The 57,671-nt window shown below is 72.3% G+C and carries 48 protein-coding genes (1 of these 48 running past the window's edge); 17 read left to right on the top strand and 31 right to left on the bottom strand.

Annotation, left to right across the window (positions count from 1 at the left end):
* The 3 genes in view from DEJ21_RS07525 to DEJ21_RS07515 are tightly spaced (at most 8 nt apart) and all read left to right on the top strand, a layout consistent with a single transcriptional unit that may run on beyond the window.
* Positions 1-388, top strand: the 3' portion of a protein-coding gene (locus DEJ21_RS07525; RefSeq protein ID WP_111224203.1) for a hypothetical protein. It extends 518 nt beyond the left edge of the window; 388 of the gene's 906 nt are visible here — the last part of the coding sequence; the start codon falls outside the window, past its left edge; its stop codon occupies positions 386-388.
* 4 nt (positions 389-392) lie between these two features.
* Complete coding sequence (locus DEJ21_RS07520) at positions 393-1,568, top strand: S9 family peptidase (RefSeq protein ID WP_111224202.1); 1,176 nt, start codon at positions 393-395, stop codon at positions 1,566-1,568.
* Between the two features lie 8 nt (positions 1,569-1,576).
* Positions 1,577-1,984, top strand: a complete 408-nt coding sequence (locus DEJ21_RS07515) for an ATP-dependent DNA ligase (protein ID WP_111224201.1) — start codon at positions 1,577-1,579, stop codon at positions 1,982-1,984.
* 425 nt (positions 1,985-2,409) lie between these two features.
* Here the strand turns inward: DEJ21_RS07515 and DEJ21_RS07510 are convergent, their stop codons facing one another.
* The 3 genes from DEJ21_RS07510 to DEJ21_RS07500 all read right to left on the bottom strand — a co-directional run bounded on the left by DEJ21_RS07510 (position 2,410) and on the right by DEJ21_RS07500 (position 11,402).
* Entirely contained in the window at positions 2,410-4,200 is a 1,791-nt protein-coding gene (locus DEJ21_RS07510) for a sulfite reductase subunit alpha (protein WP_111224200.1), read from the bottom strand.
* Complete coding sequence (locus tag DEJ21_RS07505) at positions 4,197-9,767, bottom strand: glutamate synthase-related protein (protein WP_111224199.1); 5,571 nt, start codon at positions 9,765-9,767, stop codon at positions 4,197-4,199. The genes DEJ21_RS07510 and DEJ21_RS07505 overlap by 4 nt, the downstream gene beginning before the upstream one ends.
* Before the next feature lie 339 nt (positions 9,768-10,106).
* Positions 10,107-11,402, bottom strand: a complete 1,296-nt coding sequence (locus DEJ21_RS07500) for a bifunctional glycosyltransferase family 2/GtrA family protein (RefSeq protein WP_111224198.1) — start codon at positions 11,400-11,402, stop codon at positions 10,107-10,109.
* A gap of 113 nt (positions 11,403-11,515) precedes the next feature.
* Here DEJ21_RS07500 and DEJ21_RS07495 point away from each other — a divergent pair, with 113 nt between their 5' ends.
* Positions 11,516-12,334, top strand: coding sequence for a helix-turn-helix transcriptional regulator (locus DEJ21_RS07495; RefSeq protein ID WP_111224197.1), 819 nt, complete (start codon positions 11,516-11,518; stop codon positions 12,332-12,334).
* 39 nt (positions 12,335-12,373) lie between these two features.
* Here DEJ21_RS07495 and DEJ21_RS07490 read toward each other — a convergent pair whose 3' ends face one another.
* From DEJ21_RS07490 to DEJ21_RS07450, 9 genes are all read right to left on the bottom strand, one after another.
* Positions 12,374-12,880, bottom strand: coding sequence for a hypothetical protein (locus tag DEJ21_RS07490; protein WP_245165815.1), 507 nt, complete (start codon positions 12,878-12,880; stop codon positions 12,374-12,376).
* Between the two features lie 224 nt (positions 12,881-13,104).
* Positions 13,105-13,374, bottom strand: coding sequence for a hypothetical protein (locus DEJ21_RS07485; RefSeq protein WP_071406090.1), 270 nt, complete (start codon positions 13,372-13,374; stop codon positions 13,105-13,107).
* A gap of 100 nt (positions 13,375-13,474) precedes the next feature.
* Positions 13,475-15,100, bottom strand: a complete 1,626-nt coding sequence (locus tag DEJ21_RS07480) for a cell wall metabolism sensor histidine kinase WalK (RefSeq protein WP_111224196.1) — start codon at positions 15,098-15,100, stop codon at positions 13,475-13,477.
* Positions 15,097-15,819 carry a response regulator transcription factor gene (locus tag DEJ21_RS07475; RefSeq protein WP_111030747.1) on the bottom strand — a complete coding sequence of 241 codons (723 nt, stop codon included), beginning with the start codon at positions 15,817-15,819 and terminating at the stop codon, positions 15,097-15,099. The genes DEJ21_RS07480 and DEJ21_RS07475 overlap by 4 nt, the downstream gene beginning before the upstream one ends.
* Positions 15,820-15,854: 35 nt before the next feature.
* Positions 15,855-18,026, bottom strand: coding sequence for a glycosyltransferase family 39 protein (locus DEJ21_RS07470; protein WP_258374922.1), 2,172 nt, complete (start codon positions 18,024-18,026; stop codon positions 15,855-15,857).
* Positions 18,027-18,230: 204 nt separating this feature from the next.
* Entirely contained in the window at positions 18,231-19,043 is an 813-nt protein-coding gene (locus tag DEJ21_RS07465; RefSeq protein WP_110864102.1) for a fructosamine kinase family protein, read from the bottom strand.
* Positions 19,044-19,166: 123 nt separating this feature from the next.
* Positions 19,167-19,901 (bottom strand): response regulator transcription factor, encoded by a 735-nt coding sequence (locus tag DEJ21_RS07460; protein ID WP_111224195.1) that lies wholly within the window; start codon positions 19,899-19,901, stop codon positions 19,167-19,169.
* Positions 19,889-21,103, bottom strand: coding sequence for a sensor histidine kinase (locus tag DEJ21_RS07455; protein ID WP_111224194.1), 1,215 nt, complete (start codon positions 21,101-21,103; stop codon positions 19,889-19,891). Before DEJ21_RS07455 ends, DEJ21_RS07460 begins: the two co-directional genes overlap by 13 nt.
* Before the next feature lie 84 nt (positions 21,104-21,187).
* Positions 21,188-22,036 carry a LysR family transcriptional regulator gene (locus DEJ21_RS07450; RefSeq protein WP_111224193.1) on the bottom strand — a complete coding sequence of 283 codons (849 nt, stop codon included), beginning with the start codon at positions 22,034-22,036 and terminating at the stop codon, positions 21,188-21,190.
* A gap of 71 nt (positions 22,037-22,107) precedes the next feature.
* On the opposite strand from DEJ21_RS07450, the gene DEJ21_RS07445 reads away from it, so the two are divergent.
* From DEJ21_RS07445 to DEJ21_RS07435, 3 genes are all read left to right on the top strand, one after another.
* Complete coding sequence (locus DEJ21_RS07445) at positions 22,108-23,013, top strand: DMT family transporter (RefSeq protein ID WP_111224192.1); 906 nt, start codon at positions 22,108-22,110, stop codon at positions 23,011-23,013.
* Positions 23,014-23,111: 98 nt separating this feature from the next.
* Positions 23,112-24,698 (top strand): long-chain fatty acid--CoA ligase, encoded by a 1,587-nt coding sequence (locus DEJ21_RS07440; RefSeq protein ID WP_111224285.1) that lies wholly within the window; start codon positions 23,112-23,114, stop codon positions 24,696-24,698.
* A 42-nt stretch (positions 24,699-24,740) separates the two neighbouring features.
* Positions 24,741-25,610, top strand: a complete 870-nt coding sequence (locus tag DEJ21_RS07435) for a UbiA family prenyltransferase (protein ID WP_111224191.1) — start codon at positions 24,741-24,743, stop codon at positions 25,608-25,610.
* A 67-nt stretch (positions 25,611-25,677) separates the two neighbouring features.
* Here DEJ21_RS07435 and DEJ21_RS07430 read toward each other — a convergent pair whose 3' ends face one another.
* From DEJ21_RS07430 to DEJ21_RS07410, 5 genes are all read right to left on the bottom strand, one after another.
* Positions 25,678-26,871 (bottom strand): NAD(P)/FAD-dependent oxidoreductase, encoded by a 1,194-nt coding sequence (locus DEJ21_RS07430; RefSeq protein WP_258374918.1) that lies wholly within the window; start codon positions 26,869-26,871, stop codon positions 25,678-25,680.
* Between the two features lie 84 nt (positions 26,872-26,955).
* A complete protein-coding gene (locus DEJ21_RS07425; RefSeq protein ID WP_111224190.1) occupies positions 26,956-28,179 on the bottom strand; it encodes an acyltransferase in 1,224 nt (407 codons plus the stop codon).
* Between the two features lie 434 nt (positions 28,180-28,613).
* Positions 28,614-29,912 carry an NAD(P)/FAD-dependent oxidoreductase gene (locus DEJ21_RS07420; RefSeq protein ID WP_071406544.1) on the bottom strand — a complete coding sequence of 433 codons (1,299 nt, stop codon included), beginning with the start codon at positions 29,910-29,912 and terminating at the stop codon, positions 28,614-28,616.
* Between the two features lie 103 nt (positions 29,913-30,015).
* Complete coding sequence (locus tag DEJ21_RS07415) at positions 30,016-30,564, bottom strand: dihydrofolate reductase family protein (RefSeq protein ID WP_111224189.1); 549 nt, start codon at positions 30,562-30,564, stop codon at positions 30,016-30,018.
* 21 nt (positions 30,565-30,585) lie between these two features.
* Complete coding sequence (locus tag DEJ21_RS07410; protein WP_111224188.1) at positions 30,586-31,083, bottom strand: hypothetical protein; 498 nt, start codon at positions 31,081-31,083, stop codon at positions 30,586-30,588.
* A gap of 82 nt (positions 31,084-31,165) precedes the next feature.
* Between DEJ21_RS07410 and DEJ21_RS07405 the strand changes: the two genes are divergently transcribed.
* Together DEJ21_RS07405 and DEJ21_RS07400 are read left to right on the top strand one after the other, a co-directional pair.
* Positions 31,166-31,939 (top strand): alpha/beta fold hydrolase, encoded by a 774-nt coding sequence (locus tag DEJ21_RS07405; protein ID WP_146247719.1) that lies wholly within the window; start codon positions 31,166-31,168, stop codon positions 31,937-31,939.
* 71 nt (positions 31,940-32,010) lie between these two features.
* Positions 32,011-32,712 carry a triacylglycerol lipase gene (locus DEJ21_RS07400; RefSeq protein ID WP_111224186.1) on the top strand — a complete coding sequence of 234 codons (702 nt, stop codon included), beginning with the start codon at positions 32,011-32,013 and terminating at the stop codon, positions 32,710-32,712.
* Positions 32,713-32,797: 85 nt separating this feature from the next.
* Here DEJ21_RS07400 and DEJ21_RS07395 read toward each other — a convergent pair whose 3' ends face one another.
* From DEJ21_RS07395 to DEJ21_RS07375, 5 genes are read right to left on the bottom strand one after another with little or no spacing between them, the layout of a single operon-like run.
* The gene (locus tag DEJ21_RS07395; protein ID WP_111224185.1) at positions 32,798-33,811 is read right to left on the bottom strand and encodes a LacI family DNA-binding transcriptional regulator; all 1,014 of its coding nucleotides are present in this window, start codon (positions 33,809-33,811) and stop codon (positions 32,798-32,800) included.
* A gap of 55 nt (positions 33,812-33,866) precedes the next feature.
* Positions 33,867-34,895 (bottom strand): Gfo/Idh/MocA family protein, encoded by a 1,029-nt coding sequence (locus DEJ21_RS07390; RefSeq protein WP_111224184.1) that lies wholly within the window; start codon positions 34,893-34,895, stop codon positions 33,867-33,869.
* A complete protein-coding gene (locus tag DEJ21_RS07385; RefSeq protein ID WP_111224183.1) occupies positions 34,892-35,914 on the bottom strand; it encodes a Gfo/Idh/MocA family protein in 1,023 nt (340 codons plus the stop codon). The genes DEJ21_RS07390 and DEJ21_RS07385 overlap by 4 nt, the downstream gene beginning before the upstream one ends.
* A gap of 37 nt (positions 35,915-35,951) precedes the next feature.
* Positions 35,952-36,332 carry a VOC family protein gene (locus tag DEJ21_RS07380; RefSeq protein WP_111224182.1) on the bottom strand — a complete coding sequence of 127 codons (381 nt, stop codon included), beginning with the start codon at positions 36,330-36,332 and terminating at the stop codon, positions 35,952-35,954.
* Positions 36,333-36,365: 33 nt separating this feature from the next.
* Positions 36,366-37,019: a CatA-like O-acetyltransferase gene (locus tag DEJ21_RS07375; protein WP_111224181.1), complete on the bottom strand. Its 654-nt coding sequence runs from the start codon at positions 37,017-37,019 to the stop codon at positions 36,366-36,368.
* A 41-nt stretch (positions 37,020-37,060) separates the two neighbouring features.
* Here DEJ21_RS07375 and DEJ21_RS07370 point away from each other — a divergent pair, with 41 nt between their 5' ends.
* Positions 37,061-37,618: a YbaK/EbsC family protein gene (locus DEJ21_RS07370; RefSeq protein ID WP_111224180.1), complete on the top strand. Its 558-nt coding sequence runs from the start codon at positions 37,061-37,063 to the stop codon at positions 37,616-37,618.
* Here DEJ21_RS07370 and DEJ21_RS07365 read toward each other — a convergent pair.
* The 7 genes from DEJ21_RS07365 to DEJ21_RS07335 all read right to left on the bottom strand — a co-directional run bounded on the left by DEJ21_RS07365 (position 37,599) and on the right by DEJ21_RS07335 (position 48,219).
* Positions 37,599-37,967: a VOC family protein gene (locus DEJ21_RS07365; protein WP_111224179.1), complete on the bottom strand. Its 369-nt coding sequence runs from the start codon at positions 37,965-37,967 to the stop codon at positions 37,599-37,601. The genes DEJ21_RS07370 and DEJ21_RS07365 overlap by 20 nt on opposite strands.
* 19 nt (positions 37,968-37,986) lie before the next feature.
* Complete coding sequence (gene hrpA, locus DEJ21_RS07360; RefSeq protein ID WP_111224178.1) at positions 37,987-41,838, bottom strand: ATP-dependent RNA helicase HrpA; 3,852 nt, start codon at positions 41,836-41,838, stop codon at positions 37,987-37,989.
* 39 nt (positions 41,839-41,877) lie between these two features.
* A complete protein-coding gene (locus DEJ21_RS07355) occupies positions 41,878-43,710 on the bottom strand; it encodes a thioredoxin domain-containing protein (protein WP_111224177.1) in 1,833 nt (610 codons plus the stop codon).
* A 91-nt stretch (positions 43,711-43,801) separates the two neighbouring features.
* The gene (locus tag DEJ21_RS07350; protein WP_111224176.1) at positions 43,802-44,332 is read right to left on the bottom strand and encodes an ATPase; all 531 of its coding nucleotides are present in this window, start codon (positions 44,330-44,332) and stop codon (positions 43,802-43,804) included.
* Positions 44,333-44,336: 4 nt separating this feature from the next.
* Positions 44,337-45,404, bottom strand: a complete 1,068-nt coding sequence (locus tag DEJ21_RS07345) for an NAD(P)-dependent oxidoreductase (protein ID WP_111224175.1) — start codon at positions 45,402-45,404, stop codon at positions 44,337-44,339.
* An 88-nt stretch (positions 45,405-45,492) separates the two neighbouring features.
* Positions 45,493-46,353, bottom strand: a complete 861-nt coding sequence (locus DEJ21_RS07340) for a sulfurtransferase (protein ID WP_181435813.1) — start codon at positions 46,351-46,353, stop codon at positions 45,493-45,495.
* A gap of 324 nt (positions 46,354-46,677) precedes the next feature.
* Positions 46,678-48,219, bottom strand: coding sequence for an MFS transporter (locus DEJ21_RS07335; RefSeq protein WP_027466052.1), 1,542 nt, complete (start codon positions 48,217-48,219; stop codon positions 46,678-46,680).
* Between the two features lie 171 nt (positions 48,220-48,390).
* Between DEJ21_RS07335 and DEJ21_RS07330 the strand changes: the two genes are divergently transcribed.
* Positions 48,391-49,053, top strand: coding sequence for a TetR/AcrR family transcriptional regulator (locus DEJ21_RS07330; protein WP_111024668.1), 663 nt, complete (start codon positions 48,391-48,393; stop codon positions 49,051-49,053).
* Between the two features lie 187 nt (positions 49,054-49,240).
* Here the strand turns inward: DEJ21_RS07330 and DEJ21_RS07325 are convergent, their stop codons facing one another.
* Positions 49,241-50,872, bottom strand: a complete 1,632-nt coding sequence (locus DEJ21_RS07325; protein ID WP_111224173.1) for a dolichyl-phosphate-mannose--protein mannosyltransferase — start codon at positions 50,870-50,872, stop codon at positions 49,241-49,243.
* A 121-nt stretch (positions 50,873-50,993) separates the two neighbouring features.
* Between DEJ21_RS07325 and rsmI the strand changes: the two genes are divergently transcribed.
* The 5 genes from rsmI (at position 50,994) to DEJ21_RS17960 (ending at position 55,666) form a co-directional block, all read left to right on the top strand.
* The gene (gene rsmI, locus DEJ21_RS07320; protein ID WP_111224172.1) at positions 50,994-51,815 is read left to right on the top strand and encodes a 16S rRNA (cytidine(1402)-2'-O)-methyltransferase; all 822 of its coding nucleotides are present in this window, start codon (positions 50,994-50,996) and stop codon (positions 51,813-51,815) included.
* A 134-nt stretch (positions 51,816-51,949) separates the two neighbouring features.
* On the top strand, positions 51,950-53,518 hold the full coding sequence (gene metG, locus DEJ21_RS07315; protein WP_111224283.1) for a methionine--tRNA ligase: 1,569 nt from the start codon (positions 51,950-51,952) through the stop codon (positions 53,516-53,518).
* The gene (locus DEJ21_RS07310) at positions 53,515-54,447 is read left to right on the top strand and encodes a TatD family hydrolase (protein ID WP_111224171.1); all 933 of its coding nucleotides are present in this window, start codon (positions 53,515-53,517) and stop codon (positions 54,445-54,447) included. The genes metG and DEJ21_RS07310 overlap by 4 nt, the downstream gene beginning before the upstream one ends.
* Before the next feature lie 2 nt (positions 54,448-54,449).
* Positions 54,450-55,301, top strand: a complete 852-nt coding sequence (rsmA, locus tag DEJ21_RS07305) for a 16S rRNA (adenine(1518)-N(6)/adenine(1519)-N(6))-dimethyltransferase RsmA (protein ID WP_111224170.1) — start codon at positions 54,450-54,452, stop codon at positions 55,299-55,301.
* Between the two features lie 92 nt (positions 55,302-55,393).
* The gene (locus DEJ21_RS17960; protein ID WP_146247718.1) at positions 55,394-55,666 is read left to right on the top strand and encodes a hypothetical protein; all 273 of its coding nucleotides are present in this window, start codon (positions 55,394-55,396) and stop codon (positions 55,664-55,666) included.
* Positions 55,667-55,795: 129 nt separating this feature from the next.
* Here the strand turns inward: DEJ21_RS17960 and DEJ21_RS07300 are convergent, their stop codons facing one another.
* On the bottom strand, positions 55,796-56,536 hold the full coding sequence (locus DEJ21_RS07300; RefSeq protein WP_111087864.1) for an SDR family oxidoreductase: 741 nt from the start codon (positions 56,534-56,536) through the stop codon (positions 55,796-55,798).
* Between the two features lie 101 nt (positions 56,537-56,637).
* Here DEJ21_RS07300 and DEJ21_RS07295 point away from each other — a divergent pair, with 101 nt between their 5' ends.
* The gene (locus tag DEJ21_RS07295; protein ID WP_111224169.1) at positions 56,638-57,480 is read left to right on the top strand and encodes a helix-turn-helix transcriptional regulator; all 843 of its coding nucleotides are present in this window, start codon (positions 56,638-56,640) and stop codon (positions 57,478-57,480) included.
* Positions 57,481-57,671: the final 191 nt, after the last annotated feature.

The following is a 57,671-nucleotide window of genomic DNA, read 5'->3' as shown; positions in this document are numbered from 1 at the left end:
GGTCGTCGTGGCGAGCGTCGACGAGGTCGCCTCGCTCACCGCCGACCACTTCGGACTCTTCCCGGCCGGGGTGCGGGACGGCCTGCGCCTGGCCTTCGACCCGCCGTTCTACCTCGGCATCGTGCTCATCGTCGTGGCGATGGCCTCGCTGACGTTCCGGCGGTGGGGCCGTGACCTGCGACACCGCGGGCACCACCGGCACCTGCGCCGCATCGCCCGTCGGCACGCCGTGCGGGCGGTCGAGCGGCCGGGGGACCCGCAGGCCCGGACCTACGACCTGGTGATCGCGATCCGCGACGCCGAGGTGCAGGGCCGGACCCTCGACGACGCCGAACTCGCGCAGGTGCGGTCGGCCGAACGGACCCTGACCCGGAGCCTCGGAGGATGACGGCGTGACGATCGTGTGGTGGGTGCTCGGAGCGCTCGTGGTGCTGGCGGCGGTGGGTCTGATCGGGCTGGTCGTCCTGGTCGTCCTGCGGAAGGTCGTCGGCAGGATCGTGCTGCCCGGTGGCGACCGGTGGACGCCCGTGCTCGAGTCCGACGCGGACTCCGTCCGGCTGCCGATCACCGACGACACCGTGCGGCCGGGGGAGTACGGGCTGTGGCACGACGGCCCGGGGCACACCACCGTCGGGCCGGTGCTCGAGGTCGACGAAGCCGCCGGGTTCGTGCGCCGGGCCGTGGTGCGGACGACCGGCGCCGTGTCGTCGCGGGTGCGGTGGAGCGGGCACGTGCACCCGGACCCGGCGGCGATGGAGGTCGACTGGTCCGAGGTGTTGCTGCCGACGCCGGTGGGGCCGGCGCCCGCGTGGGTGGTGCGGCCGGGGCCCGGCGGCGCTGGGCGCCCCGACCCCGTGGCCGCCCGCACCTGGGCTGTCCACGTCCACGGGATCCGGACGACCCGGGTCACCGCGCTCCGGACCGTCCCCGCGGCGCTTGAACTCGGCTGGACCTCGATCGTCCCGTCGTTCCGCGGCGACGGCGAGGCACCGTGGGAGGGCCGGGCCTCGCACCTCGGCGCCCGCGAGTGGGCGGACGTCGAAGTGGCCCTCGACCACGCCGTCGCGAACGGCGCCGAACGGCTCGTCATCGTGGGGTGGTCGATGGGCGCGACGATCACGCACGAGCTGCTCGCCCGCTCGGCGCACCGCGACCGCCTGGCCGGGATCGTGCTCGTCGCCCCGGCACTGGACTGGGCCGTCGCCGTCCGGTCCCAGGCCCGCCGCGCGGGACTGCCGGGTTTCGTGGTGCGTGCTGCCCTCGGGGCGATGGCCACCCCGGTCCTCTGCCGGACGGTGGGGCTGCGGTCGCCGGTCGACGTGCGCGCGCTGTCCTGGTTGCGCGCACCCCGGCCGCTGCCACCGACCCTGCTCATCCACTCCACCGGCGACACCACGGTGCCGTTCTCGGCCAGTCAGGAGTTCGCTGATGCCCACCCCGGCACGGTGACACTGGCGGTCAGCGAGCCGGCCGAGCACGCCTGGGAGCGCAACGTCGACGCGGTCTGGTTCGACCGCACCATCACGAACTGGGCGTCCGGCCTCGCGCACACCGGAGTGCAGGAGTAGAAGGAGCCATGGGGCAGCTCATCTACGACGGCCGACCGCTCGACCTGCGGATCGACGACCGCGCGCTCACGCACCTGCAGATCGTCATCGTCAACATGCTCCGGCGTGACCACCGCTTCGCGTTCTCGTGGAAGGACGACGTCGTCCACGGCAACGGTCGCAGCACGATCTGGCTGCACCCCAACGTGAGCCTGCACTTCAAGTTCACCGGCAGCCGGGTGCCGTCGATCAACCGCAGCTGGCTCGAGGACCTCTACGCCTCGGCCACCTCGGGGTCGGGGCTCGTGCTGACGCCGGAGCCGGCTGACACCAGCACGGCGGCCGACTCCGCGTGGTCGCGGGCGGTCGCGCCCGGCGACGCGGACGACGCCTCGGGGACACCGAGCGGGAGCACCGTGCGCTCATCCCGGGGGTAGTAGCACAGCGCGCTGATCCCGGTCAACGGGTTTCGTTCAGACTGTCCACCGTCGTACCGTTTGCGTACCGCGGCTCACTGTCGTCCCCCCGTACCGGCCTGCTAGGGCAGCCGGTGCTGGCAGTGTCCGCGGCAGGAGGGGAACCCGAACAGCTCGTGACGCACAGCGAGTCCGGTGCCGACCAACCACCGGTCGCCGAGAATCGCGAGGGACGCGAGTCCCGGATCAGGGGACTCGCTGCACGCAGAACCGACGCTGTGCGTCGACGACGCGTGCGTCACACTGCAGGGCCCGCCGGTCCGCCCCCATCGACCGGCGCTCCTCCGGGACCGCCCCGGCCATCGGATTCGGGTTCCGTGGCCGGGGCGGACTCATCAGGTCTGCGAGCGGCTCCGCCGTCACGCCGGCGGCACGACGTGTGCGGCTCAGTAGACGTCGCGCACGTACCGCTTCGCGCGGCGCATGTCGGCCAGGTACGCCTGCGCGTCGTCCTCGCCGCGCCCGCGTCCGGTCCGGATGACCTGGAGCAGCGCGGCCTCGACGTCCTTCGCCATGCGTGAGGCGTCGCCGCAGACGTACACGTGGCCGCCGTTCTCGAGCCAGGCGAACAGCTCCGCCGACCGCTCGAGCATCCGCGTCTGCACGTAGACCTTCTCGGCCTGGTCGCGCGAGAACGCCAGGTCGAGGCGGTCGAGCACGCCCTGTTCCTGCAGCTCGGTGAGCTCGTCCTGGTACACGAAGTCGGTGTCCCGGTGCTGGTCACCGAAGAACAGCCAGTTGCGCCCCGTCGCCCCGGACACCGCGCGCTCGTGCAGGAACCCGCGGAACGGCGCGACTCCGGTGCCCGGTCCGATCATGATCATCGGGGCCGACTCGTCCGCCGGTACCCCGAACGACGCGTTCGGCTGCAGGTAGACGTCGACGGTGCCGTCCGGGTCGACCCGGTCGGCCAGGAACGTCGACGCGACTCCCGCGTACATCCGGTGCGGGTCGCCGTAGCGCACCGACGCGATGGTCAGGTGGATGCGGTCCGGGTGCGCCAGCGGGCTCGACGAGATCGAGTACTGCCGCGCCTGCAGCGGCCGCAGGTTCGGCAGCAGCTCGTCGAGTCCCGGGGCGGCCGGTCCGGCGTCGCGGAGCAGGTCGAGGACGTCGCGTCCCCAGAGCCAGCGGTCCAGCTCGTGCTTGTCGCCGTGCGCCACGACGGCCGCGAGTTCGCTCGACGGCGCGCGCTGCACCAGGTCGGCAATCAGGTCCTTCGAGGGAGTCCGGATCTCACGGTCGGTCCGCAGGACCTCGGTGATCGGCCGGCCGTCGAACGCCTCGCCGCCGTTCGCGCCGACCTGCTCGAGCAGGTCCGCCACGAAGACCTCGTCGTTGACCGGCACGACCGCCAGGGCGTCGCCGGCCGCGTACTCGATGCCCGAGTCACCGAGGTCGAACTCGTAGTGCCGGATCTCCTTCGCGCTGCGCGGCGAGGAGAGCAGCCGGTTCTCGACCAGGCGCGACGGGTACGGGTTGCGCTTGTTCCACTGCGACCCCGGCCGGGAGGCACGGGTCGTGCCCGCCCCGCTGGTCGCGGCAGCACCGTCGCCGGCACCACCGCCCGTGGTCGCGCCGGGTGCGGCCGTCGCGCCGGCCTCGGCGGCGAGGCGGTCGAGGACCGCCGCGGTCCACAGTGCGGCCGGGTCCTCGAAGTCGACGTCGCAGTCGACGCGGTCGTGGATCCGGGTCGCGCCGAGCTGCTCGAACCGGGTGTCGAGGAGCTTGCCGGCCTGGCAGAACTCGTCGTAGCTCGTGTCGCCGAGGCCCAGGACGGCGTACTGCAGCCCCTCGAGCCGTGGCACGGTGCTCGCCTGGATCGCGTCCCAGAACAGCCCGGCGTTGTCGGGCATCTCGCCCTCGCCGTAGGTCGAGGTGACGACGAGCACGTGCGACATCTCGGCGAGCTGCTCGGGGGTGACGGCGTCGAGCGCACTCGCACGACCGCCGAGTCCGCGGGCCTTCGCGCCGGCGACGAGCTCGTCGGCCAGGAACTCGGCGTTGCCGGTCTGGGTGCCGAAGAGCACGTCGATCGTCGTCGTGGGCGCGCTGGCTGCGACCTTCTTGCCGGCGGCGGCGATGCCCGCGATGAACCCGGCGAGCCAGGACTCCTGGGCGGCCGAGAACGGTGCGTCGACGGGGATCAGCGACCCGGTCGGGGGGAGCAGGCTCACGCGGTCACCGCCTCGGTCGGCGCCTGCGGTGCACGGCGGGCGATGTCCTCGAGCGCCGCGGTGGCGAGCAGCTCGTCGAAGCGGGCCTCGCGGACGCGGCCGTCGTTCTTGGCGTTCTGGTGCATGATCCACCCCGTGGTGCCCGGCGCGTCCATGCTGCGGTTGTTCCGCTGCGTGAGCGCGCGCTTGTAGTCGTCGAGCCGCTTGATCGCGATGAGCGTGGCGAGCTGGTCGTCGGCGAACCGGTCGAGCGTGCCGCGCAGGTACTTCACGACGCGCTGCTTGACGGAGAAGTCCTCGGTGAGCACGAGGTTCTTGACGGCCTCGGCGACCCGCGGGTCGGCGCTGCCGAGCGCACCCGGGACGCGCTCGAGGGCGACGTCCTGGGCGACCCCGAGCACCGTGTACGACGACAGCAGCGAGAACATGTCCTCGCCCTGGTCGCCGAGCGCCGGGGCACGGCCGTCGAGCACCGTGCGCTGGTCGCGGTAGTCGAGCTTGAACGCGCGGAGCTTGTCGGTGGCGATCGAGGTCGCGAGCTCGTCGAGGAGCTCGGGCCGGGTCGCCGCCGCGAGGATCTCGCCGGCGTCCTGCGTGAGCAGCAGGGCACGGGGCATGCCGACGAACACGTGCGCGCGGGCGGTGTCCCACTCGGCGAGCAGCCGCTCGGCCAGGGCCGAACCCGTCGCCTCGAGGTGCCACTCGAGCAGCAGGCGGGCGGCGGCCTCGTGGAACGCACCGCGCTCGGTGTCGGTGACCGGGAACACCAGGAGCGAGTCCGTGCTGGCACGCTCGGCGACCTGGCCGGAGGGGTCGTACTGGTACAGGAACCCGCCGGACATGCCGTTGCCGAGGCCCTTGCCGAACGCGCCGAGGTTGAACACGGCGCCGCCGGTCATGTACTCGCAGCCGAAGTCGCCCACGCCCTCGACGACGGCGGTCGCGCCGGAGTTGCGGACGGCGAACCGGTCGCCGGCCTCGCCCTCGACGAAGGTGCGCCCACCGGTGGCCCCGAACAGCGCGAAGTTGCCGACCAGCACGTTGCCGCCCTGTGCGGCGCTGCCGCCGCCGGGGGCGCGGACGATGATCCGTCCGCCGCTCTGGCTCTTGCCGACGCCGTCGTTCGCGGTGCCGGTGTGCTCGAGCACGACGCCGTCGTTGTTGAAGACGCCGTAGGACTGCCCGGCCGAGCCCTGCGTGCGGATCGTGACCGCGCCGTCCACCAGCCGACGGCGTCCGCGGTCGTCCGTCGTCACGGCGGGCAGCCCCTGCACGTCCTCGGCGCGGAGCTCGTGGTTGAGCAGGCGCTCGAGGTCGATGCCGAGCTGGCCACCGACCGACTTGTCGGCGTTGCCGAGCAGCACGCCGTGCACGAGCACGTGCTCCTGCGCGTGGTCGACGAGGGCGGTACGGACGCGCTCGAGCAGGGCGTCGTCCGTGTGGAAGTCCTTCTCCAGGTACTCCGGGTCCGCGACGACCTTCTCGGGCACCTGGGCGAGCAGGGCGCGGGCGTCGAGCCGGCCCACGCTCGCCGGGTGGTCCAGGAGCTGCAGCAGGTCGGTCCGGCCGCGGGCCTCGCGCAGGGAACGCAGGCCAAGCCGGGCCAGGATCTGCCGCACGTCGTGGGCGATGTTGAGCAGGTACTGCGCGAGCGCGCGGGGGTCGCCCTCGAACGCCTCGGCGTTCGTGGTCAGGCCCGCCGGGCACTTCACGTTGCAGTTCTTCGCCATCACGCAGCCGAGCATCATGAGCGCGGTCGTGCCGAACTCGAAGCTGTCGCCGCCGAGCAGGGCGCTCGTGACGACGTCGCTGCCGGTCTGGTGTGCACCCGAGCAGCGGAGCGTGACCTTCTGGCGCAGGCCGTTCGCGACCAGGGCCTGGTGCACCTCGGCGACGCCGATCTCCGCGGAGCGGCCCGCGTACTTCAGGCTGGTGACGGCCGCAGCGCCCGTGCCGCCGGTGTTGCCCGCGACGTTGATCACGTCGGCGCCGGCCTTCGCGACGCCGACCGCGATGGTGCCGATGCCCTCGGACGAGACGAGCTTCACGATCACCCGGACGCGGGCGGCCTTGCAGTCGTGGATGAGCTGCGCGAGGTCCTCGATCGAGTACGTGTCGTGGTGCGGCGGCGGCGAGATCAGCTCGACGCCGGGCGTGCCACCGCGGGCCGCGGCGATGTCCACCGTGACCTTGGGTGCGGGCAGCTGGCCACCCTCGCCGGGCTTCGCGCCCTGGCCGATCTTGATCTCGAGCTCCTCGAGCATGGGGTCGGCGAGGTACCCGGCCCAGATGCCGAACCGGCCCGAGGCGAACTGCTTGATGCGCGAGCCGCGGATGGTGCCGTAGCGGGAGTGGTGCTCGCCGCCCTCACCGCTGTTCGACATGCCGCCGACCATGTTCGTGCCGTGTGCGACGGCCTCGTGGGCGGTGGCGACGAGCGCGCCGTGGCTCATCGCGCCGGACGCCAGGGTCCGGGTGATCTCGTGGGCCGGCTGTACCTCGTCGAGCTCGACGCTCGCCGGGGCGCTCTGCAGCAGTGCGAGCAGCGCGACGGCCGCACCGGTGGCGCGGAGCGTCACCCCGCTGTCGTCGACGGCGTCGACGTCGATCTGCCCCGGGTGGAGCAGCGCGAGGCCGTCTGCCAGGGCCGCGTGGCGCAGTGCACCCGTGGTCCCCGTCGACGTGAGTTCCAGGCGGAACCGCTCCGTGCCTCCCGGCAGGTCCTGGTCGTCCGACGGACGCGAGCCGGAGAGCCCGCGCACGGTGACGCTGGCGTTGCCGCTCGTCGAGAAGCGGCCGAGCTCGCGCGCGAAGTCCTCGGCGGTGTCGATGCCGGTGACGTCCGCGGGCAGCGCGAGCACGTCGCGGAGCGCGGCGGGGCGGCGGGACCGCTCGTCGTGGGTCGTCTGCAGGAACGTGACGTAGCCCGGCGTGATGCGGTGCGCGTCGATCTCGGCGTCGCTCAGCCGGTCGTACCCGGTGTTCCGGTACGCGGCGTCGGTGATGCCGAACGAGTCGTCGAGCTGGCCGAGCGTGAGCAGGCGCAGCGCGTCCGAGTCGCCGGAGCGTTCGAAGGCCGGGCGCTCCTCGGTCATGCCGCCGAACCCGCGGACGCTCGCGACGCCGAACGAGTGGCCGGCGCCGTCGGAGCGTTCCTTGAACAGGCCGAGCAGCGGGACCTGGCCCTCGGACGCCACCGAGCGGGCACGCTCGTGCCAGTCCGTCGCCGCCTGGGCGATGCGCGCGAAGCCGACGCCGCCGACCGGGGCCTGCATGTGCGGGAAGATCCGCGCGAGCACGTCGTCGCCGGTGTCGAGGTAGTTCGGCTCGAAGAACTCGCCGCCGATGTAGCTCTCGGCCGTGCACAGGCCGACGCGGCCCATGGTCTTCGCCAGGGCCTTCTCGGCGGCCTTGCGGAACTGCTTGAGTGCCAGGTCGGTCGCGGTCAGCTCGCCGGCGGGTGCGGGTGCGGCGGGGTACTTCTCCTCCGCACGCAGCCGAGCGCTCAAGCTGTACACAGCGGCGGCACCGAAGCCCAGCGCGGTCGCGACGTGGTGTGACGATGGCAGCTGACCGCTCTCCGCGACGACGGACACCCGCAGGCGCAGACCGGTCTCGATGAGCCGCTGGTTGACGGCGGCAACGGCCAGGATCACGGGGAGGGGCGCATGGGTCGACGACACCTCGCGGTCGGTCACGACCGCGATCCCGCCACCGCGCGCCGCGAACGCCTCGATCGCGTCGCACAGGGCGTCCAGCGCCCCGCGCATCGCGTCGGCGTTGGCCTGCTCGTCGGCGGGCACCGGCACGTAGAGCATGTCGAAGCGCTCGAGCGGCACGATGTCCTGCTCGCGCAGCCGGACCATGTCGAGGTGCCCCAGGATCGGCGACTGCACGACCAGCTGACGCCCCGTGGTGCCCGTGCCGTCCGGCTTCGCGCCGAGCGCCACGCGCATCGACATCCCGTCGGCCTCGCGGATCGAGTCGAGCGGCGGGTTCGTCACCTGGGCGAAGCGCTGCGAGAAGTACTTCGCCATGCCGCCCTCGGTGTCGCTCAGGGCGTTGATGGCGTTGCCGTAGCCCATCGCCGAGATGCGCTCCGACCCGTTCTGCAGCATCGGGTCGAGCATGAACCGGAAGCTCTCCTGGTTCAGCGAGTACGCCACGTACCGGCCCGCGAGCGACAGGTCGCCGTCGTAGCCCAGGGTGGACGTCGTGCGCTCGTAGTCCGGAGCGGGCACGTCGTCCAGGTTCACGCGGGCGGCGTCGAGCAGGGTGCCGTAGTCACGGCGGGCCGCGAGCATGTGCAGCACCTCGCCCGTGCGCATGCGGGTGCCGGTGCGGTGGTCGACGACGAGCATGCCGCCGGCCTCGATGCGGCCGCGGTGCACGACCTCGTCGGCGTCGAACTCGACCTGGCCGGCCTCGGACGACACCATCAGGTACTCGGCCGTCTCGACGGTGCGCAGCGGGCGCAGGCCCAGGCGGTCCAGGCGGGCGCCGACGACGTCGCCGTCGCTGAAGATCACGGCGGCGGGACCGTCGTTCTTCTCCTCGTACAGCGAGAAGTACTCGAGCATGTCCCGGACGTCCGGGGTCAGGGTGCGGTCGTTCTCCCACGCCGGCGGCATGAGCGAGACCACGGCCTCGACGATCTCGAGCCCGTCGTCGAACACGCGGCTCTGCAGGGTCTGGTCGAGTCGGCTCGAGTCCGACTGCCCGGGCGGACGCACGATGCTCCGGGTGCGGGCCCGCGCGAGCGCCTCGTCCGACAGCCGGTTCTTGCGGTCGGTGTTCAGCTCGCCGTTGTGCGCCATCAGGCGGAACGGCTGCGCCATCGTCGGGTGCGGCTCGGTGTTCGTCGAGAACCGGGTGTGGAAGTACAGCGTCCGCACCGAGTGCCGGGGGTCGCGCAGGTCGGTGAAGTACCCGATCACCTCGCCGGAGTTCAGCCGGCCCTTCAGGATCTGGGTCCGGGCGCTGAGCGACAGCGGGTACAGTGCGGCGTGCTCGGCGCGCTCGGCGGCGGCCTGGGCGTAGGAGACCGCCTCGACGGCGAGCAGGGCGCGGTTCGCGGCGGCGTCGACCTCGGTGCGGTCCCAGTCGGACGGAGCACGGAAGACCCACTGCACGATCGGCAGCTGGTACTGCTCGGCCTCGGGGCGCGCGACGGAGTGGTCCACCGGGACGTCACGGACCAGCAGCAGCTCGAAGCCCTCGGCCGTGATCGCGTCCGTGACGGTCTGCTCGGCGCGGGCGCGCTCGTCGGTGCCGTCGGCTCCGTCGCTGCTCGGCACGAAGCAGTTCGCGACGCCGAAGTGCCCGGCGCGCAGCTGCTCGCCGGTGATGGCGCTGAAGAACTCCACCGACAGGTCGATGCTGACGCCTGCGCCGTCACCGACACCCTCGGCGGACTTGCCGCCGCGGTGCGGGATGGAGCACAGCGCTTCGTCGCCCTTGCGGATGACGTCGTGGCTCGGCATCCCGTCGAGACGGGTGATGAAACCGACGCCGCAATCGCTCGATTCGCGGGCAGGGTCGTAGAGACCGAAAGAGGTGGGGTTCACGTGCGGGTCCAGTGGGGCGTTGCCGGCAGCGGACGGCGCGGGCTGCATCGATGGAGCGCTCGCCGCGGGCAGACCGATGGTGGCAGTCGGGCCCTGTGGGGTGGTGGTGCGGTAGGGCGATGCTACGGCTTGGTATACCGACCGTGCAACACGGGTGGCATGGGGCGCGGCGGTGTCTCACGGTGCGGGTCTGTTCCGCTGGTGCGAGGTTGCACGCTCGGTGCGAGTTCGTAGCGCTGCACGGAGCGTGCAACCTCGCACGGGATGGCCGCCGCCGCACGGTGCGGCGTGCCGCGGGCGCCGTGCAACCGGGCACCGGGTGGGTGACCCGGCACGGTGTCAGGCTGCTCGCTCGCCGGTTCGGTCGCTCACCGCGATCGGCTCCGTGACCGCGGTGCTCGCGTCGGCGGCGGGGGTCGTCCCGGCACGGACGAGCTCCGGGTGACGGCGGGCGGTGCGGAACACCCACGCCTTGAAGAGCACGAAGCGCACGCACGTCGCGAACAGGTTGGCTGCCGTCAGCACCGCGATCTCCGCACCGTGCGAGGCTCCCGGCACCGACGCGTGCAACACCACGAGCGACCCCGACGTGATGGCCCAGGCGATGCCGAACACGACCAGGCCCTGCACGTGGTGACGACCCGCTCCCGCACGGCCCCGCACCCCGAACGTGAACCGCCGGTTCAGTGCGGTGTTGCCGATCGCCGTGACCAACAGCGCGAGGAAGTCTGCGGTCTGGGCGCCGATCGCCGGCCGGAACAGGGCGTACAGGGCGGCGAACGCCAGGGTCGAGAGCACCCCGATCGCTCCGAACCGCAGGACCTGCCCCAGGAACCCCACGCTCGGTGGGGTGAACGGCTGCCGACCGATCGCCGCGTAGACCGTGCTGATCGACACCCGCCCGGTGGCGATGTTCCTCGACACCCGCCACATGCCCTTCAGGTCCTCGGTCGCGGTCGACGCGATGTGCACCGAGGAGTTGACGTCGTCGACCCAGTCGACGGGGACCTCGTGGATGCGGAGTCCCGCGTGCTCGGCCAGCACGAGCAGTTCGGTGTCGAAGAACCAGGCGTCGTCCTCGCACAACGGCAGCAGGTGATCGGCGGCGGCCTTCGTGACCGCCTTGAACCCGCACTGCGCATCCGAGAACGACACCCCCATCGTCGTCCGGAGCAGCAGGTTGTACGAGCGCGAGATGAACTCCCGCTTGCTGCCACGCACCACGCGCGACGAACCTGCCAGCCGGGTGCCGATCGCCAGGTCCGAGTGCCCCGACAGCAGGGGTGCCACGAGGGGTTCGAGCGCGGCGAGGTCGGTGGACAGGTCCTCGTCCACGTAGACGAGCACGGTCGCCGGCGATGCTGCCCAGACCTCCTTGAGCGCGCGGCCCCGGCCCTTCTCGGGCAGGTGCACCGCATGCACGCCGGGGAGCATCGCGGCGAGGTCGTCGGCGATCCGGGCGGTGTCGTCGGTCGAGGCGTTGTCCGCGATCGTGATCCGCCACGAGTGGTGCAACGACGTCCGGCAGAACGTGTGGAGCCGTCGCACATGGGCGGCGAGCGTGTCCTGCTCGTCGTAGCAGGGGACGACGATGTCGATGTCGAGGGGCTGGTTCGTCTCCGTCATGCCGCTCATGCTCGGCAGCGGGCCTACGGGGGCCGAGGCAGGGCGCTGTGGCCCGGGTAAGAACGAACACCACGTGAACGCAGCGGACACGACACCTGTTGTCCGGATACGTTCGACGCACGATGACGACCGAGCGCGACGACGCACGACGGACGGCCGTGCTGCTCCCCGGGGAGCGGCTGGGGCTGGCGCTCGACGAGCGGTGCCCGGAGTTCACGGAGCTGCTGCTCGCGCCACCGTTGCACGGCATCCGACCCGACGGGCACGATTGGCTCCGGCGTCGGTACGAGCAGATCGTCCCGCTCGTGCTCCCCGCGGCACTGCGCGCGGTCGAGCGTGGGGAGCCGCTCGACCTGGAGTGCCTGGTACGGCTCCGCGAGGTCGCAGCCGCCAGCGCCGACGACCCGCAGGTCGACGTCTCGGTCGTGCTCCGCGGCGCTCTGCCCGCGATCCGTGTCTTCGCCCTCGTCATGCACACGGCCACCCGCGAGCACGCGACGACGATCGACCACGCCGGCAGGACGATGCTCGCGATGAGCCGGGCATCGCTCGTGGCACACGAACTCGGCTCGTGCTGGGCGGAAGCCTGGGCGCAGCACCGGGGAGGGGCGTCGGCGGACGCGACGACAGCGCTCGGCACCGACGACATCGACCTGGTGGCATCGGCGCCCGGATTGGACGAGACCGAGGAGCGGATGCTGGCGCTCGCCGCCCGTGGGCTGTCGAACGACGCCATCGCCAAGGAGACCGCCTACAGCCGGCAGGCCGTCGCCTGGCACCTCGGCCGGTTGATGAAGTCCTGGAACGCGCCGAACCGGACGGCGCTGGTGTCGGTCGCCTTCGTCCGGGGCTGGATCCGGTCTCGGCGGGACTTCATGCTGGCTGCACGCAACCGGCCGTCGGCGATCGAAGCGGCGCGGTCGGACGGCGACGCCCCCTGAGACCGAGGTCCCAGGGGGCGTCGCCGACGAACGGAGGAGTCAGCCGCCGTTGACGTGGATCACGTTGTCGATGCGCTCGATGTTGCCGAACACACCCCAGTTCAGCCAGCCGCCGTCACCGTTGTTGGTGACCTTGCCGGGGCCCTTGAACCAGTAGATGACGTAGTTGCCACCCTTGATGTCGATCGACTGGGCGTCCGCGACGTCGCCCTCGACGGTGATGTCCTGGTTCTTGTTGACCACCGCGACGGTGAGGCGGTCGGGGTTGCCGGCGTTCCAGTAGCCGACGTCGAGCGCTGCCTGCACGGCACCGCCGCGGTCGCTCTGGTCGTTGACCGCGTCCTTGATCGCGTTGACGATCGCGACCGGGTCGAGGTTGACGTTGACGCTGCCGCCGACGGACGACGAGGTGCTGGGCGGCGCGGGCTCGGCGGCCTGTGCGGGGGCTGCGACGAACGCCCCGGCGATGACGGCGCCACCGAGGGCGGTGCCAGCGAGGAGCTTCACGGACTTGCGCTTGAACGAGTTCATGATCGTGTTTCCCATCTCTGCAGTGGTGACCCGTTCGGGTCGTCTTGCTCGGACAAGACCCAGCCTGCGTGCGCTCCGACGCGGATGCACGCGTTGAGTCTCGACGTTGGTCGATCGTCTGACGATCCGGACGACGCCCGGTTTTCGTGCTCAGCGACACCTCACGCGGTCGGCTGTGCGTGAGGTGTCGCTGAGCGCGTGAGAACGCGTCCGAGCGGCCCACTCAGCCGCGCTCTCGGTCAGCGGGGCAGCAGGATCTGCACGATCGCGACGACCACGAGCGCCGCGATCGGGACGCCCGCGATCCAGGCGCCCGCCCGCATCTGCGTCCGGCGGATCGTGGGCGGTGCGTGCGAGGAGCGCGCGAACTCGGTCGCGGCCACGAGCTCCGGCGCCGCGGCGGGCGGTGCGGGCTCGGGCTGGGGGCGGTCGTCCTCGAACGCCGGGACCTCGACCACCAGGTCGGCGGGGTCCGGGCGGCCCGGGAGCTTGTCGTACGCGTTCGTCACGGGGCCTCCTCGTCCGGCGTTCTCCGACCAGTATGCGACCCGGACGGCACTCGGTGAGCAGGAGATGTCGAGTGCGGTCGCGGCACCCGACGTCTTCTGCTCACGAAGCGCCCGAGGGCGGCAGGTCCACGGTGAACGCGGTCCGCCCGGGCTCGGACGCGACCCGCACGCTGCCGCCGTGCGCCATGACGACGGCCCGCACGATCGCGAGCCCGAGGCCGCTCGTGCCGTGCTCCCGTGAGCGCGAGGCCTCACCCCGGGTGAACCGGTCGAACAGGGTCGGCAGGGACTCGGCGGGGATCGGCGGCCCGTCGTTCGCGACGACGAAGCGGACGACGGCACCGTCCGACGCAGACGCAGACGCCGACGCAGACGCAGACGCAGACGCCGACGCAGACGCCGACCCCGACCCGGGGACCGACTGCAACGACACCACGACGGCAGTCCCCGGCGGCGTGTGCGTCCGGGCGTTGGTCAACAGGTTCGTGACCACCCGTCGGAGCTGCACCTCGTCACCGGCCACGAGCACCGGCTGGTCGTCCACGATCTGCAGCGTCCACCGGTGGTCCGGCGCCGTCGCGCGGGCGTCCATCGTGGCGTCGACGACGAGCGACGTCAGGTCGACCGGTTCGCGGACGACCTGCGAGGCCGGCGCCCCCGACGCCAGGGCCGAGGCGTCGAGCCGTGCGAGCAGCAGCAGCTCGTCGACGAGGTCGCCCATCCGGACGGCCTCACGTCCGATCCGTTCGACGTTGCGGTGCACGGCGTCCAGGTCCGAGGTCCGCTCCGACAGCTCGGCGTACGCCCGGACGGTGGCGATCGGCGTCCGCAGCTCGTGCGAGGCGTCGGCGACGAACGTCCGCATGCCGGCCTCGGCGTCGCGACGGACGGTGAGTGCCCGCGCGACGTGACCGAGCAGCCGGTTCAGCGCACCGCCGACCTGCGCGACCTCGCGGTTCGCGCGCAGGTCGGCGTCGGAGACTCGGACGGGGATGTCCGGGTCTCCGCGCTCCAGGTCGAGCGCGGTCACGCCGGACGCCACCGCGGCGACGCGTTCGAGCGGACGGAGCGATCGACGGACGAGCACCGTGAGCGCCCACGCGGCGACGGCGAGCCCGAGCACAGTGACGACCCCGATGACGAGCAGCAGTCGAGCGATCGCGGCGTCGAGGTCACCGAGGGGGAGCGCGGTGACGAACACGTCGTCGTCGTCGCTGACCGCCTGCACCCGGTAGTCGCCGAGCGCGCCGAGTTCGACCGTCACGGGGTCGCCGCCGGTCTGGACCGCGGCGAGCGTCCGCTGCTGCGCCGCGGTCAGGCGGCGCTGGTCACCGTCCCCGTCGGTGTAGCCACCGAGCACCACGTCGCCGTCTCGGACGATGGCGATGACCGTGCCCGCCGACTGCCCCGGCGCACCGATGAAGGCGTTGTCGGGATCCGGCAGATCGTCCGACGAGGACGAGGACGAGGACGAGGACGAGGACGACGACGACCCCGGCGGCGGCCCGGAAGCCCCCGGCGGCGGTTCCGCCCCGTCCCGTCCGCCGACGGTCCGCATCGCCGCCGTCGACAGCTCCGCGTCGAGCCGGTCGACCAGGTACCCCCGGAACGCGACGACGGTCACCGCCCCCACGACGACGTTCGTCGCCACGAGCAGCAGGGCCACGGCCGCCACGATCCGCCAGCGCAACGACGGCACACGCCCGGTGCGCCCGGAACGGCTCACGTCGCCGGCCGGAGCACGTACCCCGCCCCACGGACGGTCTGCAGCATCGGCTCACGTCCGGCGTCGAGCTTCTTCCGCAGGTACGACACGTACATGTCCACCAGGTTCGACGACGTGCCGAAGTCCATGCCCCAGACGCTCGCCAGCAGCTGCTCGCGGGACAGGACCCGGTTGGCGTTCCGGGCCAGGTGCCGCAGCAGCTCGTACTCGGTCGGGGTGAGCTCGATCGGGTCCCCGGCACGGCTGACCGAGCGGGCGTCCTCGTCGAGCCGGAGGTCCCCGACCACGACCTCGGCGCTCGCCCCGGCCGCAGCGACCCGGGCCGAGGTGCGCGCCAGGATCCGCGCACGGACGAGCAGCTCCTCGATGCCGAAGGGCTTGGTCAGGTAGTCGTCGCCGCCGCCGGTCAGCCCGGCGAGCCGGTCCTCGGGGGCGTCGCGTGCGGTGAGGAACAGCACCCGCACGCCGTCGCGGGCGTCGCGGAGCCGTTCGAGCACCTCGAACCCGTCGATGTCCGGCAGCATCACGTCGAGCACGATCACGTCGGGCTGGAACTCCCGGGCCGCGAACAGCACGTCGCGCCCGCGGTGCACCGACCGCACGGCCCAGCCGTCGCCCGCGAACGCCAGGGCGACGGCCTCGGCCAGGGCGTGCTCGTCGTCGACGACGAGGGCGCGGACGGGGGAGCCGTCGGTGCGCTGCAGCGGGGTGCCGGGCATGTCCCGGAGCCTATCCACCGCGCCCTCGTCGTCGGTCACTCCCTGCTGCTCAGGTCGTAGACGGTCTGGCCGCCGACGGTCGTCGACTCGTAGTTCGCTGCGACCCACTCCTGGATCGCCGACGCGGTCGACGAGCCGCCGCCCATGCCGCCGCCGGAGCCGGACGACACGTAGTACCCGATGTCGCCGTCGGCGACGTAGGCCTTGAACTGCGCGAGCGTCGGTGCCGGGTCGCTCGACCAGCCGCCGATCGCCATCACGGCGGTGTCGGTGTCGAGTTCGAGCTGCGCGGCCGACTGCGATCCGTTGACCGCGGCCGCCCACTTCGCGTCGGATGCCTCGAGCAGCTCCTGCAGGGCGGACGAGGTCGACGCGCCCTCGCCACCACCCCCGGCCTGGAGGCCCGTCCCCGACCCGCCCTCGGAGGTCGCGTCGTCCGTGCCGTCCTGCCCACTGCCCGGTGCCGTACCGGACGTGCCGTCCGGCATCTCCGGCGCCTCGCCGGAGGCGCCCTCCGGCGGGGTCCCGCCGGGACCCTGCTGGGAGTCGGACGTGCTGTCGGAGCCGCCGTCGTCGGAGCCGGAGGTCGACCCACCCGGTCCGCCCGTGCCTCCCGGGAAGCCACCGGTGCCGCCGCCCATCCCACCGGAGCTGCTGCCCGCCGGACCGACGCTCGGGATCGAACCGGAGTGCGCGACGGTCGTCGTGGCGAGGGCGTAGGCGGTGGTGCCGGACAGGCCGAACACGGTGCCGGCGAGGACGCCGACCGTGACGAGCCGGCGCAGCGACGGCACGCTGCCGATGACGATCAGTGCCGCGGACAGCAGCCCGCCGGCGAGCATCACCCAGCGCAGCCACGGCAGCCAGGTCGGGTTCTCGTTGAGCAGGCACCAGCCCCAGAACGCGGTGACACCGATCATCGCAGCGAGGCCGAGGCGGCCGACGAAGCGGGCTCGTGCGTGCCAGAGCAGGGCGCCGCCGGTACCGACGAGTCCGGCGATGGCCGGGGCGAGGGCGACCGTGTAGTACGGGTGGATCGTGCCCGACATGTACGAGAACACGAGTCCGGTGACCAGGAGCCAGCCACCCCAGAGGACCAGTCCGGCGCGTGCGGGATCGGCCAGGTGCCGACGGCCGACGACGACCAGCCCGACGACCAGGGCGATGAGCGCCGCGGGCAGGAGCCACGAGATCTCGAGCCCCATCTCGGACGAGAACAGGCGGTTCAGGCCCGTCGAGCCGCCGAACGAGCCTCCGGCGGTGCCGCCGGTCATGCCGCCGCCTCCGCCGCCGTTGCCCGAGCCTCCGAAGATCCGGCCGAGGCCGTTGTAGCCGAACACCAGGTCGAGCACGGTGTTGTTCGTCGAGCCGCCGATGTAGGGGCGGGACTCGGCGGGCCAGAGCCACACGGCGACGACCCACCAGCCCGCGGCCACCACGAGGGAACCGGCGGCGACGAGCAGACCGATCACCCGTCGGCCCCAGCCGGCGCGGGCGGCGAACAGGTAGACGAGGCCGAAGGCGGGCAGGACGAGCAGGCCCTGCAGCATCTTCGTCAGGAACGCGAACCCGAGGGCGACCCCGGCGAGCGCGATCCACTTCCAGCTGCCCTTCGGCAGCGCCCGCACCGTGCAGTACGCCCCGGCGGTCATCAGCAGGACGAGCAGGGCGTCCGGGTTGTCGAAGCGGAACATCAGCGCCGCCGCCGGGGTCGCTGCCACGACGAAGCCCGCGAGCAGCGCGCCGACGTTCGCGGTGGTGGCGCCGAGTCGGGCCAGGGTGCGGCGGACCGTGCCCCAGACCAGGGCGACGGAACCGACGGCCATCAGCGCCTGGGGGAGGAGCAGGCTGAAGCTCGAGAAGCCGAACATCCGGGCCGACAGCACCATCACCCACAGCGAGGCGGGCGGTTTGTCGACCGTGATGAAGTTCGACGAGTCGAGGGAGCCGAAGAAGAACGCCTCCCACGACTTCGTGCCGGCCTGCACGGCGGCGGCGTAGAAGCTGTTGGCGTACCCGGAGACGCTGAGGTCCCACAGGTACACCACGGCGGTCACGGCCAGGAGCGCCCAGAACGCCGGCCGGAGCCAGCGGGCGTCGTCGCGCTCGCCGAGGAACAGCCGGGCGAGGGGCGGGCGGCGCCGATCCCGCGCGGCACTGCGCGCGGGGTCGCGTCGGTCGGTCACGGGTGTCGGGTACGTGGTCATGTCGATGAGCATCCGGGGCGTTCCCCGACTGCTGCACTGCGCCGGCTATGCGCGGGCTAAGGACGCACGGTGCGCCCCCTCGCACGGTGCGAGGGGGCGGTCTGCCGTGGTGCGAGGTTCCGCACTCGGTGCGAGGCACGCGGGGTCGCACGGAGTGTGGAACCTCGCACCGTTCGTGCGGCGCCCCTCGCACGGTGCGAGGGGTCAGGCGTACCGCTGCGCTGCCCGGAGTGCGGCCCCGGTGTACGAGCCGCCGAACAGGAACACGTGCAGCAGCAGCGGCGCGAGCTGGTGGAGCTCGACGCGCTCCTGCCAGCCGTCGGCCAGCCGTGACTCCCGGTCGTAGGCGGCGAGCACCGTCTCGAGCCGGGGGAGCCCGAACAACCCGAGCAGTGCCAGGTCGGTCTCCGCGTGCCCGCCGTGGGCGATCGGGTCGATGAGCACGGCGCCGGTCGGTTCGGACGAGTCCGTCGGCCAGAGGACGTTGCCTGCCCACAGGTCACCGTGCAGGCGTGCGGGTCGGTCCCCGACGAGCGCGGGCTGCGGCGACCCGAGTGTGCCGTCCTGCACGCGTGCGGCGACCCGCTCGAACACGGCCGCCTCGGCGTGGTCGAACCCGCCGGCATCGACGATGCGGCGGACGAAGTCGCGGATGCGGTACTCGGCGAAGAACTCACCCCAGGTCGCCGGTGCCTGCTCGGCCGTGACGAACGGCGTGCGCGAGCGGCCCATCCGCAGCGCCGCACCGCGGGTCCAGCCGGCTGGCGGCGCACCCCAGTGGTCGGCGCCGGCGGCGTGCGTGTGCGCGAGGGAGCGGCCGAACCGCTCTGCCTGGGCGGCGGTGGGGGAGCCGTCGGAGATGAGCTCGAGGTCGAGCACGGTCGGGGTCGGGCGCCCGAGCACGCGGGCGATGCGGGTGCCTCCGGTGTCCTCGGCCTCGGCGAGCCAGGCGAGCCCGGCGGCTTCGGCTGCCGCTTCGTCCGCGGTGGTGAACGTCTTCACGTGCGTCTCGGCCATCGGTCCATCCTGCCGAGGGGGCACCGTCGACCGTTCAGCCGACGATCACCCGGCGACCCGGCGACCCGGCGACCCGGCGACCCGGCGCACCGGTCACCCGGCGCCCGGTCGCCCGGCGCCCGGTCACGCGGTCGGCTCTCCCCGCCGGGCCGCGTGCACCACGAGTGCCAGCTGCACCCGGTTCTCGACACCGAACTTCTCGTACACGTGCCCGACGTGCGTCTTCACGGTGGCCAGGCCCACGTACAGGTCGGCGGCGATCTGCGCGTTGGACGCCCCGTTCGCCACGGCGAGTGCGACCTCCCGCTCCCGCTCGGTCAGCAGGGCGAGCAGCCGGCGTGCCTCAGTGTCGTCCGCAGCGGCATCGACCGGTGGCCCGGCCGGTGCGCCGCCCGGACCACCGGCCGCCCGGGCCGAGCGGGATCCGGCCGCGAAGGCGATGACCCGGTCGAGCACGGACGGGGACAGGATCGAGCGCCCGGCCGCCACGGTCCGCACGGCCTGCACGAGTTCGTGCGGCGGGGTGTCCTTGAGCAGGAACCCACGAGCGCCGGCCTGCAACGCTCCGAGCACGAGGTCGTCGCCCTCGAAGGTCGTCAGCACCAGGACGGCCAGGTCGGGTCGTCGGCGCAGTTCGCGTTCGGTGGCGACGAGCCCGTCGCACCGGGGCATCCGGATGTCCATGAGCACGACGTCGGGCGCGGTCGACGCGATGACGCCTTCGGCCTCGAGCCCGTCGCCCGCCTCGCCCACGACCACTACGTCGTCGTCGCCGCTGAGCAGCATCCGGAGCCCGACGCGCACGAGCTGGTCGTCGTCGACCAGGACGACGCGGACGGGAGCGGTCACGGGGTCCACGGCAGCACCGCCTCGACCACGTGCACGCGTCCGTCGTCGCTGCCGGCGCGGAAGCTCCCGCCGACGAGCCGGGCGCGTTCGGCGAGCCCGCGCAGGCCGTGCCCGGCGGTCTTCCCGGACGCGTCCGCGTGCGCAGCTCCGTCGGTCAGCGTGTTCGACACCACCACCCGGACCCCGGGACCGGGGACGGTCTCGACCACCACGTCGACGGGTTGTCCGGGGGCGTGCCGACGGGCGTTCGTCAGCGATTCCTGCACGATCCGGTAGGCGTGCCGGCCGAGTGCCGTCGGCACTGCTGCGCCGTCGGTGTCGACGCGCGCCCGGACGGTCGCACCGCCGGAACGCGCCTGGTCGAGCAGGTCGGGCAGGTCGACGAGCGTCGGCTGCGGAGGCGCGGTGCCGGTCACCTCGTCGCCGCCGGTCGCCGCGGGGTCGCGCAACACCCCGAGGACGTCGCGCAGGTCGGTGAGTGCGGAGTGCGCCTCGGCCCGCACGACCCCGGCCGCCGCGGCGGTCTCGTCGGGGGTGAGCCCCGGGCCGCGGTACTCGAGGGCACCGGCGTGCAGCGCGACCAGGGACAGCCGGTGGCCCAGGACGTCGTGCATCTCGCGGGCGATGTGGGCGCGCTCCTGCTCGCGGGCACGGTCCTCGCGCAGCTGCTGGTCGCGTTCGAGCAGGGCGGCCCGCTCACGCAGCGACAGCAGGAGCGCCCGGCGCTGCCCGATCGCGATGCCGATGACCACGAGCAAGGCGATGCCGACGACGCCCGCGATCAAGATCTGCCAGAGCGGCATGTCGTCGGCCGGGGGCGCCAGGACGACGTCGTAGAGCACCGTGGCACCGAGCAGCACCGCACCGGCGACGGCGAGCTCGACAGCCCGGCGCCGGGTGGCGAGCGACACCGTGGCGATCGCGGCCGCCCCGACCGCCAACGTCGACACCGAGCTGAGGGCACCGATGACGACGGTGATCACCAGCGGTGCCCGGTGCCGGAACGGCAGGAGGACGAGGGCGGCCAGACCGGCACCCACGTCGCCGAGGAGCAGCGCGCCGACGTGCAGGTCGCTCCACCCACGGGTGTCCATCGTCGGCCACACGAGCCCCGCGGTGAGCAGCCCGGTCAGGGCCGCGACGGCGACACGCCAGGTCTGGGACCACACACGCTGCCCGAGCGGCACGGCGGGGAGCGTGGTCGAGGTCATGCCCCGAGCCTAGGGAGCCGTCGGGACGAGCGGATCCGCCGAAGGTCGGAGTTGCCGGAGCAGCCTGACCAGGGGGCGTCCGTCTCAGACCGCGTCCACCAGGGCTCGTGCCAACGGGTGCCATGCACGGGACGACGGCCCGCTCAGCACCAGGGTCCGTTCGAGCCGCCGGGCCATCGGGATCATCACCAGGTCCGGCGGCAGCATCCCGCGGCCCAGGGTCGGCACGATCGACACGCCCTCGCCCCGCTGGATCATCCCGAACATCGTGCTCATCTCCCGCACTCGGTGGGCGTACCGGAACGGCCGGCCGTCGAGTTCGTGGAGCTTCTGGATCTGGTACTCGCAGCCACCGCCGCCCGCCACCAGACCGTCCTCGTGCAGGTCGTCGAGGGTGAGCGCGGGCAGTTCGGCGAGGGGGTGGTCGCGGCGGATCACGGCGGCCATCTCGTCCCGCGCCACGACCACGCCACCCTCGGGAACCGGCGACGGGTCGACGAGCACAGCGGCGTCGACGGTGCCGGCCTCGAGCCACTCCGGCATCTCGTCGTCGTCCCCCTCGTAGACCTGCACGTCGACGTCCGGCAGGGTCACGGCCCACAGCTCCCGGAGCCGCGGCAGCAGGCCCTGGCAGACGGTGGGGACGGCGGCGAGGCGCACGGTGCCGCGCGCCGTGGCGGGCCGGACCACCGCCTCCAGGGCTTCGACCGAGGCGAGCACGCTGCGGGCGTGGGCCAGCAGGCGGTCGCCCAGCGGTGTGGCGGCGGCGACCGTGCCGCGGCGCACCACGGGGCCGCCGACCTCGCGTTCGAGCCCGGCGACGGCGTGGGACACCGCGGACTGCCCGACGCCCAGCGCGGCGGCCGCCGCGGTGAAGGACCCGGCGTCGAGCGTGGCGACGAACGCGCGTAGTTGCTGGACCGAGACGGTCATGCGTCCTCCTCATGGCGGCATGAGTGACATGCGTTTGCCGCATGTCACCCGATGGTCCGACACTAGGCCACGTGAACGCCCTCCTCTACGCCCTCGTCGCACTGACCTGGGGATCGAGCTTCCTCTTCGCGAAGATCGGACTCGACGGTCTCGCCCCGCAGCAGGTCGCCACCGTGCGGACCGTGCTCGGTGGGGTCACGCTGGTCGTGGTGCTCCTGGCCAGCCGCCGCCGGTGGCCCCGGGAGCCGCGAACCTGGGCGCACCTGGCGGTCGTCGCGGTGTTCCTCAACGCGGTGCCGTCGTCGCTGATGGCGTGGGCCGAGCAGACGGTGCCGTCCGGGCTCGCGAGCATCTACAACGCGACGACGCCGATCATGACGCTGGCCGCGCTCGCGGTGCTCGTGCCGTCCGAACGGCTGCGCGGACGGCAGGTGCTCGGGATCGTGCTCGGCATCGTCGGGGTGCTCGTACTGGTCGGCCCGTGGGACGTGCTGACCGACCCCGAGGTCCTGGCGAGCGTGCCGGGGCAGGTCGCGCTGCTCGGCATGACCGCGTCCTACGGCATCGGGCTCGCCTACCTGCGCCGGGTCGCCGTGGCGAGCGTGTACGACCCGGTCACGCTGGCGACGGTCCAGCTGACGCTGGCCTCCGGGATGCTCCTGCTGGTCGCGCCCGTCGTCGCGACCGGTCCGGTGCAGCTGGACGGGAGGATCGTGGCCGCGATGATCGCACTCGGTTGCGTCGGCACGGGGCTGGCCTACGCCTGGAACACCCGGCTCGTGCAGGCGTGGGGCGCCGGTCGCGCCTCCACCGTCACGTACCTGACGCCGGTGGTCGGGGTGGCGCTCGGTGTGCTCGTGCTGGGGGAGCGGGTGCGGTGGAACGAGCCCGTCGGCGGACTCGTCGTCCTGCTCGGGATCGCCCTGGCGTCCGGGGTGCTCCTCCGTCGGCGGGAACCTGCGGCGTCCGCCGCCTGACCGGTCCGCCGGGTCGCGCCTGCCTGACCGGTCCGCCGGGTCGCGCCGTAGGATCGGCGGTGACGACGACGAGGTCGTCGACGAAGACGGAGACCGGCATGCACGACACCCACACCACCCGCGCGACCGCGTCGGTCGCAGCGATCCTCGCCGAGTCGGCGGCACGCTACCCGGACGACGTCGCCGTCATCGTGGGCGACGTCCGCACGACCTACGCCGAGCTGTGGGCGCAGACCCTGGCCTACGCCGGGGCACTCCGCGCGCGAGGCGTGACCGAGGGGTCGAAGGTGGCGATGCTCGTGCCGAACGTCGCGGACTTCCCCCGCGTGTACTACGCCACGCTGGCCCTCGGCGCGGTGGCCGTGCCCGTGCACGCGCTGCTGAAGCGCCGCGAGATCGAGTACGTCCTGCGCGACAGCGGCGCGACGCTGCTCGTCTGTGCTGCCCCGCTGCTCGGCGAGGGCGCCGCCGGAGCCGAGCTCGCCGGGGTCGACGTCGTGACCGTGCTCGCGCCGGCGACGACCGACGACGGGTCCGCGTCCGGCCCCGACCGGCTCGAGGCCCTGGCCGCGCAGAGCGAACCGCTCGACACCTACGTGCCGCGGCACCCGTTCGACACCGCCACGATCCTGTACACGAGCGGCACCACCGGCCAGCCCAAGGGTGCCGAGGGCTCGCACTTCGCGCTGCTCGAACAGGTCAACACGAACCTGATGACGACGTTCGACATGCACCGCGGGGACGTCCTGCTCGGCGCCCTGCCGCTGTTCCACACGTTCGGGCAGACCTGCACGATGAACACCGGGTTCCGGACCGGCGCGACGCTCGTCATGCTGCCGAAGTTCGACGGTGACACGGCGCTCGCCGCGATGGTCGAGCACGGCTGCGGCATCTTCATGGGCGTCCCGACGATGTACATGGCGCTGCTCGACGCCGCGACCCGGTCCGACGCCCGTCCGACGCTCCGGTACGCGATCTCCGGCGGGGCCTCGCTCCCGCTGGCGGTGCTCGAGCGGTTCCAGCAGGTCTTCGACGCGCCGATCCACGAGGGGTACGGGCTGACCGAGACCTCGCCGGTCGCCACCTTCAACCACGTCGGGCAGCCGCCGCGGCCCGGGACCATCGGCACGGCGGTGTGGGGCATCGACGTCGAGATCGCCGACCCCGAGGTCCGCGACGCGATCGTCATGCTGCCGCACGGTGCGATCGGCGAGCTCGTGATCCGCGGGCACAACCTGATGAACGGGTACCTCGACCGGCCCGAGGACACCGCCGAGGCCATCGTCGACGGGTGGTTCCGCACCGGTGACCTGGGCACGAAGGACGACGACGGGTACCTGACGATCGTCGACCGCACGAAGGACATGATCATCCGCAACGGCTACAACGTGTACCCGCGGCAGGTCGAGGAGGTCCTCGCCACGCACCCCGACGTCGCGATGGCCGCGGTGTTCGGGGTGCCGCACGCGGTGCACGGGCAGGAGGTCGAGGCCGCGGTGGTCCTGCACGCCGGCGCGTCCGTCGAGCCGCAGGTCCTGGTCGACTTCGTCGCCGCCGAGATCGCCGCGTACAAGTACCCGCGGGTGGTGCACGTCCTCGACGCGCTGCCCCTCGGCCCGAGCGGCAAGGTGCTCAAGCGCGAGCTCGTTGACCGGTTCAGCGTCGAGGTGACGGCGGTTCCGTGATCCGCCCCACGACCGCGCAGGGGCGATCCGTACGCTGACCGGGTGACCGCCAGCCGCACCCCGTCGACCGCGCGTCTGCTGTTCGCGTCGTCCCACCCCGGACCCACGGTCACCGTGACCGTCCTCGCCGCGGTGATCGCCGCCGCCGTGGGGCACCCCGTGTGGCTCGTGGTGCTGGTGGCGCTGACGGTCGTCGCCGGGCAGCTGTCCATCGGGCTGGCGAACGACTGGATCGACGCGGACCGCGACCGGGCCGTCGGGCGGAGCGACAAGCCCGTCGCCCGCGGCCTCATCGCCGTCGGCACCGTCCGCACCGCCGCCTACGCCACCGCCGGGATCGCCGTGGTGCTCTCGCTGTTCCTGGGGCCGGTCGCCGCGGTCGCGCACCTCGTGCTCGTCGCCGCGGGGTGGGCCTACGACGCCGGGCTGAAGCGTTCGGTGTGGTCGGTGGTGCCGTTCGTCGTCGCCTTCGGGCTGTTGCCCGTCGTGTCCGTCGCAGCCGGGCCCGAGGGACAGTTGCCGGCGTGGTGGGCGATCGCCACGGGGGCCGTCTTCGGGATCGCCATCCACTGCACCAACGTGCTGCCCGACCTGGTCGACGACGCCGCGACCGGGGTGCGTGGCTTCCCGCACCGCCTCGCGCTCCGCGGTGCGGGGATCGTCGCGTTCGCCTCGCTCGTCGTCGCTGCAGCGCTGGTGCTCGGCGGACAGGTGCTCGGCGACGACCCCGTTCGGGGTCTCGGCGTCGTGCTCGCGGTCCTCGGTGCCGTCGTGGTGGCCGTGCTCGCCGTCGTCGGCGTCCGGTTGGTGCTCGCGGGGCGCGCATCACGCACCCTGTTCCGGCTGGTCATCGCGTCGTCGCTCGTGCTCGTCGTCGAGCTCGGCTTCGCGGGCGCGCGACTCGTCGCCTGACGACGCGGAACAGACTGCGCGACTGCGCGACTGCGCGACTGCGCGACTGCACGCCTGACGTGAGCCGTCAGGCCCAGCGCATCGCGTAGAGCCGGGCCAGGCCGTGCGCGGTCGGCAGGGACAGGGCGGTCCGGAGCAGCGCCTCCCGGCCGGTCGCCGTGACGGGGCCGAGCGGACGGCCCAGTGCCATGTTCGCCTCGGCCTGCCGAGCCGCGCGGCGGGCGGCTGCCTGGCGGCGGGCGGCGTAGCCCGGCCACGGCCCGGCCGTGCCGGTGCGGACCGCTCCGGCGAGCAGCGGCGCCAACTCGGCGGCGTCGAGCCACCCCAGGTTCATGCCCTGCCCGCCGATCGGACTGATCTCGTGGGCGGCATCCCCGACGAGCACGGCTCGGCCGACGCCCACGCGGTCGGCGGTGCGGCGGCGCACCCGGAAGCCGCTGGTCATCGAGCAGGTCGCGGGGTCGGGGACGACACCGGTGCGCTCGGCGACGAGTGCGGCCAGGCGTGCGACGACCGCGGGGTCCGGCGTGCCCGTCCAGCTGCCCTCGGCGGAGGCGAACGCGTCGTCGTCCGGCACCAGGGCGACGTACCGGCGACGCGCACCCGGCAGCGGGAAGGACTCGACGACGCCGTCCGGGCCCACGTCGACCAGCGCGGCGGACCGGGCCGACGGCGCCTCGGGATCGGCGAAGTCGCCCATCACGTAGCGGTCGGGGTACTCGCGCCCGGTCGTGCCGATGCCGAGCAGGTCGCGGACGGCGCTCCGGGCACCGTCGGCCCCGACGACGAAGGCCGCACGGACCGTCACGGTGTCGCCGTCCGGTCCGGTCCCGGTGGCGTCGACGTGGTCCGGGTGCCGGGACAGCGCCGTCAGGGTGGTGCCGGTCCGCAGAGCGCTCGGTGCGCTGGCCCGGAGCTGGTCGCGGAGCAGGGACTCGGTGCGGTGCTGGTCGAGGGTGGACACGTACGGGTGGGTCGGCGACGCGCGGTCGAAGCGCAGGGTGCCGAGGGTCCGGCCACGGCTGCGGGCCACTCCGGCGTGCACCAGTGACGCCTCGGCGAGCACGGCGGTGTCCAGGCCGATCGCGGCGAACGCGTCGAGGGACGGCGGGTGGATGCCGATGGCCCGCGAACCGGTCGGGGGCTCGTCCCGTCGTTCCCACACCCGGACGTCGACGCCCCGCGCCGCCAGGAGTGCCGCCACGAACAGCCCGACGGGGCCGCCGCCGACGACGAGGACGTCGACGCGTTCGATGGGCACGGGGCGAGCCTACGGTGACCGATCGCCGCGGCGTTCAGTGAGCAGAAGACGTCGGGTCAGCGGGCCGTACTCGACACCTTCTGCTCACTCGATGCGCTGGGCGGGCGGGATCGCGGGCGCGGCGTGCGCGGCGGCCCTGCGACCCGCACGGACCCGTGCGCGGAAGCGCTCGACGGGCACCTCGACGGCGTACGCGGCACCGATCGACACGAACGCCACCGCGCCGACCAGGCCGACCGTGCCCCAGGGGCCGATCGCGAAGGTCCCGAGCAGCGCGATCACCAGCGGGTGCCAGAGGTACGCCGAGTACGACACCCGGCGGCCGAACCACGACACCGGCGTCCAGGCCAGGGCGGCGGACACGGGGGAGCGGACCGAGACCAGCCCGCCGATCGCCACCGCCGCGATCAACCCGGTCAGCGGCAGCACGATGCCGAACGTCGACGCGTGCTGGGTCCAGTCGTCGTCGATCCAGAGCAGCACCCCGACCAGCAGCACGAGACCGAGCCAGGTCGCCACGTGCCCGAGGACCCCGGCGGCCCGCACGCGCACCCGTTCGTCGTCGAGCAGCAGGGCCAGCCCGCAGCCGATCGCGAGCGGCACGACCCCGAGCACGGGCGAGAAGTAGACGTCGGGGGTGGCACCGCCGCTCGGGCTGCGGTAGCTCGCCCACGACGCCGCTGACGCCCCGACGACCAGGACCCCGAGCCCCGTCAGGAGCCAGCGACGGCGGACCCGGAGTGCGGCGAGCAGGACCAGGACCGGCGGCCACACCAGGTAGAACTGCTCCTCCATCGACAGGCTCCACGTGTGCGCGAAGACGCCCTGCGAGGTGTCCCAGAAGGCGCGGAACAGGTTCCCCGTGTAGGTCAGCGCGATGAACGCCGCTTTGCCGGACTGCAGCGAAGCGCCCTTGTAGTCACCGACCCAGTTCCAGAGCAGCAGCCCGACGACGACGAACGCGAGCAGTGCGGGGTAGAGGCGCAGCAGCCGCTTCACCCAGAACGAGCCGAGGCGCACCCGCTCGGTGCGACGTCGTTCGCCGAGCAGCAGCGTCGTGATGAGGAAGCCCGACAGCACGAAGAACACCGTCACGCCGATGAAGCCGCCCTCGAACTGCGGCACGTGCAGGTGGTACAGGACGACGACCAGGATGGCGAGGGTCCGGAGTCCGTCGAGCGCGGGCGCGCGGTGCATCAGCGGGGGTGGCGGAGCCTGCTGCGTCCCCGCTCCGGAGTGCTCCGGGGCGGCCGTGCGGTGCTGTGGCTGCGCCTGCGTCGGCGCGTGGGTCAGCGTGGTCGTCGCCATGGTACCTCCCCGCGCTGCTCGGTTGCGTGTCGCCGACCAGGGTCCTCCTCGCGGGTAAGAGGAGTCTCAACGAGCGTGGTGCACCAGGCTCGTCAGTGTCGACGCCGAACGACAGCGTCGACGTCGCGCGACGTCGACAACGTCGTTCGTTGCACGCGCGCGCTGTTGCGAAGCGCGCGGAACGACCATGTCGCTGTCGTCCGACAGCGACAACGTCGTTCCGCGTCCGCAGTCCCCGGGGTCCGCACCACGCGTCGGCGCCAGCCCCGCGCACCACGCGCCGGCCGGGAGGCCCGTGGCCGGCCCGCACCACGCCTCCAGGCCGTTCCGCCCCGCGTCCACCGCACGCACATCGTGAGCAGGAACGGTCGGGTCCGACGTACGGACCCGACCGTTCCTGCTCACGAAGCGAGCGTGCGAGCGAACGCGCGCGGCTACTCGGCCTTCTGCAGCTGCCAGGGGTCCGGCTCGCGGTCGCCGTTCGGGCGCACCGGGCGGACGTCGCCGACGATCGGGATCGAGCGCTTCCGCATGAACCACACGTAGCGGACGAAGAAGTGCGTCAGGGTGGACATCCGGTTGCCGGCGCCGAGCAGGCTCGTGATGTGCACGAACACCCAGGCGAGCCAGGCGACCGGGCCGACCATCGTGATCCCGCCGCGCAGCTGGGCGACCGCGGCGTTCGTGCCGATCGTCGCCATGGTGCCCTTGTCGAAGTACTTGAAGCGCTCGGTGGCCTTGCCCTCGAGCAGGCGCACGATCTGCCGTGCCGAGTGCCGTCCGCCCTGGAGCGCGGGCTGTGCGAGCTGGGCGAGGGCGTCGTCCTGCGCCGCGATGTCGCCGGCGGAGAAGATCCGCTCGGCGCCCTTCACGCTCAGGTCGTCGTTCACCTGGATGCGGCCACCGTGGGTCTGCGGCAGGCCCCAGCCGGAGACCTCCTTGTGTGCGGCCACGCCGGTCGCCCAGATCACCTGCGACGCGGGGATGAACTCGCCGTCGGCGGTCATCACGCCGTCGCGCTTGACCTCGGAGACGCCGGTGTTCAGCCGCAGCACGACACCGCGCTTGCGGAGCACCTTGGCGGCGTACCGGCGCAGGCGCGGGGCGAACGGCTTGAGGAGCTCGCCGCTGCGGTGCACGAGGGTGATCGAGATGTTGCCGCGTTCGATCTCCGGGTACGCGCCGACGAGCGCCTGGTCGCGGAGCTCGGCGAGCGCGCCGGCCATCTCGACGCCGGTGGCACCGCCACCGACGATCACGATGCGGATCTCATCGGGGCCCTGGTTGGCCGCCGCTTCTTCGAGCCGGGTGAACAGCTCGTCGCGGATGCGGAGTGCCTGCGAGCGGGAGTACATCGAGTACGCGTACTCGTACGCACCGGGGGTGCCGAAGTAGCTCGTGTTCACGCCGTTGGCGAGGATCAGGTAGTCGTAGTGCAGGTGCTCGCCGTCGGACATCTCGGCGATGCGCTCGTCGGTGCGGATGCCGGTGAGCAGGCCGTGACGGAACTCGGCGTTCGACTGGCGGGCCCGGAGCGAGCGCAGGAAGTACGTCACGTCGCCGGCGTTCAGGCCGCCCGTCGCCACCTGGTACATCAGGGGCTGGAACATGTTGTAGACGTGACGGTCGACCAGGGTCACCCGGACCGGCGCGTCGGCGAGCTCCCGCATGGCGGCCACACCGGCGAATCCACCGCCGACGATGACGACGTGCGGGCGGGTGTCCTGGGTCATGCTTGCTCCGGTGTTCCTCGGGTGCGGATGGTCACCCACGAGGGTACGCGCGGTTTGCCGGGGCGCATGACGGGCAGAGGCCGGGAGGCCCGTGGCGCGTCCGTCAGGCGTCGAACCGCCCGTAGGTGTTCAGCACGTTCCCCTTGCTCGTCACGGTGCTGTCGACCAGACGCAGGCGCGTGGGCGGGTCGGTCGGTTCGAACAGTCGCCGGCCACGGCCGGCGATCGCCGGGTGGATCATGAGCTGCAGTTCGTCGAGGACCCCGGCGAACAGCAGGCTGCGGACGAGCGTGACACTGCCGCACACGGCGATGTCCGCCCCCTCGCGCTGCTGCAGTTCGCGGACGAACGCGGGGACGTCGCCCGGGATCCGCGTGCTGTTCTGCCAGGTCAGGTCGTCGCCGAGCGTGGTGGAGGCCACGTGCTTCTCGATCGGGTTGATCCACTGCCCGAAGGGGTCCTCCGGGTGGGCGGGCCACCACTCGGACCACTCGAGGTAGCTGTTCCGACCGAGCAGCACGGTGTCGGTGCGGGCCATGAAGGCACCCATCCCGGCGCCGAGCTCGTCGTCGAAGCTGTCGTACTGGAACTCGTAGGGGTCCTGCACGACGCCGTCGACCGACGTGAACAGACCGGCAGTGGTCTTCCGCATGGGACGGATCGTACGCGCCGGTCAGCTCCCGGTGCCGTCGGTGCTGCCGGGGGCCTGGCCGGTGCCGTTGCCCGGGAACCGGTTCGTGCCGGGCACCTGCGTGGTCGACTGCGTCCGGTCGGCACCGATCGCGTGGCCGATGGCGAACCCGACGCCTCCGCCGACGAGCAGTGCGGCGAGTCCGACGATCGCGGCGAGGAGCGGCCAGAACCACGGGGGCTTCGGGCCGGTGCTGCGGCGGTTGGTCGGGCTCGCGGCGCCGGCTGCGGCTCCGTACCAGGGGGTGGCGCCGTTCGGGGCGGTGGAGTCCCAGCCGCCCGGGGTGCCGGCGCCGGCATCCGCTCGGTACGGCTGCTGCTGCTGCTGCTGCTGCTGCTGTTGTTGTTGCGGCGCGGGGGCGTCGAGCGTGGAGGTCGACGTCGGGGTCGGGGCGGCGCCCCAGCCGGTCGGCGTGGTCGCCCGGTTCGCCGGGTCGGAGCCGTCCGGTTCGTGGCCGTTGGTGGGAGTGGTGTCGCTCATGCCAGGAGTGCACACCGCTCGACTATGTGCGGCCGATGACGAGGCTGACCCGGTGCTGCGAACCGCCGCGTAGCCTCGGCTCGTGCGCGCTGCTGTGGAGACCGTCCGGATCGACGGGTTGCCCGTGCGCCTGCACACCATGGCGGCGCGAGAGCCGGTCCGCGACGACACCGACCCCACCGTCGTGTTCGTCCACGGCATCGGGATGTCCCACCGGTCCTTCGCCCGGTCGCAGCGCGCCGTCGCCGCCGAACACCGCACGATCAGCGTCGACCTGCCGGGGTTCGGCTGGTTGCCCGCGGCCGGTCGGGGGCTGTCGATCGAGGAGCTCGGCGACGTCGTCGTGCGGGCGGTCCGCCACCTGGTCGACGGCGACCTGGTGCTCGTCGGGCAGTCGATGGGTGCCCAGGTCGTGGTCGAGTCCGCCCGGCGCCACGCGGAGACCGTCGCGGCGATCGTGCTCGTCGGTCCGGTGATCAACGCGGAACGGCGGTCGCTCCCGCTGCAGGCACTCGACCTGGGCCGCGACGGGTTCATCGAGGGGGTCCGGATGAACGGCGTCCTGGTCACCGACTACCTGCGGAGCATGCGGCAGTACACGCGCGAGCTCGGGCCGATGCTCCGCTACCCGACCGAGCAGACGATCACCGAGGTGCCGCAGCCCGTCCTCGTCGTCCGCGGCACCCGGGACCCGATCGCGCGGCACGACTGGTCGGCTCGGGTCGCGGCCGCTGCGCCGGACGGCACCTTCGCGGAACTGGACGGCCCACACCACGTGCAGGAACGGCAGCCGGACGCGTTCGCACGCCTCCTCGAGTCGTTCCGCAGCGCCGAGCGCCTGGAGGGGCTGCGATGACCCGGCCGGCCACGTCGGGGACGGAGGCGGCGCGGACGGCGCGATCCGGGCCTCCAGGCCGTGTCCCGCTGGTGCGACGCGCGTGGTGGGCCGCACTCGACTGGGGGTACGCGGCACGCTGGCAGGTGCGCAGCTTCGGCCCGACCACCGCGGACGACTACCGGACCGGCGCCGGGCAGCCCGTCGTCGTGGTGCCCGGCGTCTACGAGACCTGGCACTTCATGCGGCCGCTGATGGACGCACTGCACGACCGAGGACACCCGGTGCACGTGCTGCCGGTCCTGCGGCACAACCTGCGACCCGTGCCGGACTCGGCGCGCGAGGTGATCGCGACCCTGGAGGAACAGGACCTGCGGAACGTGCTCGTGCTCGCGCACAGCAAGGGCGGGCTGATCGGCAAGTACGCGATGACGCAGCTCGACCAGCACGAGCGGATCGACCGGATGGTCGCGGTGTCGACGCCCTTCGCGGGGTCCGTCTACGCGCGGCTCGCGCCGGTGCCGCACCTGCGGGCGTTCCGGGCGGCCGACCCGGTGCTGGCGGGGCTGGCGCGGGAACTCGACGCGAACGCGCGGATCACCTCGGTGTACGGGGTGTTCGACACGCTCATCCCCGAGGGCAGCGAGCTCCAGGGGGCGACGAACGTGCGGCTGCCGGTGGGCGGGCACTTCCGGATCCTCGGCGATGCGCGGACGCGGTCGGCGGTGCTGGCGGCGGCGGACCCGGGCGGGGGCGACGGCTCCGGCGGCGGCGCTGGCGGTCTTTCGCGCTGAGCGACACTTCGTGGGCGCGCGACCGCGTGAGGTGTCGGTCAGCGCGAAACGGCGCGGCGGCGGCGGCAGCGGCGCGGCAGCAGCGTCAGCGCGGGCGGTCGCCGACGCTCGCGCGCGCGACGATCCGGTGCGGCACGACGACGGTCTCCGGCGCGGCACTGCGGTCCGCGATCCGCCGGGTCAGCAGGTCGAGCGCCGCCGTCGCGAAGGCCCGACGGTCGAACGACACCGTGCTGAGCGACGGGATCGCGTAGGCGGCCGCGTCGACGTCGTCGAACCCGATGACGCTGACCTGCTCGGGCACGCGGACGCCGCGGGCGGCGAGGACGTGCAGCACCCCGAACGCGATCGAGTCGGTGAAGGCGAAGACGGCGTCGGGCAGGGGGTGCTCGTCGAGCCAGGCCGCGAAGGTCGTCGCCGCGGAACTCGTGGTCCACGACGGCAGCGGGACCCGGAGCGACGGGTCGGGCGTGATGCCGGCGGCGGTGAGCGCGGCGGTGTAGCCGCGTTCGCGGAGCTCACTCGTCGCCGTCGCGGCGCCCTCGGGTGACGCCCCGACGATCGCGATGCGCCGGTGCCCGTGGGCGATGAGGTGTTCGGTGACCTGCTCGGCCGCCGCGCGGCTGTCGACGTGCACCTGGTCGACGTGCTCGGGCTCGACCTCGCCGATGACGACGGTCGGGGGCAGCCCCTCGGTCGAGGCCAGGACGCTCGCGCTGAGCGACACCGGGTTGAGGATCAGTCCGTCCACCAGGTGTGCCCGGGCACGGGAGACCAGTTCGCGTTCGCGGGCCGGGTCGTTGCCCGTCTGCTCGAGCTGCACGACCCAGCCGCGTTCGCGGGCGAGTTCCACGAAGGACTGCGCGAGTTCGGCGGAGTACGCGCTGCCCATCTCCGGCAGCGTCAACGCGATGGCTCCGGAGCGGCCGTTCCGGAGCCCGCGGGCGGAGAGGTTCGGCACGTAGTCGAGCTCGGCGACCGCCCGCTCGACGCGTTCGCGGGTCTCCGGGCGCACGACCACGCCGCCGTTGATGACGTTGGAGACGGTCTTCGGGGACACCCCGGCGAGGGCGGCCACGTCCCGCACGGTTGCGCGCATCGGGACGAGCGTAGCGCGGGGCGGTGCTGCGGCGACGGTGCGGTGTGTTGCGGGGCTAGCCCGCGACCTGCACCGGCACCGTCCGGCCCGTCCGCACCGACTCCTGCGCCGCGAGCACGATCGACAGCGTCCGGAGTCCGACCCTGACGTCCGGCTGCGGCTGCTCCCCGGACCGCACCGCCGCCAGGAACGTCCGGAGCATCGGCAGGTCGTGGTCGGGTCCGTACCGGAGTTCGATCGGTCGGCCCCCGACCGCGTCGAGTCCGCGAGCAGCCGCCCCGAAGAAGTCCACCGACACCGTGCCGCCCGTCCCGGCGACGTCGAGCGTCAGCCCACCCCACACCGGCGACGTGTCGGGTCGGCTCCACGAGCAGTCGATCGCCGCGATCGTACCGTCGTCGTAGGTGATGGTCACCAGGCCCGCGGTCTCGGCGTTCGCGCGGTCTGCGTGCAGCACCCGGTTGGCGACGGCGGTGACGGACACCGGCGCCGCTCCGGTCAGCCCGTCGATCAGGTCGGCGACGTGCACGACGTGGTCGACGAGGGCGCCGCCTCCACTCAGCCGGACGTCGGTGAACCAGTCCCGGGCGAGCGGGAGCATGCCGTTGTTCGCGCCCCGCACCGAGAACACGGTGCCGAGTGCGCCCGAGTCCCGCGTCGCGCGCAGCCGGTCGAACGCCGAGGCGAAGCGCACCGGGAACGCCATCATGAGCAGCACCCCGGCGCGGTCCACCGCCTCGCGGATGGCGAGGCCGTCCTGCCAGGAGGTCGCGAGCGGCTTCTCGCAGAGCACGTGTGCCCCCGCTGCCGTCGCGAGCTCGACGAACTCGCGGTGCCGCGCGTTCTCGCTCGTGACGATCACGGCGTCCGGCCCCCAGGCGAGCAGCTCGTCGACGGAGTCCGCGTACCCGGCGCCGAGCGCGCGTGCCAGTTCGGCGCCGCGCAGGTCGCCGAGTTCCGTCCCCGTCGAGGTCCCGCCCGGGTCCGTGCCGCGCACCTCGACGTCCGGCATCGCCGCCAGGGCGCCGAGGTAGCTGATGGCGTGCGTGTGGGCGAAGGAGAGCACCCCGACCCGGAGCGTCACCGCGACACCTCCACCGGCTGGCCGGACTCGATCGAGGCGATCGCCGCGTTCGCGATCCGCACCGCGGCGACCCCGTCGTCCACGGTCACCCGGGGCGGTGCACCACCGTCGAACGCGGCGAGGAAGTCGGCGAGCTCCAGCGCGTACGGATCGTCCGCCGGGTCCACCGCCGGCAGGAAACCGTCCACGGAAGCCGGTGCCGCCAGGTCACTCCGGGTGTCCTCCTCGGCCCGGGACGAGTGCGACAGGCTGCCGAGCGTCCCCGTCACCGAGTACTCGGTCGTGAAAGCGAGGTGCTGCGGCCCCCACAGTCCGGCGACGTGGCTGATCGCGCCCGACTCGTGCGTGAGCAGGACGTGCGCCGCCTCGACCGGCTCCGCCTCGGAACCCGCGCGGACGCTCACCGCCGACACGCGGGTCACCTCGCCCGCCACCCAGCGTGCGATGTCCAGGTCGTGGATCATCTGGTCCATCACGATCCCGCCCGACAGGGCGCGGTCGCCGAACCAGGGGACGTGGGTGGGGAAGGCGCCGGACCGCGAGAACCGCAACACCGCCAGGTCGCCCAGGAGGCCCGTGGTCGCGGCCTCGTGCAAGCGCGCGTACGCGGGGAACCAGCGCACCACCTGGGCCGGGTAGAGCTGCACGCCTGCGTCCGCAGCGCGCGCCGCCAGGTCCGCCGCGTCCGCGTCGGTCCGGGCCAGGGGCTTCTCCGAGACGACGTCCTTGCCGGCCGCGATCGCCGCACGGACGACCTCGGCGTGGGCGTGCGTCGGGACCACCACGTCGACGACGTCGACCGCGGCGAGGAGCTCGTCGAGGCTGTCGGCGACGGTGATCGTGCTGCCCTCGGCCCGAGCGGTGTCGGTGAACGCGGCGACGAGTTCGTGGGCGCCCTCGCGAGCGTGTACCACCACGTCACCCAGGCGGAGCAGCCCGGGCAGGTGGGCGACGGAGATGCCGCCCGCGCCGACGAGCCCGATGCGTTTGCGGGCGGGGGAGTCCGACTGCGACGTCATGGGGTCAGCGTAGGAGATGCGGGGATCGACGGGCTGGTCAGCGGGGTCCTGCCACGCCGACCAGGTTGCCTGCCGGGTCGTGGAAGTGCCCGATCGTGACACCGCCGCCTTCGTTGCGCTGCGCCGGCAGGACGACGGTGCCGCCGAGTTCCTCGACCCGCTCGAGCGCCGCAGCGACGTCCTCGACCCCGACGTAGAACACCGCGTGGGCGGTGAACCCCGGGCCACCGCCGATGCCGCCCGCGACCGGTCTGGCGCCCGGCACCGGGTCGAGGAACGAGTACGAGGACTGGTCGGAGACAGCTGCGGCGACCGGGGCACCTGCGGGGGAGTCCCAGCCGAAGAGCGCGGCGTAGAAGGCCCGCAACCGGTCCGGGTCGGGGCCGATGATTTCGACGTGCACCACTGCGTTCGTCATGCGCGCCGTTCTACTCCGACCGAGACCCTGAGGTCAGCCCAGCCAGCCAGGATCGGCGAAGAGCTCCTCGAGTTCGCGCAGCAGCCGGGTCGTGTGGAAGCCGTCGGCAGCGGCGTGGTCGACGTGCAACGCCAGCGGCAGCAGCGTCCGGTCGCCGGCGGTCCGGTACCCGCCGAGCGTGATGATGGGCAGCAGGTGGTCCCAGCCGTCGCGCACCTGCAACGAGAACCCGGTGAACGACGCCCCCGGCAGGGTCGACACGTCGAACACGTTGCGGGGCCGGTCGTCCTGCGGGAACATCCGGGTGTTGTCCCGGTACTCCGCCATCGTCGACACCGCAGCGTCGTGGAACGTGCTGAAGTCGTCGTCGTACGGCACGACGAGGGCGGAGAACGTCTCGGTGTCCGGGTGGAACACGGTGAACATCGGGTGGACACGGTCCCACACGGCGGGGGAGCCGTCGTCCAGCAGCTGCATCCGGAACTCGTCGTGCCGGTTCACGACAGTCGCGATCGCCCAGAGCTGCGACGCGTAGGTCCGACGGCCGGTTGCTCGGACACGCTCGACGAAGGCGGTGACTTCGAGCTCGACGGTCACCTCGTAGGCGCACGGCACGCGGTGCCGGTAGTGCTCGAAGTGCTCCCGGCGGGGCCACTGGTCGACGTCGATCGCCCGGAGTTCGGTCATGGCTCTACCCTCGTGCGGGATCGCTTCCCTACGGTGGAGCCATGCCGACGCTCGAACGTGTTTCCGCCCTGGTCGCCACCGGATTCCTCGCGATCCCCGTCGCCGAAGCCCTGGTCGCGTTGCCGACCGAGGTCGTCATGAAGATCGAGGGGGCCCCGATCGACGCGGACCTCGCCGACACCGCCGCGTTCTCGGAGGCGTACGGCTACCCGCTGGCCGGCGGCGCGAACTGCATCGTCGTCGCAGGGAAGCGCGGCGACGAGGTCCGCTACGCCGCCTGCGTCGTCCTCGCATCGACGAAGCTCGACGTGAACCGGGTCGTGAAGCAGCTGCTCGACGTCCGGAAGGCGAGCTTCGCCCCGATGGATGAAGCGGTCGAGCTGACCGGCATGGAGTACGGCGGCATCACCCCGATCGGACTGCCGTCGTCGTGGCCGCTCTACATCGACGCGCGCGTCCTCGACGCCCCCGAGGTCGTCATCGGCGCCGGGCGCCGCGCCGCGAAACTGTTCCTGCCCGGCGCAGCACTCACCGCACTGCCGAACGTCACCGTGGTCGAGGGCCTGGCGACCGAACCGGTCAGTCCGACGGCCGGATGAGACAGAACGGGTGCCCCGCGGGGTCGAGGTAGACGCGGAACGTCTCCGTGCCCGACCCCGTGGCCGTCGCACCGATCGCGAGCACCGCGGCCTCGCCGTCGTCGAGGTCGTCGACCTTCACGTCGAGGTGGCTCTGCTGCGGCACCGCCTGGCCGGGCCACTCCGGCGCCTGGTAGTCGTCGACCTGCTGGAACGCGAGGATCGGACGGTGGTCGGTGAACGGGAGGGCGAGCTCCGCCCAGTCCTCGTCGAAGCCGACGATCTCCCCGCCGAGCAGCTCGGCGTAGAAGCGGGCGAGGGCGCGGGTGTCCGGGCAGTCCAGGACGACGACGTCGAGTGTGCCGATCATGGCCGACACGGTAGACCCATCAGCGCGCGGCGGTCAGGGCCTTCGTGATCCGCTGCAACGAGACGGTCTCGGCGGTTCCGAGTTCCTGCGCGAACAGGCTCAGCCGGAACTCCTCGAGCATCCACCGCGCGTGCACGAGCTCGGGGTGCGCGCCGGCCGCGGGCGGGAAGGCACCGCCGGCATCGGTGTAGCGGTCGGTCGCCACGGTGACCTCGCGCATCCAGGTCGCGTCACGCCCGGGGTTCTGCAGCAGCTTCTGCACGCGTGCCTCGATGCCCTGCAGGTACACGCGGATGCGTCGCAGCCGGTCGAGCCCCGCGACGGCGACGAACCCCGGGAACAGCAGGCGCTCCAACTGCTGACGCATGTCGCTGAGGGCGGCGAGCAGCGACATCGAGTTCGCCTGCTTGAGTGCCCGTTCGGCGGAGCGCTGCGCTGCCAGGACCGCCGCGACCTCGGACACGGCGGTGAACATCGTGTCGACGACGGAGGCCGACACCGCATCGCGGACCGACTCGAACTCGGCCTTCGTGAAGACGAGGCCGTCCGGGTGGGCCCGACGGATGCCGGCGTCGACCACGGCGGCCAGGACGTCGTCGAACAGCGCGGCGGTCGACGGGTAGGGGCTGGCGGCGAGCGCGAGCTTCTCCTGCGCGGTCAGGTGCGACTGGATGTACGAAACGGGCGACGGCACCGCGTGCATCACCAGACGGCGGACCCCGGCGGGCATCCGGACGACCCGGTCCGACGGGGTGGCGAGCAACTGCACGCCGACGGTCGCCTTCGGACCGGTGCCTTCCTCGACCAGGGACGGGTAGGCACGGATGACGCCGCCGGCCTGCTTGGTGTCGAGAGTCTGCGGGAGGTCCTGGTCGGGCCAGGCGGTGAGTCCGGACTGTTCCAGCGGGCGACCGGCGCCGGCGGACGCGACGCGAGCCGCGCCTCCTGTCCGTCCTGCGCCCTTCGCCGTGGCGGAGGCGACGCTCTGCTGGGTCCGGTCCTTGAGCTTGGTCTGCAGGGCCGACAGGTCCTTGCCGGTCTCGACCCGGCGACCACGCTCGTCGACCACGGCCCACGTCGGCAGCAGGTGCGCGGGGACGCGGGACAGGTCGAAGTCGGACTCGGAGACCGGGACGTAGGTCATGCGCTGGATCGCCTTGGCGAGGGTGGCGCGGAACGACTCCGTCGGCTCGGTCGGGGCATCGTCGGGGAGCTCGGCGACGATCTTCTCTGCCCAGTCCGCAGCGGGCACGACGTTCTTGCGGATCTGCTTCGGCAGCGACTTGATGAGCGCGGTGACGAGTTCCTTGCGGAGGCCGCGCACCTGCCAGTCGAAGCCCTCTTCACGCATCCGGGGCAGGAGCGCGAGGGGGACCTGCACGCTGACGCCGTCGTCCTGTGCGCCGGGCTCGAAGCGGTACTGGATGGCGAGACGCTGGTCGCCGCTCCGCCACTGGGTCGGGTACTCGACGTCGTCCTCGGCGGCCTCGGCCGCTGATTCGTCCAGCAGGTCCGACCGGCGCATCGTGAGCAGGTCCGGCTGCTCACGCCGGGTGGTCCGCCACCACCCCTCGAAGTCGCGCGTCGTGGCGACGTCGGCAGGGATGCGGGCGTCGTAGAACTCGTAGACGTTCTCGTCGTCGAGCAGGATGTCCCGGCGGCGGGTGCGTTCCTCGAGCTGCTCGAGTTCCTTGCGGAGCTTCCGGTTGGCGCGGTCGAAGGCCTGCTGCGATTCCCACTCACCCTCGACCAGGGCGTGCCGGATGAAGAGCTCGCGGGAGTGTTCCGGGTCGATCCGCGAGTACTGCACGCGGCGGCGCTGCACGATCGGGACGCCGAACAGGGTCACACGCTCGTAGGCGACGACCGCCCCCTGCTTCTTCTCCCAGTGCGGCTCGCCGTAGGTGCGCTTGAGCAGGTCACCGGCGAGCGGCTCCACCCAGGCGGGGTCGATCCGGCCGACGGTCCGAGCGAACAACCGGCTCGTCTCGACGAGCTCGGCGGCCATCACGGCGTCCGGCTGCTTCTTCGCGAGCACGCTGCCCGGGAACACCACGAACCGGGTGTTCCGCGAGCCCAGGTAGTCGCGCTTCTCGCGGTCGCGCAGCCCGATCTGGCTGAGGAGTCCGGAGAGCAGCGCGCGGTGCACGGCGTCGCCGTCGTCGGAGCGGGCCTGCCCGACTCGGACGTCGACCTGCTTCGCGGCACGGGAGAGCTGCCGGTACAGGTCCTGCCACTCGCGGATGCGCAGGTAGTTCAGGAACTCGGCCTTGCACAGCCGGCGGAACGCGCTCGACGACAGTTCCTCCTGCTGCTCCTCGATGTGGTTCCAGAGGTTCAGCAGGGTCAGGAAGTCGCTCGTCGGGTCGGCGAAGCGGGCGTGCAACTGGTCGGCGTGCGCGCGCTTCTCGAGGGGGCGCTCGCGGGGGTCCTGGATGCTCAGGGCGCTGACGATGGCGATGACCTCGCGTCCGACACCCTGCCGCCCGGCCTCGAGCACCATCCGACCGAGCCGGGGGTCGATCGGCAGCCGGGTCAGCTGTCGCCCGGACTTGGTGATGCGGCCGTCCTTGTCGACGGCGCGGAGCTCGCGGAGCAGGTCGAGGCCGTCCTTCACGCCCCGGCTGTCCGGCGGTTGCAGGAACGGGAACGACTCGATGTCCCCGAAGCCGAGCGAGATCATCTGCAGGATCACCGCGGCGAGGTTCGTGCGGAGGATCTCGGGGTCGGTGTACTCGGGGCGTCGGCCGAAGTCGTCTTCGGAGTAGAGCCGGATCGCGATGCCGGCACTCGTGCGGCCCGCTCGACCGGATCGCTGACTGGCGCTGGCCTGGGAGATCGCCTCGATCGGCAGGCGCTGCACCTTGGCCCGCGGCGAGTACCGCGAGATGCGTGCCGTCCCCGTGTCGATCACGTACTTGATGCCGGGCACGGTCAGTGAGGTCTCGGCGACGTTCGTGGCGAGGACGACACGACGGCGGATGCCCGGGGTGTGCCGGCGCTCGAAGACCCGGTGCTGGTCGGCGGCGGACAGGCGGCCGTACAGCGGCAGGACCTCGGTGCCCGGGTAGCGCTTGCCCTCGATCGCGTCCTGCGCGTCGCGGATCTCGTTCTCGCCGGACAGGAACACGAGCACGTCGCCCGGGTCCTCCTGCGCCAGCTCGTCGAGGGCGTCGGTGATGCCCTGCAGGGTGTCGCGGTCGTCGGCTGCGTTGCCGCTGTCGCCGGTGCGGGAGTCCGACTCGTCGTCGGCGTCGTCGTCCTGGTCTTCGGCGACGAGGGGGCGGTACCGGATCTCGACCGGGTAGGTGCGGCCGGACACCTCGATGATGGGGGCGTCGTCGAAGTGCTTCGAGAACGACTCCGGGTCGATCGTCGCACTCGTGATGATGAGCTTCAGGTCGGGGCGACGGGGGAGCAACCGCTTCAGGTAGCCCAGCAGGAAGTCGATCGTGAGGGACCGCTCGTGCGCCTCGTCGATGATGATCGTGTCGTACCGCTTCAGGTCGCGGTCGAAGTGGATCTCGTTCAGCAGGATGCCGTCGGTCATCAGCTTCACGCGGGTCTCGGAGCTCACCTTGTCGGTGAAGCGGACCTGGTAGCCGACGAGTCCGCCGAGCTCCCCGCCGCCCAGTTCTTCCGCCACACGCTCGGCGATGGTCCGCGCCGCGATCCGGCGGGGCTGGGTGTGCCCGATGTGCTCACGACCGAGCTCGAGGCAGATCTTCGGCAGCTGCGTCGTCTTGCCCGAGCCGGTGGCCCCGGCGACGATGACCACCTGGTTGTCACGGATGGCAGCCGCGATGTCGTCCCGCCGCTGCGAGACCGGCAGTTCGGGCGGGTACGTGATCACGGGCAGCGGAGAAGACATGAGCATTCCAGGATACAGGCGCGCCGGGCGGCTGCTGTCTCAGGCGATCTGCCGGGACAGGACGTCCGCCGACCGGGCCGGCAGTTCGCACACCCGGTCGTGGCAGACGTACGCGGCAGGGTCGAGCACGTCGCGTCCCTCGAACAACGAGAACCCCGCCTCGGCCCAGTCGCGTGCCTGCTCCGGCGTCGTGGTGGCGACGACCGTACCGGGGCGCCGACCACGGTGTGCCACGGCCCGCATCGGGTCGTCGGTGCCGCTCGTGACGACGACGATCTCGCGCGACGGCCGTTGCAGGGCGAGGGCGACACCGAGGGCATCCGCGTGACCGAGGGGTCGCTCGGTCCCGGTGCGGGCGCGGTCGGCGATGAGTCGTGCCGCGGCGACCCGCAGTGCCTCGTCGCCCGTCAGTGCCCCGAGCGTCGCGGCGGCCGACGCCAGCGCCACGGTGCCGGACCGCATCGCCGTCTGCGGCTGTTCGCCCGTGGCCGTCCCCGCCGCGGCCAGCACCGGGTCGACGTCGAAGCGCTCGGCCAGGCCGTCGTCGACAAGCGAGCGTGCGACGGTCGCGTAGGAGATCTCGCCCGTCACCAGGGCCAGTTCGAGCAGCCCTTCGGCGAGCAGTCCGACGTCCTCGACGGTGGCCGGTGCGGAGGACACCCCGCGCGGTGTGCTGGACCGCACCATCACGTGGCCGTCCTGCACGTGGGCGGCGAGGACCGCGTCGGCCGCGCCCCGCGCGAGCGCGACGAGTTCCGGGTCGCCATGCCGTGCGCCGGCGATCGCCAGCCCCCGGATCGCCAGGCCGTTCCAGCCAGAGAGCACCTGGTCGTCCAGCGGTGGCGGGTCGAGCTGGGCGCGCTCGGCAATCGGTCGGCGGTACCACTCGCCCTCGACCCGACGGCCGTCGATGGTCGACTCGCTGTCCTGCGCGGCGACGAACGCCCCGTCGGCACGGCGCAGGGTGTCCCGGAGGAAGTCGGCGATGCCGCGGGCCTGCTCGGCACCCGCGACCGCGAGCAGCCCCGCGTTGTCGTAGAGCATCCGTTCGTAGTGCGGCACGCTCCAGTCGCGCTTGGTGGCGTACCGGAAGACGCCGCCGTCGGCATCCGTCAGCTCGGACGCGCGGATCGCGTGCAACGACCGGTCGAGCAGCCCGTCGGCCTCGGCGTCGCCGTCGGCCGCCGCGTCGGCGAGGAACTCGAGCAACGGTGTGCTCGGGAACTTCGGCGCGCCGCCGAAACCGCCGTAGGTGGTGTCCTCTGCCTGGGACAGCTGGTCCGTGACGGCCCGGATGGCATCGACGGACGGGAGGCCCGGGTCGGCTCCGGCACCGCCCTCGCCCGAGCGGGTGGTCGCGTCCGCCACGGCACCCTGCCGGATCGCCGTCGCGATGGCCGACGCGTTCGCGTCGACCTCGTGCCGACGCTCGGTCCAGGCGTCGAGCACCGCGGCCAGGATCTGCCGGAACGCCGGGACCTGCCCGACGGGAGTGGGTGGGAAGTACGTCCCCGCGAAGAAGACGTGGCCGTCGGGCGTCAGGAACGTCGTCAGTGGCCAGCCGAGCTGCTGCGTGAACGCACTCGCCGAGGCCATCAGGCTCGCGTCCACGTCCGGCCGTTCTTCGCGGTCGACCTTCACCGACACGAAGTCCCGCCGGAGCAGCTCACCGATCTCGGGGTCGGCGAAGCTCTCGCGCGCCATGACGTGGCACCAGTGGCACGTGGCGTACCCGACGGACACCAGCACCGGGACCCCGCGCTCGCGCGCTTCGGCGAACGCCTCGGGACCCCACTCGCGCCAGTCCACCGGGTTGTCGGCGTGCAGACGCAGGTAGGGGCTGACCGAGGTGCCGAGGCGGTTGTCGTTCATGGCTCCAGCGTGCCCGCCCCCGACTGGGCGGACCACCGTCCGGGGACAACTGTGGACGGAACGCCCACTCTGCACAGGCCGTGCGGGGAGATCAGCGCTCGAGCCACCCCGTGATCGACGCGAGCCGTGCGGCCACCTGGGCGGGGCTCTCGCCGTCCGTGTCCACCCGGGTGACCGTGTCCGCGGAGGCCGAGTCGAGCCTCCCGGCCGTCCGCGTGCTGTGCGCGAGCTGCGCCTGCGGGACCGCACCACCCGCTCGTCGTGCGAGCCGGTCGGCGGTCGCGCCGTCGGATGCGCGGAGCAGGACGACGCGCACCAGCGGATCGTCGCCCATCGCTGCAGCGAGGCGCTCGTGCTCGAGCACGGACACGGTGTTCGTGTAGACGAGCCGGTGGTGCCCGATCGCCCGGTAGCCGGCCCAGATCGCGGCGAGGTTCCGCTCGGCCAGGTGGGCCTCGGGGTGTTCGACGTGCGGTGCCGGGTGCGCGAGGTCGAGCAGGTCGCCCTCGATCACCGCGTGCCGGACGTCCGCCGCGACGAGCAGGTCGTGCAGGGCCTCGGCGGCGGTGGACTTGCCCACGCCGGAACGTCCGCCGATGAACAGGACCTCGGACCGGGGCACCGTGTCAGCCCAGGTTGAGGGAGAGGAGTGCGAGTGCGGCGTCCTCGGGGCCGTAGTCGAACATGTGCTCCCAGAACGGGTCGTCGGCCCACGGGACATCGCCGTCGGCGGGCGTCGCGTGGGCGGTCTCGACCAGCCATGCCAGTTCCGGGGCGACGGCGGTCGCGAACTCCGGTGGTTCCCACCCGAGGGCGCGTGCCGCCGTGGTGTCGAGGACGAACGGCGGTCGTGACGACCACGGCGTGCCACCCACGAACGCGGGCGCGTCCTCGTCGAGCAGGACCTCGTCGAACCGGTGGTCCAGGTGTCCGCCGATCGTCCGCACGATCTCGAGCGCGGTCGGGGCCGAGGCATCCGCGACGTTGAGGATCCGGCGGTCCGGCGCGTCCGCGACGAGTCGGACGAGCGAACCGATGCCGCTCGCCGCCGTCGTGTGGTCGACGCCGCGGCCGTGGTCGGCGAGCAGGATGCGCTCCCGGCCGTCGAGCACACGGCGGACGACGAACCACTCCCGCGGGCGGCCGATGCCGACGCCGTACACCTTCGACGGGCGGAGCACCGTGACCGGGGCACCGTGGTCGAGCAGGACCTGCTCGGCCGCCACCCTCGCGGCGCCGTAGCCGTCACGGCTCGTCGGGTCCCCGTCGCCGGCGGTGACGGTCGGCTGGATCTCGGTGACCGCGCCGCCGAACACCGGCTTGTCGAGCGAGTTCGCGTGCCGGCCCTGCTCGTCGGCGTACACCGACCTGGACGAGACGAAGACCGTCGAGCCGACGTCGTCGAGGAACGGCAGGAGCTGCTGGGCGTCGTCGCGGGTCAGGCCGACGGTGTCGACGAGCAGGTCGGCTCCGGGGCGCAGGAGTTCGCGCAGGTCGGACCGGTCGCGGCGGTCACCGGGCGTGAACGCGGCACCGGCTGCGGTCAGGGCGTCCGCTGCGGGACCGCCTCGGCGTGCGAGCACGTCGACCTGCCAGTCGCCGCCGCCCCGGCCCGAGGCGTCGAGGAGCTCTCGCGCGACGGCCGAGCCGATGCCGCCGGTGCCGCCGAGGATGACCGCGCGTCTGGTGCTCATGGTGCAACGGTAGTGCGGCGCGGCCGTCAGTCCTTGGCTGTCCGTGCTCGGCCGTCAGTCCTCGGCCGTCGTTCCGCGATCGGTTCCGTCAGGAGGCGAGCTGCTCGTGCCGCCACCAGTCGGCCAGCGAACCGTCGTAGACTTTCACCCGGTCGTGCCCGAGCACCGTCAGGGCGAGGGCGTCGACGCACGCGGCGCTGCCCACCCCGCAGTACGTGACGATCTCGTCGGCACCGATCACCGCGGCGAAGGCCCGCTCGAGCTCGGCGCCGCGCAGGTACGCGTTCGTCTCGGGGTCCACCAGGGTGTCCGCCGTGATCGGGGTGCTGCCCGGCACGATCGGCGGGTGGTCGTCGCCGAGGGCGGCCCATGGCGCGGCGAACACCAGGGACGCCGGCTCTTCGCCGGAGACCGCTCGGGTGACGCGGTCGCGGTCGGCCCAGAGCGCACGTTCTTCGCCGGCGAGGAACGCGCCGGCATCGGGGTCGGACGGCGTCGCAGGCGTGCGGAGTGCGCCCACGCGGACGGGGCGGCCCTCGTCGCGCCACTTGGTGAAACCACCGTCGAGCACCGCGACGGAGTCGAAGCCGAACGAACGGAAGATCCACCACAGGCGTGCCGACCACTCGCCGACGCTGTCGTCGTAGACCACGACGGTCGAGGTGTTCGTCACGCCCAGCTGTGCCGCGGCGACCTCGAAGCGCTCGGCGCCGGGGCGGGTGAACGGGACGTCGGCGTCGGCGGCGGAGAAGTCGTCGATCAGGTCGGCGAAGCGGGCGCCGGGCACGTGGCCGCGCTGCTCGTGGGCGTCCCGCCCGGGGAGCCAGGTGGTGTCGAACCCGGCCCCGACCGTGTGCACCGAGGCGTCGAGCACGACGAGCTCGTCAGCACCGAGGTGGTCTGCGAGCCACTGCGTCGACACGAGTGGTGAGGTCAGGACGGGGGCCATGTCGCACACCATAATCCGCACCCCTGACGTGGGCCAGAGTCGTGGACACACGGCGCAACCGGGGATGGGGGTGGGTGCGCTGCCGACGCGGAACGACGGTGTCGTCGTCGTGCGACATCGACTCCGTCGCACCCGCGCGCGTGCAACTGTCGGCGCGTGCACGGAGCGACCATGTCGTCGTCGTACGACCTCGACGATGTCGTTCGGCGTCGGCGTCGGCGTCGGCGTCGGCCTACGCCCCAGCTCCCGCCAGCCGCCCACACGCACGACGACCCGCCCCGGCAGAGCCGGAACGGGCCGAAGACGCGCAGCGAACCGCCAGCGTCAGTGCGCTGCGGCGGGGATGCTCCCGGTCGTGGCGGACCCGGCTCGTGCGAGCCGCTCGACCCGCACCGACTGCCGGTTGATGAGCAGTCCGCCGGCCAGGGCGACGAGCACGAGCACGCCGGCCGAGATGCCGAACGCCACGTGGTACCCGTCGAGCGTGGCCTGGGCCTGCTGCAGCTTGGTCGGGGCGGCGGTCAGCCCGGACAGGCTGTTCGACACGACGTCGGCGAAGATCGTCGACAGCAGCGCCGTGCCGATCGAGCCACCGATCTGCTGCATCGTGTTCACCGTCGCCGAGGCCACACCGGCGTCGGCCCGGGCGACCCCGGTCGTCGCGGTGTTCATCGCGGACGAGAAGATCGTGCCCATGCCGAGGCCGATCACGATCAGCGCCGGCAGGACGGTGCCCGCGTAGGAGCTGTCCAGGTCGGTGCGGAGCAGCAGGAGGAGCCCGGTCGCGGCGACCAGGCCACCGGCGAAGATGAGCACCTTCGGCCCGACGCGCGGCAGCAGGCGGCCACCGATCTGCGTCGCCGAGATCATGATCGACAGCGGCATCGGCAGGAACGCGAGACCCGTCTGCAGCGAGCTGAAGCCGAGGGTCTGCTCCAGGTAGTAGGTCAGGAACAGGAAGATGCCGAACATGCCGATCGCGACGAGGCCGATCGCGATGAACGAGCCGCCGCGGTCACGGTCGAGCACGACGCGCAGGGGCAGGAGCGGGTGAGCGACGCGGGTCTCGATGAACACGAACGCGGCGATCAGCACGACACCGCCGGCGAGCATGGCGATCGTGACGGGGGAGTCCCAGCCGTTCGTCTCGGCGTTCGAGAAGCCGTAGACGACGCCGACCAGCCCGAGCGTGATGGTGATGACGCCGAGCACGTCGATGCGCGGACGCTCGACCTTCGGCGGCTTCTCCATGAAGACGAGTGCGCCGATCACGCCGAGCACGGCGAAGACGACGTTGACGTAGAGGCACCAGCGCCACGAGGCGTACTCGGTCAGCACGCCGCCGAGCAGTAGGCCGATGGCCGCACCCGAGCCGGCGATGGACCCGAAGATGCCGAACGCGCGACCGCGTTCCTTGGGATCGCGGAACGTGGTGGTCAGCATGCCGAGCGCGGACGGGGCGAGCAGCGCGCCGAAGACACCCTGCAGTGCGCGGGCCGCGACGAGCAGGCCGAACGAGTCGGCCAGGCCACCGAGCACCGAGGCGACGGCGAAGCCGACCAGCCCGATGATGAAGGTGTTCTTGCGGCCGAACAGGTCACCGAGTCGACCGCCGAGCAGCAGCAGCGAACCGAAGGCCAGCGAGTACGCGGTGACGATCCACTGTCGCTGGTCGGTGCCGAAGTCCAGGTCGGCCTGGGCCGAGGGCAGGGCGATGTTCACGATGGTCGCGTCGAGCACGACCATCAGCTGTGCGAGGGCGATGACCGCCAGGGCGATCCAGCGGTGGTTGCTCTTGGCGGGGGTGGTGCCCGGAGTCGTGGGTGCTGTCCCGGTGGGGGTCGGCACGGTGTGTTCTGCCGTCACGGCAGCCTCCTTCGAGAAGGTTGGAGGGTGGGGTGGAGGTGCGCGCCGTCGGGCACTCCCGAGATGTGGTGGTGACGAAACCGGATGCGAGGCATCCGTTTGTGGTCAGTGTAGACCGAAACGGAAGGAGGGCATCCACTTGTTCCCAGGAAGTGCAACTACGGTCGGATCGTGAGCACCACCGAGTCCGCGTCCGACCTCGAGCGACCGCTGCGCGCCGACGCGGCACGCAACCGCGAGCTGATCCTGCAGACGGCACGCAAGTGCTTCGCGGAGCGCGGGCTCTCCGTCACGTTGAACGACATCGCGCACGAGGCCGGCGTCGGGGTCGGCACCGTCTACCGACGGTTCGCCGACAAGGACTCCCTGATCGAGGCGCTGCTCGCCACCAAGTTCGAGGCGATGAACGACGCCGCAGCGCGCGCCGCGGATGTCTCCGATCCGCGCGAGGCGCTCCGGGTGTACCTGATGGGCGTCTTCGCGTTCCGTGCACGCGACCGCGCCCTCGCCGATGCCATCGTCCGTGCCGGCAAGGCCCGACCGTCCATCGTGCAGGAGCGCGACCGGCTCGAACGCCAGGTCGCCGCGATCATCGGCCGCGCCGAGACCGCCGGCGTCGTCCGCCCCGGCTTCGACTACCGGGACCTGCCGATGCTCACCGCGATGGTCGGTGCGGTCGCCGACGCCACCCGCGAACACGACCCGGACGCCTGGCGCCGCTACGCGGAGCTCCTGATCCAGGGCGTCCTGCCGGGCACGGACGACACCGCGCCGATGCTCGGCGACCCGCTGGACCGCGAGTCGATCGAGCGCGCGCTGCACGCGCAGTCCTGACCACGGACGGACTGGCGCGGACCGCTCAGCGGTGACGCGAAGCGTCACGCGGGCCGCGCCGACCGAGCTTGCGAGGGAGGTGTGGCGGCGCCGCCACGGGCCTCCAGTCCAGCGGTGGTCGCCACCAGAGCGCCCAGCGCGACGAGCGCGGCGAGCCCTGCCAGACCTGCCAGCCCTGCCGGACCGGCTACAGCCAGCTGGGGATCCAGTAGTGCGACCGGACGAAGTCCCACGGCACCTGCATCGCCGTCCACATCGGGTACCAGTAGACCGAGGCCAGCACGACGACGCCCAGGTACACACCGACCCACAGGATCGCCCGCGACCGGCGTGACCGTTCGTCGCTCCGCCTGCCGAGCACCAACCCGATCGCGGCGGCCAGCGCCATCACCATGTAGGGCTCGAAGGCGATCGTGTAGAACTGGAACACCGTCCGGTCGACGTACATCAGCCACGGCAGGTACCCCGCCGCGACGCCGAGCAGGACGAAGCCGTACTCCCACTTCCGGCGCAGGATCCAGAGCACGAGCAGCGCCACCGTGGCGATGACCGAGGCGTACCAGATGAACGGGTTCGCGATGCCGGTGATCGCCTCGCCGCAGCGGTTCGCCCAGCAGCCGTCCTGTCCGGCGTCCGTGCCGATGTAGAACATCGACGTGGGGCGCTGCATCACGAGCCAGAGCAGCGGGTTCGCCTGGTACGAGTGCGGGGTGTGCAGCCCGATGTTGAAGGCGTAGATCTCCGACTGGTAGTGCCACCAGTTCTGCAGGCTGTCCGGCACCCAGGCGAGCAGCCCGGTCCAGCGTTCGCCGCCCGAGGACAGCCAGTTGCGGTCCCATCCGTCCTTCGACACGAACCAGCCGGTCCACGACGCCACGTAGGTCACCGCGGCGATCGGCACGGTCAGCAGGAACGACACCGGTGCCTGCTGCAGCAGCGCGCTCGACGACCAGAACTCGACCCCGGCGCGGCGGCGCATCATCATGTCGCTCAGCACGGAGTACACGGCGAAGAACGCCAGGAAGTACACCCCCGACCACTTCGTCGCCGCTGCCAGCCCGAGGGCCAGGCCCATCGCGAACAACCACGGTCGCCACCAGAGCACCGGCCCCCACAGGGTGGTCCGGCCGGCGACGGCGCGGGCGGCGACCCACTCGTCGAGCCGCCGTCGGCTGTGCCGACGGTCGAGCAGCAGCGCCCCGAACCCGAGGATGACGAAGAAGGTCAGGATGCCGTCGAGGAGCGTCACCCGCGACATCACGATCGCCTGCCCGTCGATCGCGAGCAGGAAGCCGGCGAGCGTGCCGATCATCGTCGAACGGAACAGCGACCGGGCGATCACCGCGGTCAGGAACACCGTCGCGATGCCGAGCACGGCCACCGTGAAACGCCAGCCGAATGAGTTGTCCGCCCCGAACAGCAGCATCCCGAGGCCGATGAGGTACTTGCCGAGCGGCGGGTGCGCGATGAACTCCGCGGCGCTCGTGAAGATGTCCGTCTCACCGCGCACGAACCGGTCGTCGGTCGTCGGGGCGGTGTCACCGCTCGGGTTCGCGGGCCAGGTGCCCTCGTACCCGAGGTGCACGATCGACCAGCCGTCCTTGACGTAGTACGTCTCGTCGAACACGAGCGAGTGGGGGGTGCCGAGGTTCACCAGCCGCAGCACCGCGGCGAGGAGCGTCACCGCGAGCGGACCCGTCCACCGCCACACGGCGACCCGCTGCGACGTGGAGAGCACCCGCCCCCACCAGTCGTCCAGGCGCGAGCCGACCGGCCCGTCGGGCACGGCCGTGCGGTCGTCGGTCAGCTCGCTGGTCATCGCTGAGCATCCTACGGATCGACCACATGTCCCCGCTGCGACGGGGCTGCTCGGGCCGACGCGGCGGCGTCGGGCGGCCGCTGTCGCCGCGCCGGGGTCGCGGTGCGGGGACAATGGGTGCGTGATCGTCCTCGCAGCAACGCCCATCGGCAACCTCGGGGACGCCTCGCGCCGTCTCGTCGAGACCCTCTCCAACGCCACGGTCGTCGCGGCGGAGGACACCAGAACCGCCATCCACCTGATGCGCGCCCTCGGCATCGAGAACCGTCCGCGGCTCATCGCCCTGCACGAGCACAACGAGCGGGCGAAGGCGGCCGAGGTCGTCGAGCTCGCCCGCGACGAGGACGTCGTGGTCCTGACCGACGCCGGCATGCCCGCGATCAGCGACCCCGGCTTCCCCCTCGTCGAGGCCGCCGCGGCCGCCGGGGTCACCGTCACCGCCCTGCCCGGGCCGTCGGCCGTGCTCATGGCGCTCGCCGTGTCCGGGCTGCCCACCGACCGCTTCACGTTCGAGGGGTTCCCGACCCGCAAGGCCGGGGAGCGCCGTCGGGCGTTCCAGTCCCTGGCGGGGGAGCAGCGGACCATGGTGTTCTTCGAGTCGCCTCACCGGCTGGCCGAGACCCTGGCGGACATGGCCGTCGGGTTCGGGGGCGACCGACGCGCCGCGGTCTGCCGTGAGCTCACGAAGCTGTACGAAGAGGTCCGCCGTGGGCCGCTGGACGAACTCGTCGAGTGGGCGTCCGAGGGCGTCCGGGGCGAGATCTGCATCGTCGTCGCCGGCGCCGCGGAGGCCACCGAGGAGGCCACGCTCGACGACGGGGTGCGCCTGGTGCTCGAGCGGGTGGCCGCCGGCATGCGCATGAAGGAGGCCGCCGCGGCGGTCGCGGACGCGACCGGGCTGTCGAAGCGGGACCTGTACGAAGGGGCGCTCGCGGCGCGCTGAGCGGGGCTCGTCACGTCCGCGTCCGCCGGTCTGGAGGCGCGGGGCGGGCCCGTCACGGGCCTCCAGGACCCGGTTCTCCACAGTCCACCGCCGCACGCGTCATCAGGGTTCGGTGCGCCCGTAGGATGGTCCGCATGTCCGCCGGGTCCTCGTTCAGCATCACCACGCCGATCTTCTACGTGAACGACGTGCCCCACATCGGGCACGCCTACACCGAGGTCGCCGCGGACTTCCTCGCGCGCTGGCACCGGCAGCGCGGTGACGACACCTGGCTGCTCACCGGCACCGACGAGCACGGGCAGAAGATCCTGCGCACCGCCTCGGCGAACGACGTCTCGCCCCAGGAATGGGCCGACCGGCTGGTGAAGGACGCGTGGAAGCCGCTCCTCGACACGGTCGACGTCGCCAACGACGACTTCATCCGCACCACCGACGAGCGGCACGAGCGCGGTGTGACCGCGTTCCTCCAGAAGCTCTACGACGACGGCTTCATCTACGCCGGCGAGTTCGAGGGCTTCTACTGCGTGGGCTGCGAGGAGTACAAGCAGCCGAGCGACCTGGTCGCCGGCACCGGTGCGTACGAGGGGCAGCAGGTCTGCGCGATCCACTCGATCCCGGTCGAGGTGCTGTCCGAGCGCAACTACTTCTTCCGCATGTCCGACTTCGAGCAGCGCCTGCTCGACCTGTACGAGTCGAACCCGCTGTTCATCCAGCCGGAGAGCGTCCGCAACGAGATCATCTCGTTCGTCAAGCAGGGGCTCCGCGACCTGTCGATCTCGCGTTCCAGCTTCGACTGGGGCATCACGATCCCGTGGGACAGCGACCACGTGCTCTACGTGTGGTTCGACGCCCTGCTCAACTACGTCACGGCGCTCGGCTACGGCACCGAGGACGACGAGGCCTTCCGGCGCCTGTGGCCGAGCGTGCACATCGTCGGCAAGGACATCGCCCGCTTCCACGCCGTCATCTGGCCGGCGATGCTCATGGCCGCTGGGCTGCCCGTGCCGGAGCGCGTGTTCGGCCACGGCTGGCTGCTCGTCGGCGGCGAGAAGATGTCCAAGTCGAAGCTGACCGGCATCGCGCCGTCGGAGATCACCGACACGTTCGGGTCCGACGCGTTCCGCTACTACTTCCTGCGCGCCATCACCTTCGGGCAGGACGGCAACTTCAGCTGGGAAGACATCTCGGCGCGCTACCAGGCCGAGCTCGCGAACGGCTACGGCAACCTGGCGTCGCGCCTGGTCGCGATGCTGCAGAAGTACTGCGACGGCGAAGTTCCGGCGCGTGGCGAACTGACCGAGTCCGACCAGGCGATCGACGCCCTGGCCGTGTCGGTCACCGAGCGTGCCGACGCCGCCATCGCCGCCTTCGCCCCGCACGAGGCGATCGCGAGCGTGTGGGAGCTCGTCGACGCCCTGAACGGGTACATCACCGAGCAGGCGCCGTGGGCCCTGGCGAAGGACGACGCCAACCGCGAGCGCCTCGGCACGGTCCTGACCACCGCGCTCCGCGGCCTCGGCACCGTCACCGTCCTGCTGTCCCCGGTCATGCCGAAGGCGACCGAGAAGCTCTGGGCCTCGATCGGTGCCGGTGGGTCCGTCGCCGAGCAGCGGGTCGACCGTGCGTACGAGTGGCAGGGAGCGTCGGACGTGGTGCCGCTCGAGAGCGGGCTGTTCCCCCGGATCGAGCAGGTCTCCGAGTGACCGACGCCGAGTCGCACGTCCGGTCCCGCGGCGACGGGGCGTCCGGTGGCTCGAAGCGCGACCTGACGTACCCGCCGCTGCCGCAGGCGCTCGTCGTGCCGGTGTACGACAACCACACCCACATGGAGATCGCCGACGGTGTCGGCGACGGGGGTGACGGTCCGCTCGAGTACCGCGAGCACCTCGACCGTGCCTCGAGCGTCGGCGTGCGCGGTGTCGTGCAGGTCGGCACCGACCTCGCCACCTCGGAGTGGTCCGCGTCGATCGCCGCCCGGGAGCCCCGGGCCCTGGCGGCCGTCGCGCTGCACCCGAACGAAGCGCCCGTGCTGCAGGAACAGGGGCTGCTCGACGAGCACCTCGCCGGCATCGAACGGCTCGCCGCGCTGCCGCGGGTCCGGGCGATCGGTGAGACCGGCCTCGACTTCTTCCGCACCGGCGAGGACGGCCGCGACGCCCAGGTCCGTTCGTTCGAGGAGCACATCCGCATCGCGAAGGAGCACGACCTCGCGCTGACGATCCACGACCGCGACGCGCACGACGCCGTGGTCGAGGTCCTCGACCGCGTGGGTGCCCCGGAACGCACCGTCTTCCACTGCTTCTCCGGCGGCCCGGACCTCGCCCGGCTCTGCGCCGAGCGCGGCTGGTACATGTCGTTCGCCGGCACCGTGACGTTCAAGAACGCCGCACTGCTGCGTGAAGCTCTGGTCGTCGCCCCGCGGCACCTGATCATGATCGAGACCGACGCACCGTTCCTGACGCCCACCCCGTTCCGTGGTCGCCCGAACGCGCCGTACCTCATCCCGCTCACCCTGCGGTCGATGGCGGAGACGCTCGGCACGGACGCCTCGATGCTCGCGGCCCAGATCGCCTCGAACACCGAGCTCGTCTACGGCGCGTGGGACGCCGAGCCCGTGACGGTGGAGGAGTAGTCGTGGGTGCCCTGCTCGGCCCGGCGGAGATCCGGGAGCTCGCGGCCGAACTCGACGTCACCCCGACGAAGAAGCTCGGGCAGAACTTCGTGCACGACGCCAACACCGTGCGGCGGATCGTGTCGGTCGCCGGTGTGACCCCGTCGGCACGGGTGCTCGAGATCGGCCCGGGGCTCGGGTCGTTGACGCTCGGGCTCACCGAGACCGGCGCGCCCGTCACCGCGGTCGAGATCGACAAGCGCCTGGCCGCCAAGCTCCCGTCGACGGTGTCGTCGATGCAGCCGGACGCCAGGCTGACCGTCGTGCAGCAGGACGCCATGACCGTCGCCGCCGCGGACCTCGACGTCGAGCCGACGCACCTCGTCGCGAACCTGCCCTACAACATCTCCGTGCCGGTGCTGCTGCACCTGCTCGCGACCTTCCCGTCGATCGAGCGGTCGCTCGTCATGGTGCAGGCCGAGGTCGGGTACCGGCTCGCTGCCGGTCCGGGCAGCAAGGTCTACGGTTCGCCGAGCGTCAAGGCCGCCTGGTACGGGGCGTGGAGCACCGCCGGGTTGGTCAGCCGTCAGGTCTTCTGGCCGGTGCCGAACGTCGACAGTGTCCTGGTGGCGTTCGACCGGCACGAGCCCCCGGGGGACGAGCTCCTGCGGTCGCGGGTGTTCACGCTGGTTGACGCGGCGTTCCAGCAGCGACGCAAGATGCTGCGGCAGAGCCTGTCCGGGGTGCTCGGTGGCAGTGCGCACGCGTCCGAGGTCCTGACGGCGGCGGGCATCGACCCGACCGCCCGCGGCGAGGCGATCGGTGTGGACGACTTCGTGCGGCTCGGGCGGACGGTCCTCGAGGCTGCGAAGTAGTCCTTCTCACGCCTGGCGTCAGCGAAATACGGAATGTTTCGTGATGTCCGTTCGATGCTCCTACGGTTGATCTCCTCGACCGAGGAGCGACCATGCAGCCGACCGAACCACGACGACCGATCCGCCGCGGCCCGACCGAGGAACAGCTCACAGCGGGACGTCGGCGCGCCCTGCTCAGCGCGGATGCTGGATGGCCGCCGGGGCCGAGGATCTTCAGCGACGCCGAGCGGCAAGCGCTGTTCGCTCGGACGCCGCGACCTGCAGGCACGTTCGAAGAACGCCGCGAGCGCCGACGGCGTGCGATCGAGTCGATCGATCCGGACTGCAGGGCCGAACCCATCGCGCGCATCCGCCAGGCGCGCTGAGTTCAACGAGTGTGTCGTCCGGGCTGCAGCTAACCGCGATGGTGCGAGGTTCCGTGTTCCGTGCGAGCCGTAGTGCCTCGCACCGAACACAGAACCTCGCACGGTGCGAACGCCGGCGGGCCGGCCGGGTCAGTGCTCGCGGGACGCCATCATCTCGAGGATCTGCTGGTGGTTGCCGTTCCGCTCGGCGAAGCGCAGCGGGTGCACGTTCTGCACCAGGATCTCCGGGGCAGCGCCGGACTCGATGAGCGCCATGACCTCGTCGGCGAAGGCGTCGAGCGGCATGCCGCCGAAGTCCGCGCCGCCCATCAGGTCGGTCATGACGGCCGGCGGGGCGAGCTCGAGCACCTCGAGCGACGACCCCACGAGCTGCTGACGGAGGGCCTGCGTGTAGGCGTGCACACCGGCCTTCGTCGCGCTGTACGTCGGTGATGCGGTGAGCGGGACGAACGCGAGACCGGAGGTGACGGTCATCAGGGTGGCCGAGGGCTGGGCGAGCAGGTGCGGCAGGAACGCGTCGATGAGGCGGATCGTGCCGACCAGGTTCGTCTGGACGAGCTCGAGGGCGTCGTGGATGTGCTCGGGGTCGCGGAGGTCCTCGTCGCGCATGATCCCGGACATGGTGATGAGGGCATCGAGCGACGGGTACGCCTCGAGCACCGATGTGGCGGCGGCCTCGATGGACGCCGCGTCGGCGACGTCGATCTGCACGGTGCCGAAGCCGTGCTCGGTAGCGAGGGAGTCGAGGAGCGCCTGGCGGCGGCCGCCGATGACGACGGTGCTGCCGGCCGCCTGCAGGCGCTGGGCGAGCGCGAGACCGATGCCCGAGGTCGCGCCGGGGATGAAGACGGTGGAGTTCGTGATGTCCATGACCACCACGATGCTCCGTGGACAGGGACGCAACCAGAGCGCGGTCATCGGGGGATCGGCGATCCCTGGCACCCGGGCCGGAAGCGGACGACAATCGACCCATGGACCGTGCCGCGCTCGCCGACTTCCTCCGCCGTCGCCGCGAGCTGCTGCGCCCCGAGGACGTCGGTCTCGGGCAGGGTCCACGACGCCGGACCCCGGGGCTCCGCCGGGAAGAGGTCGCTGCCCTCGCCGGCATGTCCGTCGACTACTACACGCGACTCGAGCAGCAGCGCGGCCCGCAGCCGTCCGAGCAGATGATCGCGGCGATCGCCCGGGCCCTCCGGTGCAGCCTCGACGAGCGCGACCACCTGTTCCACCTGGCCGGGCAGAACGCCCCGACCCGGATGCACCGCGCCGACCACGTCGACCCGGCGATCCTGCGGGTGCTGGACCGGCTCGAGGACACCCCGGCGATCGTCGTCAGCCACCTGGGCGAGACCCTCGTCGAGAACCGGCTCGCGGCGGCGCTCCTCGGCAGCTCCGTCGACCTGCCGGGCAACCGGCGGTACCAGGCGTGGCGGTGGTTCGTGACCGGCGAGGAGCTCGCGAAGTACGCGCCGGAGCAGCACGAACGGTTGGGCCGCGTCGTGGTGGCCTCGATCCGGGCGACGGCTGCGCTCGCGGGACCGGGAGACCGGCGCGCGACCGAACTCATCGCCGAGCTCGAGGCGCGCAGCCCGGAGTTCCGCGAGCTCTGGGCCCTGCACGAGGTGGCCACGCGCTGGTCGGACAACAAGACCATCGTGCAGCCGGAGCTCGGCCGCATCACCGTCGACTGCCAGGTGTTGCACACCGACGACCAGGCGCAGGCACTGCTGCTGTTCACGGCGCCTCCAGGGTCGGAGGACGCGCAGAAGCTCGAGCTCCTCGGCGTCGTCGGACAGCAGACCTTCGCCGGCTGACGACCTCGCACGGTGCGAGGTCGACCACCGTCGGTACCGAACGGTGCGAGGTTCCGTACGCCGTGCGGCGGCGAGCAGGTCGCACCGAGTACGGAACCTCGCACCGAGCGACCAGGCAGCCCGCGGCCCCCCCCCCCCAGACCGCTGAACTTCCCCAGGCCCCCCACGCCGGCGACGCCGTCGACCTTCCC

The sequence above is a fragment of the Curtobacterium sp. MCSS17_006 genome (assembly GCF_003234215.1).
GTDB lineage: Bacteria > Actinomycetota > Actinomycetes > Actinomycetales > Microbacteriaceae > Curtobacterium > Curtobacterium flaccumfaciens.
This window is presented reverse-complemented; position numbering and strand designations above follow the sequence as displayed.

Coding starts and splice junctions, on each gene's coding strand:
- DEJ21_RS07515 (WP_111224201.1), top strand. CDS start 1,577: ATGGGGCAGCTCATCTACGACGGCCGACCGCTCGACCTGCGGATCGAC.
- DEJ21_RS07500 (WP_111224198.1), bottom strand. CDS start 11,402: ATGAGCGGCATGACGGAGACGAACCAGCCCCTCGACATCGACATCGTC.
- DEJ21_RS07495 (WP_111224197.1), top strand. CDS start 11,516: ATGACGACCGAGCGCGACGACGCACGACGGACGGCCGTGCTGCTCCCC.
- DEJ21_RS07490 (WP_245165815.1), bottom strand. CDS start 12,880: ATGGGAAACACGATCATGAACTCGTTCAAGCGCAAGTCCGTGAAGCTC.
- DEJ21_RS07475 (WP_111030747.1), bottom strand. CDS start 15,819: ATGCCCGGCACCCCGCTGCAGCGCACCGACGGCTCCCCCGTCCGCGCC.
- DEJ21_RS07470 (WP_258374922.1), bottom strand. CDS start 18,026: ATGACCACGTACCCGACACCCGTGACCGACCGACGCGACCCCGCGCGC.
- DEJ21_RS07465 (WP_110864102.1), bottom strand. CDS start 19,043: ATGGCCGAGACGCACGTGAAGACGTTCACCACCGCGGACGAAGCGGCA.
- DEJ21_RS07455 (WP_111224194.1), bottom strand. CDS start 21,103: ATGACCTCGACCACGCTCCCCGCCGTGCCGCTCGGGCAGCGTGTGTGG.
- DEJ21_RS07450 (WP_111224193.1), bottom strand. CDS start 22,036: ATGACCGTCTCGGTCCAGCAACTACGCGCGTTCGTCGCCACGCTCGAC.
- DEJ21_RS07440 (WP_111224285.1), top strand. CDS start 23,112: ATGCACGACACCCACACCACCCGCGCGACCGCGTCGGTCGCAGCGATC.
- DEJ21_RS07425 (WP_111224190.1), bottom strand. CDS start 28,179: ATGGCGACGACCACGCTGACCCACGCGCCGACGCAGGCGCAGCCACAG.
- DEJ21_RS07420 (WP_071406544.1), bottom strand. CDS start 29,912: ATGACCCAGGACACCCGCCCGCACGTCGTCATCGTCGGCGGTGGATTC.
- DEJ21_RS07415 (WP_111224189.1), bottom strand. CDS start 30,564: ATGCGGAAGACCACTGCCGGTCTGTTCACGTCGGTCGACGGCGTCGTG.
- DEJ21_RS07410 (WP_111224188.1), bottom strand. CDS start 31,083: ATGAGCGACACCACTCCCACCAACGGCCACGAACCGGACGGCTCCGAC.
- DEJ21_RS07395 (WP_111224185.1), bottom strand. CDS start 33,811: ATGCGCGCAACCGTGCGGGACGTGGCCGCCCTCGCCGGGGTGTCCCCG.
- DEJ21_RS07385 (WP_111224183.1), bottom strand. CDS start 35,914: ATGACGTCGCAGTCGGACTCCCCCGCCCGCAAACGCATCGGGCTCGTC.
- DEJ21_RS07380 (WP_111224182.1), bottom strand. CDS start 36,332: ATGACGAACGCAGTGGTGCACGTCGAAATCATCGGCCCCGACCCGGAC.
- DEJ21_RS07375 (WP_111224181.1), bottom strand. CDS start 37,019: ATGACCGAACTCCGGGCGATCGACGTCGACCAGTGGCCCCGCCGGGAG.
- DEJ21_RS07370 (WP_111224180.1), top strand. CDS start 37,061: ATGCCGACGCTCGAACGTGTTTCCGCCCTGGTCGCCACCGGATTCCTC.
- DEJ21_RS07365 (WP_111224179.1), bottom strand. CDS start 37,967: ATGATCGGCACACTCGACGTCGTCGTCCTGGACTGCCCGGACACCCGC.
- hrpA (WP_111224178.1), bottom strand. CDS start 41,838: ATGTCTTCTCCGCTGCCCGTGATCACGTACCCGCCCGAACTGCCGGTC.
- DEJ21_RS07355 (WP_111224177.1), bottom strand. CDS start 43,710: ATGAACGACAACCGCCTCGGCACCTCGGTCAGCCCCTACCTGCGTCTG.
- DEJ21_RS07345 (WP_111224175.1), bottom strand. CDS start 45,404: ATGAGCACCAGACGCGCGGTCATCCTCGGCGGCACCGGCGGCATCGGC.
- DEJ21_RS07340 (WP_181435813.1), bottom strand. CDS start 46,353: ATGGCCCCCGTCCTGACCTCACCACTCGTGTCGACGCAGTGGCTCGCA.
- DEJ21_RS07325 (WP_111224173.1), bottom strand. CDS start 50,872: ATGACCAGCGAGCTGACCGACGACCGCACGGCCGTGCCCGACGGGCCG.
- metG (WP_111224283.1), top strand. CDS start 51,950: ATGTCCGCCGGGTCCTCGTTCAGCATCACCACGCCGATCTTCTACGTG.
- DEJ21_RS17960 (WP_146247718.1), top strand. CDS start 55,394: ATGCAGCCGACCGAACCACGACGACCGATCCGCCGCGGCCCGACCGAG.
- DEJ21_RS07300 (WP_111087864.1), bottom strand. CDS start 56,536: ATGGACATCACGAACTCCACCGTCTTCATCCCCGGCGCGACCTCGGGC.
- DEJ21_RS07295 (WP_111224169.1), top strand. CDS start 56,638: ATGGACCGTGCCGCGCTCGCCGACTTCCTCCGCCGTCGCCGCGAGCTG.